The following is a 54,107-nucleotide window of genomic DNA, read 5'->3' on the forward strand; positions in this document are numbered from 1 at the left end:
GGGTGATCACGCCCAGGCTGCCGCCGCCACCGCCCTTGATCGCCCAGAACAGGTCCGGGTGGGTGCAGGCGTTGGCGATGCGCACCTGGCCGTCGGCGGTGACGATCTCCGCCTCCAGCAGGCCCGCCGCCGCGGTGCCGTAGTGCTTCGAGAAACTGCCGAAGCCGCCGCTCTGCACCAGCCCGGCCACGCCCACCGTGGTGCAGCCGCCGCCCTGCACATAGCGACCGCCGCGGGTGGTCACCGCGTCGTAGGCGTCGATCCACATCGCGCCGGCACCCACCGTCACTGCCGGCTGCGGCGCCTGCGTGCCGGCACAGCCCTGCCCCACGAAGGCATCATGCAAGGTGACGTCGTTCATGTGCCGCGTCCACACCAGCAATGAATCCGGCGCGTCCGAGGTGCCCTGGTAACTGTGTCCGCCGCCCTTCACTACCAGGCGCAGGTTGTGTTCGCGCGCGAAATTCACCGCCGCGACCACGTCCGCCGTGCTTTCGGCGGCGACCGCATACACGCTCGGCTGCGAAGTCCACGCGTCGACCCAGCCGCTGGTCTGGGTCAGCGCCGGCTGGTCGCCCAGATAGAACGGATTGTCCAGATGCTTCAGCGCCTCGTTGCAGGCGGCGCCGGCAGGCGTCGAACCGCAGCCGGCGAAGGGTGACTCCAGCTTGAGCAGGCGGCCGCCCACGTCGTGCTTCAATTCATCCCAACTGGCGGCGGAAGGCCACATCGGGTCGCCGGGTCGCACTCGTGAACGAAAACGCGCAGGCATCACGGCAGCCGCCCGGGCCGCCGCCAACCCGCCGGAAAGGATGCCCGGCAGGAGCGGGATCGCCAGCGCGGCTTTCAGCAGGTCTCTTCGTTTCATCGAGTCATCCTCCCGGGAGGGTCGTCTTGGAAGCCGCCACGATGGGACGTACCCGCCCCGCACGCCAGCCACCAGTGATGAATCGCGTCGTACCGGTGACCAGTCGCAGCAGGACGGGGTGAATCGTTGCTGCCTCAGCCCGCCGGTTTGCCTGCAGCCATGTCGGCCAGCTTCGCAATGGTGTTCATGTTGCGCGCGGTGCCCGCCTTCGCGGCCGGGATCTTCAGCCGCGAACCGGCCATGCCCTCGCCGTAGTGCACGTAGATCTCGCGCTGCCCCAGCACCAGCCGTTCGCCGTCGACGCCGGTGACGTCCTGCAGCGCCGTGGACGCTGGCGGCGCATCCAGGAAGATCGCCACCGTGCGGTTCCCTGCCGCTTCCGGAAACGGGTTGGCCGCCAGCACCGCGGCCATCTCGGCCGCCGTGCGCACCACCACGCCGACCGGCTTTCCGGCATATTCCTGCAGCTGCTGCTCCAGCGCCTTCTTCACCGCTTTCTCGGCGAGCCGGCTGCCGAACACCACGTTGCCGCTGACGATGTACGTGCGCACGTCGGCAAAACCGGCCGCCTCGCACAACGCCTTGAGCTCGCCCATCGGCAGCTTGCCGGTGCCGCCCACGTTGACGGCGCGCAGCAGCGCCACATAGCTGGTCATGACCGGTCGCCGCGACTGACAGGAAAGCTGCCAGTCTCATGATCGCCACCGGCTTGTTCAAGTGCCCCGGGTGCGAGCCGCCCCGATGCCGTTTCACGCCGCCGCGCTGCGTCGGTCAGTCGTGGTGCTCACGCAGCTGCGGGGGCGTTCCGGCGCGGTCCAGTCCACCCCGTTCGAGCCAGCGGCGGGTGTCCGCCTTGGCGCGCGCGATCAGCACGGCGGCCGCGGAGTAGTCGTACGGCGAGACATCGAGCGGACACAGGCTCGGCACGATCCGCAATTCCACCGCACTGCCGGCAAAGCGGTCAGCGTCGTACACCAGTTGGCGTGCCACCAGCAGGCTGAGCGCGTGCATGGCGCGCGCGATCGCTCCCGACGGCGCCCGCTCGAGCGCGCAGGCAAACCCGGTGGGCAGCACGATCACGCGCGTGGCGCCCAGACCGATCGCCGCCGAGATCGGCGTGTTGTTGGCCACACCACCGTCGACCAGCCAACGCCCGCCGATCCGCACCGGCGGATACACGCCCGGAATGGCAGTACTGGCCAGCACGGCGTCGATGGCCGGGCCGGCGGACAACAACACCTCCTGCCCGGTCAGCATGTCCGACGCCACCAGGTGAACCGGCATGGCCGCGTCTTCCAGGCGCCGATAAGGCAGATGGCGTTCGAGCAGACGCCGCAGGCCGACCGAATCCACCAGATGGTCACGCCGTCGCAGCAAGCCGAACACGCTGCCCAGGTTGAACGGAAACACCTCGCTCCGTTTCAGCGCACACCAGATTCGTTCCAGTTCGCGGGCGCCGGCCATGCTTGGATCGCCGGCGAAATAGGCCGCGTTGATTGCACCGGCGGAGGCACCCACCAGGAACGCCGGCGTCTCGCCCCAGTCGAGCAACGCCTGCAGCATGCCCACCTCGATCGCGCCGAGACTGCCACCACCGGCCAGCACGAAGGCAGTGCGTCGCCGCGCACTCCCAACGACCGGAATTGTCTCTGCCATGTCAGCTACCTGCATGAACCGATACTGCGGCGCGCCCAACCATCTGATGCGCGCCGTGACGGCAGGTTCCTGGCATTGTCCGCGAAATGATCGCCGACGTTATTCCGAACCATTGCGTGATGGTGCCGTCGTGCCGTCGCGGTCGCAAGGAAACCAGGCGGCCGCGTTCGGATAGTCCACCGTCATGCTGAAGCGATCCAGCACCTTGGCGCCGATCGCGCCTTCGGGCGGCTCGTCCATGATGCTGGCCATCATGCCGAGGAAAACGCCGGCGTGCATCAGCCTGGGTGGAATCAGCCGATGTGGAACCGTTCTTCGGGCAGACGACTGTCGATGTAGTGACCGAGACCACCGACCTCCTGCCTGGCATGCGGGCGCTCGGCCCTCGTCTCGGGCATCCGGATGGCCGGACGCCGGTTACCGGTCGCGTGGCCGGCGAATAGCGGCACCGCCTTTTTCGTCGATGGCAGGGTCGGGAATGAAAAGTTCAGGATCAGCATGGCCGCTTCCTCGAATCACGATGGGGGTGACGCTTACAGTAGGCCGGGCGTACGCTCGCAAAAAGCGACATTTTTGCAATCCGATATTGAGGCGGATTCAACATGGGTCGGCTGCCACTCACTGCCCTGCAGGGCTTCGTGCTTGCCGCGCGCACCGGCAACCTCTCGTCGGCGGCAAGACGTCTCAACCTCACCGTCAGCGCGCTCAGCCATCAGATCCGCAGCCTGGAGGAGCGCCTGGGCCGGCGCGTGTTCATGCGTGGGCCGCGCGGCGTCGAACTCACTCCGCACGGCGCGCACCTGCTGGAACTGGTGGGGCCGCAGTTCGAGGCGATCGAACGCGCGCTGCAACAGTTCTGCGCGCCGCACGCCGATGTGCTGACGCTCAGCGTGATGGCATCGGTGGCGTCGAGCTGGCTGCTGCCGCGGCTGCCGCAGTTCGTCGCGCGGTATCCGCAACTGCAGATCAACCTGCAATCGAGCGTGCAGCTGGTGGACTTCGATCGTGAGCCGGTCGATGCGGCGATGCGCTTCGGTCGCGGCGATTGGAAAGGCGTGCACGCCGAGCATCTGTTCGACGACTGGCTCACGCCGATCGCCAGCCCGGGGCTGATCGCGCGACTCGGTCGGCCGACCCTGGCGAAGCTGTCGGACTGGCCGCTGCTGCGCGACCCGGAGAACGTCTGGGCAAAGTGGTTCCACACCTTCGGCGGTACGCCACCCGCGCGCTATGTCGCCCATTTCGACGACAGCGAAACCTTGCACCGCGCCGCCATCGAAGGCATGGGCGTCGCGCTCGGCCGGCTGACCATGGCTCGCCCACTGGTCGACGCCGGGCAGCTGGTGCTGCTCAGCACGCATCGACTGCGCGCCGAGTACGCCCACTACCTGGTCTATCCGCCGCGCAGTGCGGAACACCCCGCGCTGCAGGCATTCCGCGCGTGGCTGCTGGACGAGGCGCGCCGCTACGCGCTCGCACCGGAGCACGCGCCCGCAGCGGAAGGCCGGGGCCGGAAAACGTCAAAGCACGGCCACGCCTGACGACATCCGGGTCGCACCACCTTGCCCTCGGGAGTGCCCGGGCTCAGCTCATTGCGCGCCGGACGGCGGAATGGGCACCAGCACCATCCACGACACGCCGAAACGGTCGACCAGCATGCCGAAGCTGGAGGCGAAGAAGGTCGGCATCAGTGGCTGCTGCACCTGGCCGCCAGCGGCCAGTGCGTCGAACAGGCGTTTCGCCGCAGCGTCGTCGTCGGCGGAAAGCGCCAGCGAGAAACCCTTGAACTCGGGATGGCCGCCGCTGAAGCCGTCCGATACCAGGACCTGGGTCGCGCCGATCTGCAGGCAGGCGTGCATCACCTTGTCCGCCGGCGGCTGCGTGCCGTCCGGGCACTGGGCAGAGCCTTCCCGGCCATCGCCGTAACGCATCAGCATGACCACCTCGGCACCGATCGCCTGGCGGTAGAACGCGATGGCCTCTTCGCAGCGGCCGTCGAAGAACAGGTAGGGCTGGGTTTGCATGGGGTGGCCTCGTCGCAGGGTGGCAAAGCGGAGCCGGACACCGGCTCTCCCGACTGCGACGAACGGCCCGGCCCCAAATCGACAGGCGTCAGCGCATGCTGCCGCTGTCCAGGTAGCGCTGGTGCCACGACAGCGCCTCGTTCAGCAGATGCGGGGTGTGCTTGCCGTCGCTGTCGCGACAGGCCCGGTCGAAGTAATCCTGCAGCATCGGCCGGTAGTCCGGGTGCACGCACTGCGCGATCACCGCCCGCGCGCGCTGCTTCGGCGACAACCCGCGCAGGTCGGCCAGGCCCTGCTCGGTGACCACCACGCCCACGTCGTGCTCGGTATGGTCGACGTGGCTGACCATCGGCACGATCGCGGAGATCGCGCCGCCCTTGGCCGTGCTCGGGCTCATGAAGCAGGACAGGAAGCCGTTGCGGGCGAAATCGCCGGAGCCACCGATGCCGTTGATGATGCGGCTGCCTGCGACGTGGGTGGAATTGACGTTGCCGTACAGGTCGGCCTCGACCATGCCGTTCATCGCGATGCAGCCGAGCCGGCGCACCAGCTCGGCGTGGTTGGACATCTCCTGCGGCCGCAGCACGATGTGCTGGCGGTAGAAGTCGATCCGGCGCACGAACTCTTCCACGCCCTCGGGGCTCAGCGACAGCGAGGTGGCCGAGGCCATCGCGATGGTGCCGTCGCCGATCAGTTCCAGCATGCCGTCCTGGATCACCTCGGTGAACGCGGTCAGCCCGCGGAAGCCACCCTCGCGCAGGCCACCCAGTACCGCATTGGCGATGTTGCCCACGCCGGATTGCAGCGGCAGCAACTGCTCGCCCAGCCGCCCCGCGGCGATCTCGTGGCGGAAGAACTCCACCAGGTGTTCGGCGATGCGCCGCGACGCCTCGTCCGGCGGCGCGAACCGGCCCAGCCGGTCGGGAGCATCGCTTTCCACCACTGCGATCACCTTGTCCAGGTCACAGCGCAAGTACGGCTCGCCGATGCGGTCGCCCGGCTGCAGCAGCGGGATCGGCTTGCGATGCGGCGGTAGCGCGGTGCCGTAGTAGATGTCGTGCATGCCATCGAGCCCTTCGGGCTGACGCCGGTTCACCTCCAGGATCACCTTGTCGGCCAGGTCCAGCCAGGTCTTGTTGTTGCCCACCGAGGTGGACGGCACCAGCCGGCCGTCGGGCAGGATGCCGGCAACCTCGATCAGCGCGACGTCGATCTTGCCGAGGAAACCGCACCACGCGTACTGCGCCACCTGGCCCAGGTGGATGTCCATGTACTCGATCTGGCCGGCATTGATGCGCGCGCGCAGTTCCGGATCGGACTGGTACGGCAGGCGGAAGTCGATGCCGCCCACGCGGGCCAGTGCACCATCCAGCTCGGGCGCGGTCGAGGCCCCGGTGAGGATGCGCAGCGCGAACTTGTCGCCGCGCTCGTGCGCCGCGGCGATGCGCGTGGCCAGCGCCAGCGGCACGGCCTTGGGGTAGCCGGCGCCGGTAAAACCGCTCATGCCCACGGTCATGCCCGGCAGGATCAGCTCGGCCGCCTGCTCCGCCGACATGCGGCGCGCGGCCAGAGTGGGATGTGCAATGCGTGCTGTCATGGTTTTTTCAACTCGTCAGAATGGTTGGCACAGGAAGCGTCACCGAGCGTACCGGCAGGCCGCGACCCGGCCAAAAGTCCATTCTGGACGCGCGGATGCGCGCCGCCAAGGCGACCTTCGGCGCCTGCGTCAAAGCGCCACCGCCGCCCGGCTTTTGCAAGCGCGGCCCAGTGGTGGTCAACTTCACGAGACATGGCGGCACCGACGACCACCAGGGGAATGACCGACCGATGTACACACACACCTCGAAAAACCCGCGCCCGCAGGCACATCACCAGCACCTGTCGCGCCTGCTGCTGACCGCGGCGCTGCTCGCCTTCAGCCTGGTCGCCACCGCGCAGGCCGCCCCGCCTGAACAGGCGCGCTGGCAGCACCAGGCGCAGGCGATCACGATCACCCGCGACGACTGGGGCATCGCCCACGTGCACGGCCGCACCGATGCCGATGCGGTGTTCGGCATGGCCTACGCGCAGGCCGAGGACGACTTCAACCGGGTCGAGACGAACTACCTCAACGCGCTGGGCCGGCTCGCCGAGACCGAGGGCGAATCGGCAATCTGGAGCGATCTGCGCCAGCAACTGTTCATCGACCCGGTCGAGCTGCAGGCGCTGTACGCGAAGAGTCCCGCCTGGCTGCAGGCGCTGATGAACAGCTGGGCCGATGGGCTCAACTATTACCTGGCCACGCATCCCGACGTGCATCCGCGCGTGATCAAGCACTTCGAACCGTGGATGGCGCTCAGCTTCAGCGAGGGCAGCATTGGTGGCGACATCGAACGCGTTTCGCTCGAACAGCTCGCCGCCTTCTACGGCACCGACGGCAAGAAATTCGCCGTCATGGCGACGCCGGCGAGCTGGGTCGAGCCGACCGGCTCGAACGGCTTCGCGATCGCACCGAAGCTCACCGCCGACGGCCACGCGTTGCTGTGGATCAACCCGCACACCTCGTTCTTCTTCCGCTCGGAACTGCAGATGACCAGCGACGAAGGGCTGGACGCGTACGGCGCGGTGACCTGGGGCCAGTTCTTCATCTACCAGGGTTTCAACCACCACATCGGCTGGATGCACACGTCCACCGGCGCCGACGTGGTCGACGAATTCGCCGAGACCATCGTGCACAAGGGCGGCAAGCTGTTCTATCGCTACGGCAAGGAGCTGCGGCCGGTCACCACGCGCACGATCCGCGTGGCGTATCGCGCGAAGAACGGCTCGATGGCCACGCGCAGCTTCGACGCCCGCTTCACCCACCACGGCCCGGTCGTGCGCGCAGCCGACGGCAAGTGGATCGCCATCGCGCTGATGAACAAGCCGCTGGAGGCGCTCCAGCAGAGCTGGCTGCGCACCAAGGCGAGCGACTACGCCAGCTACATGAAAGTCGCCGAGCTCAAGGCCAATTCCTCGAACAACACGATCTTCGCCGACGACAAGGGCGAGATCGCATACATGCACCCGCAGTTCATCCCGAAACGCGACAACCGCTTCGACTACACCAAGCCGGTCGACGGCAGCAACCCGGCCACCGACTGGAAAGGCCTGCACGCGCTCGACGAGGCGCCGCACCTGCTCAACCCGCCGAACGGCTGGATCATGAACACCAACAACTGGCCGTACTCCGCTGCCGGCAAGTTCAGCCCGCGACAGGCGGACTACCCGCGCTACATGGACACCTTCGGCGAAAACCCGCGTGGCATCCACGCCACCCGCGTACTGGATGGCGTGCGCGACTTCAGCAAGGCCTCGCTGATCACCGCCGCGTTCGACTCGTACCTGCCGGCGTTCTCGCGACTGGTGCCGGTGCTGGTCCACGACTACGACATGCTGCCCGACAACGATCCGCTGAAGCCGCGCCTGGCCGGCCAGGTCGCCCTGCTGCGCAGCTGGGACTATCGTTGGGGTATCGCCTCGATGCCGACCTCGCTGGCGGTGTTCTGGGGTGACACGCTGTGGGATCAGGTGCATGCCCAGGCGGAGTCCGAAGATCTTTCCGTATACGACTACATGGCCGGCAACGCCGGTGCGAAAGCGCGTCTCCGCGCACTGGTCGAAGCGTCCGACCGGCTGGAAAAGGATTTCGGCAGCTGGGGCGTGCCGTGGGGTGAGATCAACCGCTTCCAGCGCAACGACGGTGCCATCGTGCAGACCTTCGACGACGCCAAACCGAGCATCCCGGTGCCGTTCGTGTCGTCACGCTGGGGCTCGCTGGCCTCGTTCGGCGCGCACCGCTGGCCCGGCACGAAGCGCTACTACGGCACCGGCGGCAACAGCTTCGTCGCGGTGGTCGAATTCGGCCCGAAGGTCAGCGCCCGCGCGATCACCGCCGGCGGCGAGAGCGGCCACCCAAGTTCGAAACACTTCAACGACGAGGCCGAGCGCTACACCACCGGCAACCTGCGCACGGTGTACTTCTGGCCCGAACAACTGGAGGGGCACACCGAGCGGGTCTACCACCCGGGCAAATGAGCCGCCGCGCTACGCGGCGGTGCCGAACAGCATGCCCACGCCGGTGGTGACCGCCATCGCCAGCGCGCCCCAGAACGTGATGCGCATGGCGCCGACGCCGATCTTCGCGCCGCCGGCCCATGCCGCCACCGCGCCGAGCACGGCGAGGAACACCAGCGAAGTGGCGAAGACCAGCGGCAGCAACGTCGCCACCGGCGACAGCGCCACCACCAGCAGCGGCAGCGCGGAGCCCACCGCAAAGCTCAGCGCCGAGGCGCCGGCAGCCTGCAGCGGCCGCGCCTTCAACGCCTCGGTGATGCCGAGCTCGTCGCGGGCGTGCGCGTCGAGCGCGTCATGCGCCATCAACTGGTCGGCCACCTGTCGGGCCAGTGCCGGATCGAGCCCGCGGCCGACGTAGATCGCCGCCAGCTCGCGGTGCTCGGCTTCCGTCTGGGTCTGCAACTCCAGGTGCTCGCGCGCGAGTTCGGCGCGCTCGCTGTCGGCCTGCGAATGCACCGACACGTACTCGCCGGCGGCCATCGACATCGCGCCGGCCACCAGCCCGGCGACGCCGGCGACCAGGATGTTCTGCCCGCTGGCATGCGCCGCCGCCACGCCCAGCACCAAGCTGGCGGTCGAGACGATGCCGTCGTTCGCGCCCAGCACGGCGGCACGCAGCCAGCCGATGCGGTCAGTACGGTGTCTTTCGTGATGGTGTCGGGGCATGCCGGTGCTCTCGCGGATCGGGTGGCGGCATTGTGCGCAGGTTGGCCCGCGGCCGTGCAAACGCTTCTCGTCCCGGCGCAATGGGCAACGACGGTGCTACGCCCCGGCCTTCGCACCGCCCTTCAGCAGCCCCAGCCGCAGCAGGCTTTCGGCAGTGGCGACGACGGCGTCCTGCGGCGAGCGCGGCGACCAACCCAGCACGCACCGGGCCTTGACGCTGCTGGCATTCTTGTGCGCGCCCAGCTCGGGCAGGATCTGCCTGATCGCCGGGTCGCGCAGCGCCGCCAGGCGCACCAGCCAGTTGGGCAACTGCCGCGTGGGCACCTTGCGCGCGGATGCACCCAGCTGCTGGCGCAACGTCGTGGCGATCTCGCGTATCCACAGGAAGTCGCCGGCGACGGCGAGGAAGCGCTCGCCGGCCGCGGCCGGATCGGTCATCGCGCGCAGGTGCAGGTCGGCCACGTCGCGCACGTCGACCACGCCGAAGCACAGCTGCGGGCAGCCGGGCATGGCGCCATCCATCAACCGCTGCACCAGCAGGATCGAGGTGGAATAGTCCGGCCCCAGCACCGGCCCGAACACGCCCACGGGGTTGACCACCGCAAGCTCCAGCGCGCCGCCCTCGCGCGCGATGAAATCCCACGCGGCGCGTTCGGCCAGGGTCTTGGACTTGATGTAGGGCAGCACGCCCTCGCCGTCGAGGTCCGTCCAGCTCGTCTCGTCGAACGGCGCCGGTTGCGGCGGGTGGCCGTAACCGACCGCCGCGAACGAGGACGTCAGCACGACGCGACTGACGCCGGCGTCTCGCGCGGCACGCAGCACGCGCAGCGCGCCTTCGCGCGCGGGCACGATCAGCTCGTCCTCGTGCTTCGGGAGGTCCGGCGGGAACGGCGAGGCCACGTGCAGCACGTAGTCGCAGCCGGCCACCGCTTCCGGCCAGCCCGCGTCGCGCTGCAGGTCGGCTTCGACAAAGGACAGCCGGTCGCCCGGCTCGGCCCCGCCCTGCTGCAGCATCGCGCGCACCATGCCCTCGCGTTCAAGGCTGCGCACCGTGGTGCGTACCCGATGCCCCGCGGCCAGCAATTGCAGGATGCAGTGACTGCCGATGAAACCCGACCCGCCCGTGACCAGAACCGTGCTCATGTCGATCTCCCGAGGTTGCTTCGTTGCGACGCGATCGCGCGATGTCAGCCGCGGCTGGGAATCTTCAGCCCGCGCTGCACCGCCGGGCGCGCCAACCCGCGTTCGAGCCAGCCGGCGACGTTGGCGAAGCGGTCGAAGTCGACCAGCTCACGCGCTTCGTAGAACGTGATCAGGTTGTCGACCCAGCCGAGCGTGGCGATGTCGGCGATGGTGTAGTCGTCGCCCATCAGCCAGCGGCGATCTTCGAGCCGATCGTCGAGCACGCCGAGCAGGCGTCTCGATTCGTCGACGTAGCGCTTGAGCGGGCGCTTGTCCTCGTAGGCCTTGCCGGCGAACTTGTTGAAGAAGCCGACCTGCCCGAACATCGGCCCGATCGACGCCATCTGGAAGAACACCCACTGGATCGTCTCCCAGCGCCGCGTCGGATCGGTCGGGATGAACCGGCCGCTCTTGTCCGCCAGGTACAGCAGGATCGCGCCCGACTCGAACAACGCCAGCGGCGCGCCGCCGGGACCGTGCGGGTCGATGATCGCGGGGATCTTGCCGTTCGGATTGAGCGCGAGGAACTCCGCCGTGTGGCTTTCGTCCTGCATGATGTCGACCAGGTGCGGCTCGTACGGCAGCCCGGTTTCCTCCAGCATGATCGACACCTTCACGCCGTTCGGCGTGTTCAGCGAATACAGCTGGATGCGTTCGGGATGCGCGGCGGGCCAGCGCGCGGTGATGGGGAAGTCGGACAACCGGGTCACATGGCACTCCTGCGGTGAGGGATCCATGCAACGTGGGTGCTTGCCCCGGCCGGTTCAACCGCGGAGCATCGGGTGGCGCGCCGACCTCTTCCTTCCAGCGTGTTTACCAGGTTGCCTTCAGTGCACGCTCGATCTCTTCCAGCGGCGCACGGAACAGCGACTTGTTGAGTTCCTCCACCATCCGCTTCGCGGTTTCCTCGTGCAGCAAGGGACGCATCTGCCCCAGCGTCTGCGGGTCGGCCACCAGCACCAGGTGGGCAAACTCGTTCTTCAACGCCGCGGCATTCAACCGGCGTGCCAGCTGTTTGGCGAAGGTGGCTTCGTCGATCTCGGCCATGCTGCGCTCGGGCGGCTGCCGCCCCGCTGGACCGTCGTTGGCCACGTCCTTCGGCCCCACCAGCTTCACCTGCTCAAGCGAGACATTGAGCCCCTTGCCGACGTTGCGCAGGAGTCGCGCGCCGGTGCCGTCGGCCACCACGACCCATGCGCCAGTGGGAATTTTCTTCATCGCGCTCTCCTCGGGTTGCCGGCGCCTCGAATAGCGATGCGCCATGCTGCCAAGGCTAGCCTCGGGGACGTGATGCCGATGGAAAACCTGGCCCAGGGCAACAGCTTGCAGCGGCATTCCAGCGCCCGGGCTACCGCGCCGTCAGCACCTGCCGCAGGCGATCGGACGCGCCCGGGACGCGTTCGAGATGTGGATGACGCACGCCGCCGTGGTAGTCGATCCGCTGCGTGGTGAAGCTGTCGCCCTGGCGCAGCAGCAGTTCGACCGGCGGCTTCGCGGTTTTCGCTGCGATCAGCGCATTCCGCAACCGCTCGGCGCTGTAGGCGGTGCCGTCGACCGCCAGCACGCGCATGTCGCGCGCCAACCCGGCCTTGAATGCGGGGCTGTCCCACAGCACCTCGTCGATCCGACCGTCCGCACGCGCTATTTTCAGGCCCAGCGAAAAACGGAAATCGTCGTAACCGTCCGCATCTTCGGCCGCCGTGATCGCGGCATTCGGTTCAGCGGTATAGGCCAGCCGCCAGCCGCTGCGCGCCAGGCCATCGAGCGGGGCCGGCGTCGCATCGAGACGCTCATGCAGGAAGGCCGCCCAGTCGAAGGGCTGCACCGCATTCAATGCCGCTACCACGTCATCGAAGCCGTAGGTCGACACCTGCACGCGCCCCTGTGAGCCGCCGAAGAAGCGCTGCGCAAAATCGTCCAGCGAGCGCTTGCCGTGCGACAGCTCGCGCAGCTTGCCATCCACGTCCAGCCACAGCAGCGCACCCTCACCGTAGAAATCGTAGGCGCGCTGCCAGCTCTCCCAGGCCTGTGGCGCATCGTTGAAGTCGATGATGCCCTGGCTCACCGTGTCCTGCAGGCTGCGCCAGTCGCGGCCGCGCCGCTGCGCCTGTGTCGCCACCAGTTCGGCCAGCACCGCATGGGTCTGCTTCTCGTCCAGCAAACCCGAACGCGCGGCCAGCACCAGCGCCCAGTAGTTGGTCTGGCCCTCGTACAGCCACAGCAGGTCGTCGTGCATTGGCGTATTGAAGTGCGGCGTCCACGACGGTGCGGGGCGCCGGTACTTGCCGTTCCACGCATGCGAGTACTCGTGCGGCAACAGATCGTTGCCGGTGAACGGCGCGCTGCCGCGCAGGTAGCCGGGGTAGGTGCCGTTCTCGCTGGACTGGTGGTGTTCCAGCCCGATCCCGCTGAACTGGTCCGACAGCGCCAGCAGGAAATCGTAGTGCGCGAACGGGCGCGCGCCGAACACCCGGTCGGCCTGGCGCACCAGCGCGCGGTGCGCGTCGAGCATCGCCGGCGTGGCGTCGAGCTGTTCCGGGGCATCGGCGATCACGTCCAGGTGCACCGGCTGGCGCGCACCGGGATCGAGGTCGTAGCGCTTGAACCAGCGACCCGCATACAGCGGCGAATCCACCAGGTCGACCAGTGCCACCGGTGCGAAGCGCACGGTGTCGCCCTCGCGCGAAGCGACGTCCAGCGCACTGCCGAACTGCCATCCGGCCGGCAGGGTCAGGCTTGGCGCGAACCTGATCCGGCGCGCATCGAAGCCGGCCGGATACAGCAGCACGCGATGCCACTGCAGCGACAGCAGCGCCGGCGTCATCACCACGCGGCCCTGTGCGTCGGAGGTGGGCGACAGATACTGGAATTCGACATCCAGCGCCGTCACGTTCGCCGGCACCTCGAGATGGAACGCGTACATGTCCACCGCGTCGCGCCGCCACGCGATGCGTGCGCCGTTGCCGCTGATGGTGAGTCCGGCGAGCTGGTTGATCGGCCCGGTCGGCGCATGGTTGCCGGGGATCCACTGCGGATACCACAGCGTCAGCGGCCCCGGCCGCACCGGGATGCGTTCGTGCACGCGCTGGATGCGCCGCGACACGTCGCTCACGTCAACCGCCAGCGTGATCGTGCCCGGCCAGTCGGCGTCGGCTACCGACGCGGCCGACGCCGGTCCACCGGCGCCACGCGCCAACAGCGGCGATGGCAGCCACAGGCTGCAGGCCAGCACCACGACCCATCCCATACGAACCATGCCGGATCCCCTGAAGCGGCGATTGAACCGGCATCCTACGACAGCAACGACGCGATCCGCACTCCGTCTCGCCGAACGCGCGTCACCCCGCCCGCCGCATGCAGCGCTGCCAGCGTTCGTCGACGCGCTTGGCGAACCACGCGGTGGTGAGCTTGCGGGTGATCTTCGGACTCTTCAGCGTGATGCCCGGCAGCACGGCGCGCGGCAGCGGTTTGCCATCGGTCCGTTCGGCCAGCGTGAACACCCGGGCGTAGAGTTTCGTGTCCGCGAAATCCTGGCGCTCGCCCTGCTCCAGCGCGCGATGGATCGCCGAGTCGCTCATGTCGAGTCGTGCGCCCAGCGAACGCACGGCCAGTTCCGTCGCGCCGGGCGGATCGCCGAAACCGGCCTCGGGCGACACCAGATCGCCATCCAGCGCCAGCGGAATACCCGAGGCGACGCTCACTGCCTGCTGGAACGCGGCGTTGCGGCTGGCGTGCCAACCCGCGTTGAAGTCGGCGAAGCGATAGAGCGGTTGCGGATAATCCGCCGAATAACCCAGCAAATGCGCGATGCCGAAATACATGCCGCCGCGCCGGCTGAACACCTCGTCGCGGATCGAGCGCCGTACCGGATACGGATAGCCCTGCGCATGCGCTTCGGCGAACGCGATGCTCACCTGCATCGGCCCGCCGGTGTGCACCGGGTTGAGGCCGCCGAACAGGCGCTTGCCCAACGGCACCATGCCGATGAAATCCTGGAAGATCGCGCTCAGCTGCTGCTCGGTGCGCGCCGCCGCCAGCCGCTCGCTGTAACGCCGGCCATCCGGCGACTTCAGCCACAGCGCGGCGTCGACCACGAATCCCGGCACGTGCTTCGAGGCGGCGCGGCGGTCGATCTCCAGCCGTGCGATCTTCGCCAGCCCCGGGACCGCCGGATCGACCTGGAAGCCGGATTCCTGCTGGGTCACGGCCAGCACCGCGCACAGGTTCGCGGTGGTCGGTGCGAGGTCCTGCGCCGCGAACGCAGCCTGGATGTCGGTGGCCCAGCCCTCGCGGTCGCGCGCGTCGGCCGGCATCAGTCGCACGATCTCGGCGCGCACCTGCGCCGGGCTGCGCGGTGATGCTTCCTGCGTGTGTTGGGAGGCACAGCCGCCCAGCAACAGAGCGGCAGTCAGCAACGTGATGCAACGGTGGCGCACGATTCGCCCTTTCGCCGAGGGAACGACCACGCCTATGCCCGACACAGCGACCAGAACCCGATGTCGCGCCGATGGCGGTAGCCGAGCTGCTCGTACAGCTGCTTGGCGCGATGGTTCTGGTGGCTCACGTGCAGGAACGGCAGGCGGCCGCGCTCGAGGTTGTCGTTCGACAGCAGCGCAACCAGGCGCCGCGCATAGCCGCGGCCATTGAAGTCGGGATGCGTGCAGACCGCGCTGATCTCCTGCTGCGCGTCCATGCCCAGCCGCTCGCCGATCATCGCCGCCAGCCGGCCGTCCTGGTAGATGCCGAAGTAGCGGCCCAGCTCCATCGTGCGCGGACGAAAATAATGCGGATACACCAGCGCGGTCAGCGCCAGCACGTCGGCGCGATGCGCGTCGGTCAGCTCGATCACCGCCGGACCGTCGATCACTGCGATCGGCGCGGGGCAGATCATCTGCGCCAGCGGCGCAAACGCGTCGAGCACCCAGCCATGCGGCAACGCGGGCGCCACCCCGAGCAGGTAGACCGATTCACCCGGGTCGACCAGCGACGCGATCGCAGCGGACACATCGGCTTGCGCGCTCGCCACACCCAGGAACGGCGCGAACTCCGCCGGGTAACGTGCCGCCTCGCCACGGCACAACGCAATCGCGCGGTGGCGACTGCGCAGCGAGGACCAGAAAGGATTGTCGAGTTCAGGTGCCATCATCGTGCCAGTTCTGTTTCATGTTCATGCGTCGGATCAAGAGGGCCTGGTTCTTCCCGCTCCCGCGGGTCGATGCCAGCGCCTACAGGACCTGGCAGGCTTCCAGGTAATTGCCGTCCGGGTCGGTGAAGCCGAAATAGCGTACGCCAGCCCCGGTTCCGACTGGCTCGGGCGCACCGCCGTGGGCACCCACGAAGGTGTGCGCGGCGTCGGCATCCGCGACCGCTAGGATCGGGTAGGTTCCCGCGCGCCCGACGGCAGCGCGGCCCGGGTCGCCCGGTTCGCGTTGCCACAAGGTCAGGCTGGCGTTGCCCAGCGGCAGCACCGCCAAGCCTTCGCCGCCGTCGAAGTAGAGCGGCTCGGCCGCCAGCAGGGTCCGGTACCACGGCAAGGCATGGGCGAGGTCGCGCACGCGCACGATCACCGTGTCGATGCGCAGGAACGGCGTGGTGGGTGGCATGCATGATCTCCGGCAACGTCGGCAGACGGGACACGCCTGCACGGCGTGCAGGCACTCTGACGATCGTCCGGGCAAGTGCCGAAAAACTCAAGCGGGTCGCCGGACTGCCCCGGAAACGACGACCCGCGTCGTCTTCGGCGCGTGTCACGACGAGCGCTTCATCGCGACGCGGCGCCCTGCCACTCCCATCCGGGAGCGGCAAGGAAATGCCGGCGCTAGCGCAAGCCCACCGTGCCGTTCGCCGCCTTGGCCAGCTTGGCCGGGTCGTAGCCCACACCGTCCTTGAACACCAGCTCGACGTTTTCGATGTCCTTGATGTTCTGCGCGGGGTTGCCGGCGATCAGCACCAGGTCGGCGGCCTTGCCCGCCTCGATGGAGCCGATGCGCTGGTCTTCGCCCATGAAGCGGGCGCCGTTGAGGGTGGCGATCTGGATCGCCTGCAGCGGGGTGAAGCCGGCTTCCACCAGCAACTCCACTTCGCGCTGGTCGCCGTAGCCGGCGATCACGCCGCCATAGCCGGTGGGGTCCAGGCCAGCCAGCAGGGTGCCGCCCTGCTGCACGAAGGCGTGCTCGAAATCCTGCTCCAGCTTGAACACCTTCACCCACGGCGAATTGGGCGTCTTGGCGACACGCTCGCGGGTCGCCAGATATTCCACCCGGGTTTCCGGCAGCATCGCGTCCAGCACGCGCCGGTCCATCGGCGCGCGGCCGGGCACGAACGTCTCGAACACCGGCAGGGTCGAGGTGACCGCCACGCGCTTCGACACCAGAGTCTTGATCAGCTGCTGGATGCGCGGATCGTCGACACTCATCGTCGCCAGGTGGGCCAGCGCGAGATTGGTGTCCGGGCAGACGTCCGGCTGCTTGCCGGCGGTGAACTCGGTGTCCACCGGCAGCCCGTGCTCCAGGTCGTCGATGCCGAGGCCGGCTGCTTCGGTGAAACCGATCGCGCACAAATGCCCGGTCACCTTGATCTGCTTCGCATGCGCCGCCGCGATCGCCGCGGCGAGTTCGGCGCGGGTGATGTGCATGTACGCCTTGAACGACGTGGCGCCCTCGCTGATCCAGTAGTTGACCGTATCGGTGGCATCGGCCGCATCCACCAGTTCATGCATCTGCGGCGTGAAGCTGCCTTTGCCTTCCAGATACGGCCCGGTCGTGTGCATCTTCGGTCCGGGGATCTTGCCGGCGTCGATCGCCTTCTTCAGCTCGAGGTCGGTATACGGCTCGGTGCTGCCAGTGGTGCGGATGCTGGTGACGCCGCCGGCCAGGTACAGCTTGGGAAAGCTCGACGCCTGCTCGGGATAGATGGCCTCCTTCGCTTCCGGATTCACCTTCGGCGCCGGATAGAACATGTGGTCGTGCATGCCGACCAGGCCCGGGATCAGCGTATGCCCGCTGCCATCGATCACGGTCGCGCCCTTCGGCAGCTTCACGTGCCTGCCGACCGCCGCGATGAGGCCGTCGCGCAGCAGCACCGTCTGGTTTTCCTGTGCCGGCGTGCCGTTGCCGTCGATCACCCGCACATGGGTGATCGCCAGCAGCGGCTGCGCATACTTCACGAACTGCTGCGTCTGCGCCGACAGCTGCGGTGCCTGGGCCCAGACGGATGAGGCTGCGCACAGCCCGGCCAGCGCGACGACCAGCAAGGTGTTCCGGCAAGTGCTGGACGGTGGCAAGACGGACGTGAGGCGGCGGGTTTTCGTAGGCACGGTTGGATTCCCCTTGACAAGGCAGGCACCGGCCCGCCAATCGGGCAAAATTACTCCAGCGGCCCCCCTTTGGGTGAAGATGCCATCCATCCAACCGCTTATTTGTCTGTTTTCATGCACCCTGTATTCCAGCCGCCGCGAACCCACTTCCGCCGATGACTCCGCTGCAGCACTTCGTCGAGGCCCACCCGCGCCTGTTCGTGCTGACCGGCGCGGGCTGCAGCACCGACTCGGGCATTCCCGACTATCGCGACCGCGACGGCCAGTGGAAGCGTCCGCCGCCGGTGAACTACGCCGCCTTCATGCACGAGCCGGCCACGCGCCGGCGCTACTGGGCGCGCAGCATGGTCGGCTGGCGGCGCTTCGGCAGTGCGCAGCCGAACACCACGCATCACGCGCTGGCCGAGCTGGAGCAGCGCGGGCAGGTCGAGTTGCTGGTGACGCAGAACGTGGACCGCCTGCACCAGCGCGCCGGCAGCGAGCGGGTGCTCGACCTGCATGGCCGCCTCGACGAAGTGCGCTGCATGAGCTGCGACTGGCGGCTCGCCCGCCGCGCGTTCCAGCAGGCGCTGGTCGAACGCAACCCGACCTGGGCGCAACTCGACGCCACCGATGCGCCGGACGGCGACGCCGACCTGGAAGGCCACGACTTCGCCCGCTTCGACGTGCCGTTCTGCCCGCACTGCGGCGGCATCGTGAAACCCGACGTGGTGTTCTTCGGCGAAGCGGTGCCGCGCGAACGCGTGGAAGCCGCCACGCGCGCCTGGCGGGCCGCCGACGCGGTGCTGGTGGTCGGCTCTTCGCTGATGGTGTATTCCGGCTACCGCTTCGTCGACGCCGCCGCGCGCGCCGGCAAACCGGTGGCCGCGGTGACCCTGGGCCGCACCCGCGCCGACGCGCTGCTCACCTTGAAGGTCGACGCGCCCTGCCACGAGGCGCTGGCCTTCCTGCACGAGCAGGTGCGACTGGTCATGAACTGACCCGTAGCAGTCAGCTGGTGTGATCCAGGATGATCTTCCAGCCGTCGGCGGTCTTTTCCCACAGCAGCGAGAACACGCCGTCGTCCTGGCCGGCTTCGCCACGGGCAGTGCGATCGAGATGGAAGCGACCGGTCACGGCGGCGTAGCGCACTTCGCCGTGAGCGTCGGGCAGCAGGCGCACGTCGAGGTCGGCGTACGTGAGCCGGCCCATCTGCTCCTTCGTGGCGTAGTGCTTGCGATAGCTTTCGAGGATCGTGCGGTAACCCTTGCGCACGCTGGCACCCACGAACGTGGTGTCGGGCGCGTCCTTGTAGCTGCGCATGAACTCCGCGACATCGCCGCGGTTCCACGCCGCCGTCTGCTGCTCCATCACCTGGCGGATGACGGCGGCATCGTCGCCGGCGGTTGCCGCGTGGCTGGAAACCGTGCTGCCCAGGCCGACCACCGCCAGCAGAATCCCGAATCCGAGAAGAAAGTACCTTGCCGTCATGCCGTGCTCCGTTGCGCTGCGTAGTGGCCCAGTATCACCCCGAACGCAGCACCTGCGGTCACCGATCCAGTGACTTGGCGACCCACGACTCCGCCCGCTCCGCGCCACGGGCGTGAGGCGAGTTGCGCGCGTCCGCCGGGACGCCTACCCTCGGCGGACCTTGCCATGGAGCCGCCTGCATGCGCTCGATCCATCTCCTCACCCTGTGCGCCGTGGTGACCGCCGCGCTCAGCGCCGGCTGCAACCGGGAAGCCCCCAACGTCCCCGTACCCGCCGCCAGCGCACCTGCCGCCAGCGTGGCGGTGGTCAACGACAGCACCAGGCTGGAGGCCGCCGTCGACGGCTTCATCGACGGCATGTTCCAGCGCTACCCCACCTTTGCCGCCGGTGCCGGCAAGCACGAGTTCGATGGCAAGTTGCCCGACTACAGCACGGCCGGCCTGAAGGCGGACGCCGACTGGCTGCACGCGGAGCGCGCGAAATTTGCTGCGTTCGGCGATGACAAACTGGATGACAGTGGCCGCTTCCACCGCGACTACGTGCTCGCGGTGATCGACGGCCAGCTGTTCTGGCTCGAGGACTCCGGCTTTCCGTACAGCAACCCGGCCTTCTACGCCGGCGACCTGTCGCCCAGCATGTACCTGACGCGTCCCTACGCGCCGTTGCCGCAACGCATGGCGGCCTTCGTTACCTACCAGGAAGCGCTGCCCAAGGCGATCGCCCAGATCAAGGCGAACTTCAAACTGCCGCTGCCGGAGTCGTACATCACGCTGGGCGTGAACAGTTTTGGCGGCTACGCGAGCTTCTTCAAGGCCGACGTCCCGGCGATCTTCGCCGAAGTCAAGGATGACGCCCTGCAGGCGCGCTTCCAGGCGTCCAACGCTGCCGCGATCAAGGCCACGCAGGATCTCGCCGACTGGTTGAAGGCACAGAAGCCCCACGCCACCCACGACTACGCGCTGGGAGCCGCGAAGTTCTCCAGGATGTTGCACGCCACCGAGCTGGTCGACCTGCCGCTGGACCAGCTCAAGGCGATCGGCGAATCGGACCTTGAGCGCAACCTCGCTGCGCTCAAGACCGCCTGCGACAAGTTCGCGCCCGGCCAATCGCTGAGTGAGTGCGTCGCCAGGGAGAGCGCGGACAAGCCGGCCGGCGGTGCTGTGGAAGGCGCGCGTGCCCAACTCGCGGGCCTGCGCCAGTTCATCGTCGACAAGGACCTGGTGACCATCCCCGGTCCCGAACAGGCCAAGGTCGAAGAAGCACCGCCGTTCAACCGCTGGAACTTCGCCTACATCGAGATTCCCGGCCCGTACGAAAAGAACCTGCCGTCGGTGTATTACATCGCCCCGCCGGACCCGACCTGGAGCAAGGCCGACCAGCAGGCCTACATACCGGGCAAGGCCGACCTGCTGTTCACGTCTTCGCATGAGGTGTGGCCGGGACATTTCCTGCAGTTCCTGCACGCCAACCGCGCGCACTGGAAATTCGGCCAGTTGTTCGTCGGCTACGCCTTCTCCGAAGGCTGGGCGCACTACGCCGAGGAGATGATGTTCGACGCCGGCCTGGACGGCGCCACGCCGGAAGCCCACATCGGCCAGCTCACCAACGCCCTGCTGCGCGACGTGCGCTATCTCTCCGCCATCGGCCTGCACACCGGCGGCATGACCGTCGCCCAGTCCGAGCAGATGTTCCGTGACAAGGCCTTCCAGGATCCGGGCAACGCCCGCCAGCAGGCCGCCCGTGGCACCTACGATCCGGCCTATCTGAATTACACGATGGGCAAGCTGATGATCATGCAACTGCGCCAGGACTGGATCGCCGCACACCCGGGTCCGAACGCGCTGAAGGCGTTCCACGATCAGTTCCTCAGCTATGGCGGCCCACCGATCCCGCTGGTGCGTGCGCAGATGCTGGGCGGCAAGCCGGAGGCCAGGCTGTGGGTGGCGCCGACGGCCGCTGCAGCGAAAACGGAACCAGCCGCAGCATCCGAGTAAGGCACCCGGTCGAAAAAAGACGTCAGGTCCATTTGCCCTTCAAAACAAACCAGCCACGAGTCGAGGCATTCGCGGCCGAGGTCTGACCGACTGCCAGGCCCGAGCCGGTGCCGGCAGATAGACGTCTGGACGTTTTTGGCGATTCCGGTCCAAGCTGCATGGCGCTCGATGGGTACCGGTCGATTTCCGCCCCGCCCATTCGTCTTCCAAGGCGAGGGCTCATCTTCTCCAACGGGAACCGCCATGACCACCAACACCCTGCGCCTTCATCGCGTGCTGCGCGCCCCACCCGAACGGGTCTACCGCGCCTTCCTCGACGCCGACGCCATCGCCAAATGGCTGCCACCGAACGGCTTCACCTGCAAGGTGCACCAGTTCGACGCGCGGGTTGGCGGCAGCTACCGGATGTCATTCACCAACTTCTCCACCGGCAACGGCCACAGCTTCGGCGGCACGTACCGGGAGCTCGTGCCGGGCGAGCGCATCAAATACAACGACCGCTTCGAGGACCCCAACCTGCCCGGCGAAATGACCACCACCATCACCTTCCGCGCCGTGCCCTGCGGCACCGAAATGCACGTGGTGCAGGAAGGCCTGCCCGAGGTCATCCCGGTGGAGCAGTGCTACCTGGGCTGGCAGGAATCGTTGGTGCTGCTCGGCAAGCTGGTGGAAGCGGAAATCGCGGACTGACCGGCACTACGGCAACCGGCTGGCATGGCTTGCCGCCAGCAGCCACTTGCCATCGCGGCGAATCCACGTGTCCGTATAGCGGAAGTCGGCGGCGAACGGTTCGCCGCCGGCGCGGCCGCGGATGCTAGTGATGCCGACAATCAGCGCGGCGTCGCCGTACAGGCGCACCTGCTGGTCGTGGTTGCGGAACTCCTCGTAGAACGGCTCCCGCGCGGCAACCTCGGCAAGGTTCTGCTTGAGGTTCGTCACGTTGCCGTGCGAATCGACGAGCGTGAAATCCGCCGTCAGCGTGCGGCGCAAGGCATCCGCGTTGCCGGCTTCGAAGGCATGGCAGACGTCGGCCTCGGCCTGCAGCAGTTCACGGGTGACCTGGTTCGGCGTGACCGCGCCTGCGGTGGTCGCCATTCCGATCAGCAACGCCAGCAGCCAGCGCTTCGCGGCTTTTCTTTCCAGTCGTGGCATGGTCGTGAATACTCCTCGGAGCCAATGGCGCAAAGCAGAAGGGAGAGAGGGGCTGTGAGCGGTTGCCCCCATAAAGTGTCTCTCGCACCTATTTTAACGTCACGAGGAACCCATCCATGCCCTACCCACGACAGCTCCCTGCCACCGGCACGTGCCGCTGCGGCCGCGTGCGTTTGCGCGTCACCAAGCCGGCCATGCTCACCATGGCCTGCCACTGCCACGGCTGCCAGAAGATGACCGGCAGCGCGTTTTCGCTGTCGCTGGCGCTGCCGGCCGACGGCGTGGAAGTACTCGAGGGCGAACTGGTCCGCGGTGGCCTGCAGGGCGAGCACACCCACCTGTACTGCGCGTTCTGCAAGTCGTGGGTGATGACCCGTCCGGCGGGCATCGACTGGCTGGTCAATCTGCGCGCTTCGATACTCGACCCGCATGCGGACTTCGTGCCGTTCATCGAAACCTGCACCGACGCCCGGCTTTCCTGGGTGTCGACCCCGGCCAAGCACAGCTTCGCCGGCTTTCCGGCGATGGAGGAGTACCAGCCGCTGGTCGAGGCATTCGCGGCCGAGGCCTGAGCGACCGTCAAGTCAGCGCTCCCTGCACGACCGGCCGGAAAACCGGGCGGTTGCAAACGGTTCTGACCCGGCTGTTTTTCCCGAGACCGGCGACGCATGACTTCCGCCTTCGTTGGTTCCCCCAGGCGTTACCATGTCGGGAACCAGACCTGCGCGGTACGACCACCGGGCGCCACGAACCCGGCCATTGCATGATCCCGAAGCTGCCTCCCCTCGCCGACGTACTCGACCTGCTGCCCGACGCGGCCTGCGTCGTCGACACCGAGGGGAATCTCCTGTACGTCAGTTCGAGTTTCGAGCGCATCTTCGGCTACACCTCCGACGAAGTGCTTGGTCGGCGAATATTCGACCTGGTCCACCCCGACGACCGCGCGGCGACCATGCAGCAGGCCGAACAGGTGACGGACGGCGCGCTGCAGCGGCACTTTCGCAACCGCTACGTCCACAAGGACGGTCACAGCGTGGACATCCAGTGGTCGGCCCGCTGGCTGCCCGAGTACGGCGTGCGTATCGGGGTCGCCCACGAAGTGACCGAACTGCGCCGCGCCGAACGCGAGATCGAGTACCGCGCCAGCCACGACCCGCTGACCGGATTGCCCAACCGCCACCGCTTGCAGTGCGAACTGCGATACGCCATCGCGCACGCGACGCAGACCGGCGACGGCCTGGCCGTGCTCTACCTGGACCTCGACGGCTTCAAGGCGGTCAACGACCGGGGCGGGCACGACGCCGGCGACCTCCTGCTGCGCGAAGTCGCGCAGCGCCTGCAGCAAGGCCTGCGCAAGGGCGACCTGGTGGCCCGCGTCGGTGGCGACGAGTTTGTCGCGCTGCTGCCCGGTTGCCAGGACGCCGAGGCCGCCCGCGCCGTCGCCGACAGTCTGCGCGCCTGCCTGAGCCCTCCCTTCACCTTGCCCGACAGCTTGTTCCGGCTCGATGCCAGTATCGGCATCGCCTGTTTCCCGGCAGACGGAAGCGACCCGGACACCTTGCTGGCGCACGCCGACCGCGCGATGTATGCGGCCAAGCGCCAACAGCCACGGCGTGGTGACGCCGATCTGACGCACGACACCCCCGTGGACGCGTGACCTCCCGTCATCACGGGGCTCATTCATCGAACGACACGGGCGACAGACCACGTTCCGCGCGTGAAGAAAGGGCACTCTGCCCCCTGCTTCGCGATGCGCCGTGCGCGCCGATCGCGCCGAACCCGGGGCATGCAGGGTAAAATGGCGACACAGGTTCAGGGCATCCATGTCGGGTCGAGGTGGCTTCCAAACCCCCGCGCCGTGCAGCCATGTTCAAAACGAAATCCTCTCCACAGTCCATCCTGCGCAGCGCCGCCGTGCTGTTCGGGACCGCCGGACTGCTCAGCCTTCCCGCGCACGCAGACGACGACAGCTGGCGGGTGGCGGTCCGCGCCGAACAGGCGACGCCCGGCGGCTGGGTCCGCGTACGGGAAAACGCCATCCAGGGCACGCAGCTGCCCATTCGCGGCGGGCTGGGCGTCAACCACATGCAGACGATCCGGCTGGACGCCTGGAAGCCGCTTTCCGACGCCAGCGAGCTGCACCTCGGGTTTTCCACCAGCCGGCTGAACGGCCACACGCTGATCGACGCGCCGGTGTACTACAACGGCACCACCATCGCCCCCGGACGCCTGGACACCGTCACCCGTTTCCAGGATTTCATGGCGCTCGACGCGTCGTACTGGCACCGGCTGGCCGACTTCGGCAATGGCGGCCGCTTGTGGGGCAGCGTGGGCGCGACCTACGTGATGCTCAACTTCCGGCTCGACGGCAGCATCGCCGCCGACAGCATCGGCCACGAACTGAAGGAAGATTTCTACGTGCAGGAACTACCCGTGCCCACCGTGGGCCTGCACCTGCGCTATCCGTTGACCGATGCGCTGAAGCTCACGGCGGATGTCACGCTGGGGCGGCTGCCCTGGGTCAACAGCCTGCGTACCGAAGGGGGCGAGGTGCGTCTCGCGCAGACCAACGAGGAAGAGGCACTGGGCCTGGAGTACAGGTTCGCACCGCATTGGCAGGCGCTCGCCTACGTCGTCCATCGCTATCTCGGGCAGGACGAACGCAGCCGGGAAGACGGCAACGCGATCCACCTCAGCTCGAACGGCATCGGCGTCGGCATCGACCACCAGTTCTGAGTCTTCAAGGAAGCGCGCCGGTGTGGGCGACCTTTCCCCGGAGCGGAATGCGGGCCGCCCGCCTGAAACCAGAGTCAGAGTGCGGTTTGGCCCCTCTGTCCATGTCCGATGTCGATCGCGTCCGCTCTCGTTCGTCGTCCAGCTGAGGGGCGCCGTACCGGCTTCCCCGACCACCAAGGAGAACACCATGTCCTACATCGATGGTTTCGTAATCGCCGTACCCAACGCCAACCGCGACAAGTTCATCGGGCACGCCAATACCTTCGACGCCATTTTCCTGGAGTTCGGCGCCACACGGGTCGTGGAGTGTTGGGGCGACGACGTGCCCGACGGCAAACTCACCGACTTCCGCCGCGCCGTACAGGCAAAGTCGGACGAATCCGTGGCGTTCTCCTGGATCGAATGGCCCGACAAGGCCACCCGTGACGCCGGCATGGCGAAGATCATGAAGGACCCCCGCATGGATGCCGCCAGCGACATGCCGTTCGACGGCAAGCGCATGATCTTCGGCGGCTTCGTACCCGTGGTCAGCCTGCCGGCATAATCACGGTACGGGGCGGACGCGGTCAGCCGTTTCGTGCATCCCGCCAAACGGAGCACCGCATGCGCCTGCACATTCTGTCGGACCTGCATCTGGGTGTGCATGACATGCCGCCACCCGAGGTGGTGGCGGACGTGACGATCCTTGCCGGCGACATACGACGCCCGGCAACCGGCGCGATGCAGTGGGCGGCTGGCCTGGGTCGACCGGTGCTGTACGTCCCCGGCAACCACGAGTTCTACGGCGGCTCGATTCCCGACGTGCGCCGGGCGCTGGCCCAAAGCGCCCGCGAACACGGCGTCCATCTGCTGGATCAGGACACGCGGGTGATCGAGGGCGTGCGCTTCGTGGGCGCGACCCTGTGGACGGATTTCGAACTGTTCGGCGCCGGGCACAAGGACCTGGCGATGACGCTGTCGGCGAAGTTCATGCGTGACTTCGCCGCCATCCGCAACGCGGACAACAGCGTCTTCACCCCAACCGATGCCTGCTCGTTGTTTGCCGAACAATATGCATGGCTCGCCGCCGTGCTGGATGAACCCTTCGCCGGGCCCACCGTGGTCATCACCCATCACGCACCGACACCGCACAGCGTTCATCCGCGCTTTGCCGATTCGCCGGTCAGCGCCGCTTTCGTGTCCGACTGCACCGCGCTGATGGGCCGCGCCGTCCTGTGGATCCACGGCCACACCCACGACAGTTTCGACTACACGGTGAACGGCACCCGCGTGGTGTGCAACCCGCGCGGCTACAGCCCCAACGGGAAAAACGAGAACCCGCGTTTCGATCCGTGCCTGTGCATCGACGTGGCAGCAGGCACGTAAAAAACCGCGGCGTTCGGCAAGCGGAGCCCTCGCTTGCCGATACGTGAAAAGTTGCCAGGAACACTTGCTGCTCCGCGCCGAAGGCAGTGGTCCCGACACACTTTCGGGCGCAAGCGCGCCGCGCCATGTCGATCTGCATGCTCGTCATTCGTCGAAATAAAAGAAGCATCCTCGCCGCCCGAACCAGGAGAACCGAAATGACCAGCAAGAACACGATTTGCCTGTGGTATGACGGCACCGCGCTGGACGCCGCGACGTTCTACGCCCAGACCTTCCCGGACAGCGCCGTGGGCGCCGTCCATCGTGCGCCGGGCGACTATCCCTCCGGCAAGCAGGGCGATGTGCTGACGGTCGAGTTCACGGTCATGGGCATCCCGTGCCTGGGCTTGAACGGCGGGCCCGCGTTCCAGCACAGCGAGGCATTCTCGTTCCAGGTGGCCACCGACGACCAGGCCGAAACCGACCGCCTGTGGAATGCGATCATCGACCACGGCGGCCAAGCCAGCGAGTGCGGCTGGTGCAAGGACAAGTGGGGCCTGTCGTGGCAGATCACGCCGCGCGCCCTGATCGCCGCGGTCACCGACCCGGATCCCGCCGCCGCCAAGCGCGCGTTCGACGCCATGATGAAGATGACGAAAATCGACATCGCCGCGATCGAGGCCGCGCGGCGTGGCTGAAAGCCGCTCGCACTGGAAACGAGCTACCGGCTCTACCGCACAACCGTGCCGGTCGCATAGGCCGGATGGCCCATGCCGAGTGGCACGCTCCACGCGACGAAGGCCTGGATAACGTTGCAGCACCTGCGCTCCCGCACTCGGCTTGAAGGAAGTTCACCTTGGCTACCTCCGCAATGGAAACCTCGCCGCAGGCTTATGCACGCTTTGGCGGCCTGCTCTACCTGGTCATCATCTTTGCCGGCGCCATGGGCGAGTTGTTCGTGCGCGGCAAGCTGGTCGTGGCCGGTGATGCGGCGCAAACCGCCGGCCGGATCATGGCCTCCGAATCGCTGTGGCGACTCGGCATAGGCGGTGACCTGTTGATGCACGTGTGCGACGTCTTCGTGATGTGGGCGCTGTACGTCTTGCTGCGGCCGGTCAGTCGCAACCTGGCGCTGCTCAATCTTCTTCTGAACCTCATCCAGACCGCCGTGCTGGCCGTGAACAAACTGACCCTGCTGGTGCCGCTGCTTCTGCTGGGCAATAACGCCTACCTGAAAGCCATCGATACGGCCCAGCTGCAAGCGTGGTCCTACGCCGCCATCGAGCTGCACGAATATGGCTTCGGCGTGGGGCTGATCTTCTTTGGCTGCGTGTGTCTGGTGGAGGGCCATCTGATCCGCAAGTCCGGTTTCCTGCCACCGCTGCTGGGCGTGCTCATGCAGATCGCCGGACTGTGTTATCTCATCAACAGCGTCGCCCTGCTGCTCGCGCCCGAGTTCGAAGCGCGGCTGTTCCCGGCGATCCTCATGCCTTGCCTCGTGGCCGAACTTTCTCTCGCCCTGTGGCTGCTGGTGAAAGGCGTGAACGTCGACCACTGGAAGGAACGGGCATGGATGGCCCGCACACGCGCCCTTGAATGACACGGTTTCCATGGCGTCACGCCACCACCCGGAGCCTTCCCATGACCCCCACCATCACCGCCTTTGAAAGTTCGCCCGATCGCGGCCAGGGACTCGCGCGCGACATGCGCGTGCGCTGGGCGCTGGAAGAAGTGGGCCAGCCCTACGAGGTTCGCCTGGTGTCGTTACGCGCGATGAAGGAGCCCGCGCATCGGGCGCTGCATCCGTTCGGGCAGATTCCCACCTATGAAGAAGGCGACCTCGCCCTGTTCGAGTCGGGGGCCATCGTGTTGCACATCGCGGAGCACCATGCGGGTCTGCTGCCGGACGATACGAATGCCCGGGCGCGCGCGATCGCCTGGATGTTTGCGGCGCTCAACACGGTGGAGCCGCCGATCCTCGAGCTGCAAACCGCCAGGTTCCTGGAGGGCGACAAGCCCTGGGCCGAGCAGCGCCTGCCGCTCGTGAAGGATCGCATCCGCAAGCGGCTGGGCGAACTTTCCGATCGTCTTGGCGCGGCCGACTGGCTCGATGGTGCGTTCAGCGCGGGCGACCTGATGATGGTACACGCGCTGCTCCGGCTGAAGCCATCGGGCCTGCTGGACGAATACCCGAACCTCGCCGCCTACGCCGCCCGCGGCGAAGCGCGACCTGCGTTCCAGCGTGCCTTCGCCGCTCAACTGGCAGTGTTCACTGGCGGGCATCCGACTGTCTGACAGGCCGCCGAGGTTTCCGGCCGAAGTCCGGCCAGCGGATTTCAAATATTCGTTCGTCCATGTCGAAAGCGTCGAATGCCGTTCGTCGAATGGAAGGCAGCATGCATGCCCTGCCCCTCCAACCCGCCAAAGGATCTCCGCCGTGCCCCGAATGATCTTTGTGAACCTTCCTGTCGGCAATCTCGACGCGTCCATCAACTTCTACAAAGCCATCGGCTTCGACAACAACGCCCAATTCAGCGACGAAACGGCGGCGTGCATGGTGTGGAGCGAAGCCATCCACGTCATGCTGCTCACGCATGCCAAGTGGCGCACTTTCACGGATCGCCCGATCCCGCCCGCAGGCTCCAGCGAAGTCGCGCTGGCGATCTCGCTTCCCGATCGCGCAGCAGTCGACGCCATGAACGCGGCGGCGGCAGCGAACGGCGGGACAGCCGACATCAATCCCGTGCAGGACCTCGGCTTCATGTACAGCCGCAGCCTGGCCGACCCCGACGGGCATGTATGGGAACCCTTCTGGATGGACCCGGCCGCGATTCCCCCGGGCGATCAGCCGGGCTGAACCAGCCGACATTCCAGCCAAACGGCGAAACCGAAACCCGGGGTCGGCGCCGGCGTCCGCAAACCCGGCTTTCACAAAACCCGGGTCAGAGTCGATTTCCCAGAGCAAAGCGTTCAAAGAAAGCGCACCCTGACTCTGGGGGAACCTCTGGGGAAGTCGGAGGGCGTGCCATGGTTGAGTGGATCGAATACGCCAAGATAGCCGGTGCCTTCGTCGGCGCGCTGGGCGTCGCCACGCTGGCCAAGCTGTACCACGACAAGGTGGTGGCCGGAAAAGACACCGAGCTGAAGATCAAGGATGCCGAACTGGCTCGCGTGCGAGCCGACCTGGACAAGGCTGAGGCGCGTGCGCAGAGTGCCGAGCAGGACGCGGTGCCGGCGCATCGCGACCTGACCCGGCTGCGCAGCCAGCTTGGCGAGCTGCTGGAACGGCTGGCGCAGGCCATGCAGGTGCAGGCAGCCTCGCTGTACATCCCTCTGTTCAACGCCGGCGACGAGCGCGGCAGCGCGCCGCGCAGCTTCGCTTTCGTCGCGGCATGGAATATCGACCCTGCCGCCACGGCGGCGATCCTGAAAATGAAGCTGGTCGAATCGTGGACCGTGGTGGGCGAGTGCTGGGACAAGGGCACGCCGATCACCGTCAACAATCTGCAGGGCAATGTCCGCCACGTGCCGTCGTACGACAAGCAGTCCGGCTTCGTGCCGGTCAGCACGCTGGTGTCGCCGGTGCGCTGGCAGGGCCGGCCGGTGGGCGTGGCGCAGTTCTTCAACAAGACCGTGCCCGGCCGCAGCTATGAAGTCGACGAACAAGGCTTCGGCGGCGAGGACCGGCGGCTGCTGGCCGAGGCACTGCAGGAAGTCAACGACACCGGTCTGGCGGGCAAGCTGCACTACTTCCAGTCCAGCCCGGACGCGCTGCGCTTCCTCGGCCTGCAGGGCGAGCTGGATCTGGAAAACGCGGTGATCATGTATGTGGACCTGACCCGGTCCTCGACGCTGTATCGCGAGATGCCGCTGATCGAGGTGGCGCGCCTGATCAACCGCTTCAGCCGCAACATCTACAAGCGGGCAAATCCGTTCGGCGGTGTGCTCGAGAAATTCAACGGCGACGGTGCGCTGATCCGCTTCCACTACGACGAGGCCGACACGCGCACGCCACTGGGCAACCCGGCGCTGCGGGCGATGTGCGTTGCCGCCGAACTGGTCGACGAATTCCGCAGCTTCAAGTCATCGCACTGGCACGGCGTGGCGCAGGATCTCGCCGATTCGATCAAGCTGCGCGTCACCATCGCCCTGGGGCCGGTGATCTCGACCACGATGGGGCCACAGCAATTCCAGCTGCCGACGGTGATGGGCCAGTGCGTGAACCGTTCGGCCAAAATGAGCGCCTACGCACCGCGCGACCGCGACGTGGTGCTGGTCGACGACAACGTCGGCCGCGCGCTGGAGCAGATCGATCCGGGCTACCCCGCCGCGCTCACCGATTTCGACCAGTGGGTCGACCCCAGTGCCAGTCAGGCAGCCAGCCTGGCCGGCCATCGCTATTTCGAAGTCGAGCTGGAGCCGTTCCGGCGCGCAGCGGCCACGCGCCGGATGCCCTGAGCGCGCTGCAAGCGCCAGGTGCCGGGTGCGAGTGGTCCGGCGGCTTGCACTGCCCGTATTCGACACCCTGCGTCGCAGGAAGCCGGCGCAGCTGCGCCTGCGCGAGTGGCTCTGACCCGGCTCGCTGCACATCTCTATACTTGCAAACCGTCATCACCCGGCCAGTGCCTCGCCCATGCCACGCTTACGCCTTGCCGAACCCCTCGTGATGCTGGCTACGGTGGTGCAGTGGCTGGTGCTGTCGATGCTGACCGGCGCCGTGGTCGGCGTGGGCTGCAGCCTCTTTCTCCGCTTCCTGTTCGCCACCGAGGGCCGCGTTTACGCGGTGCCGCTGTGGTGGCAGATGAGCCTGTTGATGCTCGGTGGGCTCGCCAACGGCCTGCTGCTGCATTACGGCTATCGACTGAGCCGCAGCGGCTTCAGCGACTCGCCGATCATTGCGGTGAACGAGCAACGCGGCAAGATGCCGTTTCGGACCATGTGGGTGAAGCCGGTCGCCGCGCTGATCACCCTGGGCTGCGGCGGCTCGGCCGGCAAGGAAGGGCCGTGCTCGCACATCGGCGCCAGTCTCGCCGCCGGTATCGGCCGGGTGCTGCATCTGAACCCCGAGCTGCGCAAGCGGCTGCTGGCATGCGGGGTCAGCGCCGGGTTCGCCAGCGTGTTCGGTACCCCGATCGCCGGCGCCATCTACGGCGTGGAGGTGCTGGCGATCGGCCGCATCCGCCACGACTTCCTGTTCCCCGGCATCGTGGCCGGCGTCACCGCATTCCAGGTCAGCAAATACCTGGGCGTGCCCTACCCCCACTACCACATCGCCTTCGTCAGCGACTTCACCGAGCTGCTGTTCTTGAAGACCGTGCTGATCGGCATCCTGTGCGGCGCGGCGGCGTGGGTGTTCGTCGAGCTGCTGCAGCAGGCCAAGCGCTTGTTTGGACGTCTGCGCGATCGCTACGCGCTGTGGCCGCCACTGGTACCGCTGCTGGGCGGCGTGGTGCTGGCGCTGCTGATCATGGTCGTGCCGTCCGACTACCTCGGCCTGAGCCTGCCGATCATGGAGCGTGCCCTGCACGGCGAGACGATGCCGTACCTCGGCTTCCTCTGGAAGGCCCTGCTGGTCGCGATCACGCTGGGCTCGGGCTTCTACGGCGGCATCGTGACCCCGCAGTTCGTGATCGGCGCGGTGCTGGGCGGCGCATTTGCACATCTGCTGGGGCTGGCGCCGGCGTTGGGCGCGGCGGTGGGACTGGTGGCCGTGGTCGCCTCGGCCTCCAACGCGCCGATTGCCGCCATCCTGATGGGCATCGAGCTGTTCGGCGCCGACTCGACGCTGTACGTGGCCGGCGCCTGCGTCGCTGCCTACCTCATCATCGGCCACCGCAGCGTGTACCCCGGCCAGCAGATCGCCTTCAGCAAATCATCGTGGATCTTCGCCCATACCGATCTGCCGGTCGGCCAGGAAAAGATCCGCCTGTCGTACGGTTTGCTGCGCTGGTGGAGCGCGCGCCGGCGTGGACTTTCAAGGCCCAAGGCGCCGGGCAACGACAAACCGTAGTGAGCTGCCACGCGTGGAGCGCGGCCATGCGCCGGAAACGGGGTCGGGAACGGGGTCAGGTTCACTTCCGAATGGCGAAATGGCGATCCCGTTTTGTTTTCGTCCTCAGGGACGGCTGAAAACGGCACCATGCGGCACGGCGCTCCCTTGCCAGCCGTCGGGCCAGGTGCGCGTGAAATCGATCGTTTCCGGTTCGAGCGTCAGGGCGCCGGTGTGGCGATCGATCCTGGCGAAGCGGACTTTGGTGGCAAGCGCGCCATAGCCCGTGATCGCCAGGCGATCGCCGCCCGGCTCCATCCCGATCCAGTGCGGATATTCATCCGGTGGCAGCAGGATGCGGCTGACTTCGTGCGGATGCTCCGGATCGCGCACGTCCAGGCTGGCGATGACGTGCCCGCTCTGCATGGTTTCCACCAGGAAATTGCCGGCCACGATCGGCACTTCGCACGTGCGGTAGCCGAAGTCGTAGACATGCTGCAGGCTCGGCTTGTCACTTGCCAGGTTCTTGAGCAGGAACAAGCCGCAGTTGAACGTCGGAACCAGGACCGTGTGGCCGTCGGCAAGCACGCGCGGCTCCGACGAATCGGCCGCCGTGTCGTAAATCCCGTCGGATTCCGGCGGCAGTCGCAGGGTCTGGATCAGTTTCAGGTCGGCGAGCCGCCAGATCTGAACCACATGGCTCACCTGCGCCGCCATCATGTCGGCACTGCTGGTGACCACCCGATCTGCCTGCTCGACCACCGCCAAGCTGTAGGGGCGGATGTCCGGATAACCGGCCGCCTCGGCCGAGGCGGTCCGCACGACCCGACCCTGTGGATCGAACTCCACCAGCCCTCCCGCCGCATGGTTGAACCCGCCCGCATACTGAAAGGTTGCCAGCGTGTTGCCATTGGCAAGATGGGCAAACGAGTGCGGATAACCGAGTGCTCCGACGCTGCCGAATGTCCGCGCCAGTCGCGGATGCAATGGCTTGCGAAGGTCGAAAACGTAGGTGCTGTTCCCGAGCCAGTCGTTGGCATACAGCATGTCGTCGGGCGGTTCCGCATAGTTCGTATGGTGAGCCATCGCCGCCGGGCCAGCGGGCACCATCGCGACGAGCTTCCCGAACGACGGGCCCGGCCGCACATCAAAGACCGCAAGGAAATCCCTGCCCAACCCCATTGCCGTGCGCCGCGCGGCCAGATCGGTGGGCTTCAGGGCCATCGTGTCCGCTTGCGGATGACGGGCCTCCATCGCCCACACGAACAAATAATCGCTGGAACCCGGCGCAGCTTTCGCGGCCCATGGGAGCGCAACAATCAGAAGCAGCAAGTAGCGGAACATCGCCCTCTTCATGGCCTGTCTCCCCGCGCAATTTCCGGCGAGGTTACATCATGGAACAGGCAGCAAGAATGGTGGCAGGGATCCTTTGAGTAACCGAGGGAGGCGGATCAAGAATTGTCCCTGACACTTGTCCGCCGCACTATTTTTGCTTCTCGCAGGAAGCCGTTGTCGACTGTTGCCGCCAGTGCAACATGCTGAGGACCTTCACGGTACTACCGGCGTGAGCTCCCCTGACTAGACTTGATCGCACGATCAGTCGAAAACGCGAGCACAACGCAGCGCGCGACATTCGCGGTCGTGCTCGTGCCCCGCGCCGCGCCACGCGGCCTACCCCACGCAACCCACAGGACTCCTGAAAATGAGCGCTGCAGCCCGCAACGTGCAACCGGTTACCGCCAACATTGGCAAAGACGATTCCGGCGAACTCGTGTCTTCCCGCTACGCCGTGCGCATCGGCGACCTCGATGTCGTGCTGATCAGCGATGGCATCCTGCCACTGCCGACCTCCACCATGTCCACCAACGTAAGCGAAGCCGACCGCAACAAATGGTTCGACCATCGGTTCCTGCAACGTGACATGTTCGACTGGGCGCTGAATATCGCGCTGGTACGCAGCGGCGACCGCCTGATCCTGATCGACTCGGGTGTGGGCGACGGTTTCGAGTACTTCTCGCGTGCCGGTCGCTCGGTGCTGCGGCTGGAAACTGCCGGCATCGATCTCGCGGCGATCACCGACATCGTGGTCACGCACATGCACATGGATCACGTTGGCGGGCTGAACGTGGATGGCGTCAAGGCCAAACTGCGCCCGGACGTGCGTATCCACGTGGCCGCGGCGGAAGTGGAGTTCTGGAAGCACCCGGATTTCAGCCGGACGGTAATGCCGGAAGCGGTGCCACCCGCGCTCCGCAAGGCGGCTGCCAGGTTCGTGGAGCTGTACAGCGACAACATCGTACCGTTCGATCGGATCGTGGAAGTCGCCGCAGGCGTCACCGCGCGCGTGACCGGCGGCCACACGCCGGGACACTGCGTCGTGGACGTTGCTTCACAAAGCGAAAAGTTGACGTTCGTCGGCGACATGATTTTCGAAGTGGGCTTCGATCATCCCACATGGCAAAACGGCTTCGAGCACGAGCCTGAAGTGGCGACGGCCGCGCGCATCGCGCTGCTCAACGAAGCCGCTGAAACCGGCTCGCTGCTGGCCGCAGCGCACATCGCGTTCCCATCCATCGGTCACGTTGCAAAGAACGGTGAGAGCTTCCGTTTCGTGCCGGTACAGTGGGATTACTGATGGATTTTCGACCAGCGACCATCGTCCTGTAGGTTGCACTGACGATTGGAACGGGCCGCCGCGAGTTCGCAAGACTCGCGGCGATTTGTTCTTCGGAAACAGAAACGAACGGGGCCAGATTGAGATGGCCCTGTTCGGCGGAGTAATCTGGCAAGGTTGGCGTTCGGCGCTCCTTCCGTACCAGACTTGTCCAATTCCGCTCAGGGGAATGCCATGAAGCACGCAAGGGTTGTGTTCCTCAGCGCCTGTCTTGCGCTCGCCGTTGGATCTGTCCGCGCCGGGATGCCGCCGGTTCCGGGTACGCCTCAGCATCCGCCAGTGGCAGCGGCCCACGCGCCTGATCGCGCATCCATGCAGACCATGCAGATCCCCAGCCATGGGGAGCTGATGAACGCATTGGTGTACATCGCCGCGGGTGCGGGTCCCCATCCGGTGGTGATCCTGCTGCACGGGTTTCCCGGCAACGAGCGCAACCTCGATCTGGCGCAGGACATGCGACGCGCCGGTTGGGATGTCCTGTACTTCAATTACCGCGGTTCGTGGGGCACGCCGGGCGACTTCTCGTTCGCGCACAGCATCGAGGATACCGGGGCCGCCATCGCCTACCTGCGCCAGCCGGAGGTAGCCCGGTCGTTGCGACTGGATCCAAACCGCATCGTGCTGATCGGCCACAGCATGGGCGGCTTCATGACCGTCGAGGCCGCTGCGGCGGATCCCGCGATCAAGGCCTTCGCCACCATTTCGGCCGCCGACATGTCCGGGCGCATGCAAGCCATGCTGGCGATGGAAAAGCGCTCCGACGCGATCGCCGCCATGGCCCACGGACTGGCCGAAGAAGGCATGGCGCCGCTGGCGGGATGCACACCAGACGGGCTGGCCAGGGAGCTGGCGGACCACGCCATGAGCTGGCCGTTCCTGGACAAGGTGGATGCGCTGAAAAACCGCAACGCGCTGATCCTCACGGCCGACGACGGCCTCACCCGGGAGAACAACGCCTTCGCCGCTGCCTTGCGCAACGCTGGCGACACGCACGTGACCACCCGGCATTTCGCCACCGACCACGCCTATTCGGACAAGCGCATCGAGCTGTCACACGCGGTGCTGGCGTGGCTGGCGGGGCTGCCGAAATAAAACCGGGGTCAGAGTGAGATGGCCTGGCTTTGACGGACATCTTTGAACGGGGACAATTTGACGACGCCTGTTGCCGCCCCGAAATTGTCCCTGACACCTTTTCGGACTGAAAGTGGATCAGGTCGCGTTCTTATAGGCGGAGCGTTACGCGAGCATCCAACCCACGGCGGCCTGGCAGTGGAGTTCGGTTGTGTCGACGCGCGGGATGTCTGGCGCGTCCTCTGCGCGCAGCAGCATGCCAAACTCGGTACAGCCGAGGATCACCGCCTGCGCGCCCGCGGCGTGCATCCGGCGCATGATCGTGATGAAACGTTCGCGCGATGCCGGTTCAATGCGCCCCTTCACCAGCTCATCGAAGATGATTTGGTGTAGCGCGTCTTGTTCTTCCGATGTCGGCACGCTGATGGACAGGCCGTGGCGTTCCAGCCGTTCGCGGTAGAACGGCTGGGCCATGGTGAAGCGGGTGCCGAGCAACGCGGCGCTGCGGTGGCCGTCGGCCAGCAAGGCGTGGGCGGTGATGTCGGCAAGGTGCAGCACCGGAACGCTGACAGCCGCCTCGACCGCAGGCGCCACCCGATGCATCGTGTTGGCGCAGATCAACAGGCCTTCGGCCCCGGCGTGTTCCAGCCGGCGCGCGGCACCTGCGAGGATGCGGCCGGCCGCATCCCAGTCATCGGCGTGTTGCAGGCGCGCGATCTCGGCGAACTCGACACTCCACAGCAACAACCTGGCCGAGTGCAGGCCGCCCAGGCGTGCGGCAACCAGCTCGTTGATGCGCTGGTAGTAGTGCATGGTGGATTCCCAGCTCATGCCACCGATCAGCCCGATAGTTTTCATGCCGTGCAACGCCCAGTGGATTAGCGGGAATTCTCGCACAAGGTAAAACAGCGGTCAGAGTCGACTTTCCAGCAGGTCTTCGGTTTCGATGGCGGTCTTTTCCGCCGGCCGATCTTCTTTGGCCCGAGTTTCCGCCCCACTTGCCGTTTGATCGCAAGGCGGAAGCGTAGATGCGGAAAAGAGGGCTGACCGAACGGGGTCAGACCGAACGGGGTCAGGTTCACTTATCACTGGTCAGAAAGTGAACCTGACCCCGCTTTGCACATGACACGTCTTTTATCCGACCCGACTGAAAGTGCACTCTGACTCCCTGTTTCTGCTGACACCTTTTCTGCATCAGTTCGTTCCTCCATGTATCCGGCAAGGTACAAGAACAGGTAGTCATGTCGACTTCCTAAGCGCCTGCAACGCGAAAGTGCACTCTGACCCGGGTTTTTGCCCTCGGGGGTCATGGATCCAGCGAATCCCGGGACAAGGCCGGGTTCACTTCCACGCCTTTAACCAGGTGAATCCGACCCACTCCGATTCGAAAAGACACGCACTTATTCCTCACAAGAGGATTATTTGTTGACTTGATAAGAATTCAGGATCAAGATGCAAAAAACAGGAGGGATTTGCATTGAACGACTCTACTGAGCCCAAAAAAGATGGCCCGCTCAAAGCCGCCATGTCTGTAGTTTTGAAAGCTAACAATGTAGTGGTCGCTGAAGTAGAAGACCCAATGCTTTGGAACGAGGTGTTTGCTGCAATCAGTTCCGGATCGTCGCGCCTTACTAAGCCAGCAACGCTGCAAGCTCAACCAACCCTGCCCGCAGCGTTGCTTCCTTCAGCTGACCCTGCTGTCGCAGCAGTACTGGCCAATACACCCGCAATCGAACCTATCAATAAGCTTGCCAAAGAGCTGGGTGTTGAAGTTGAAATCCTAGCCGCGGCATGCGATCCGACTTCTACAGATCCCTATCTGCTACTTGACCTGCATCATTGGGAAAAGATGAAGAAGGAATTGCCGGCTCGTGGACCCCGCGCGATGCCGCCTATTGTCCTAACAGCGACACTGCTGTGCTTGTGGAACCGCCATGCGGCTTTCGGCTCCGTGACACAAGCTACAAGCCAAAACGTACTTGGGCAGATTAGCCTCCGCGACAACAACCCTGGCCGAGGATTGGCCGGTTGTGACTGGTTACAGCAGAGGCCTGGTGGGATTATTGTGCTTAATCCTGCAAAGGTCTCAAAGGCAATGTGTGTTGCAACATGTTTCTGCAGCCAAGACTGGAGTACATGGAAATCCTATGACTGAATCAATAAGCCCTGGGGCATTTCTTGAGCGAGTCGACGCGCATTGCTTCAAACAGCTAGATCGAGCCATAGCGCTCCTTTGGCTAGTCGGGCGAAGTAATCAAACACTTGGCTACTCGGCTCGCGATATTGCACGGATTTTGCGTGAGGCTGGACATCCAGAACAGAACGTTTCTAGATTAGATAGCGCACTCTCTGCGGACAAACGAACTGCAGCAGCCAAAGCGGAGGGGTGGGCATTGCGACCCGCTGCACGTCGAGAACTTGATTCGACTTTTGCCCCACTTCTTGGACCAACCTCGCTTCCGGAAAGCGACAGCGTAATACCTATGGCATTGGTGAAGAGTACTCGCGGATACATCGAGAAGGTTGGTGAGCAGATCAACAAGAGCTATGACGGCCAGCTTTTTGATTGCTGTGCAGTCATGTGTAGACGCCTGCTTGAGACGCTGATCATTGAAGTCTATGAAAAAAATGGGCGCGATGTAGAAATCAGAAATGGCAGACACTACGTAGGCTTGAGTGATCTCATCGTCCATCTGGAGAAAGACAGTTCAATCTATCTGAGCAAGCCTGCGATGACCGCCCTGAAAAACTTCAAGAACCTTGGAGATCTTTCTGCTCATAACCGCCACTACAATGCACGCCATGGTGATCTTGAGCCTCAGCGCACAGGCATCAGGCTCGTAGTTGAGGAGCTTCTGTACCGAGCCGGATTACACCCGTCTGCAGCAACGACTGCTTAAGGTAGAAAATAACTTGTCCAGCTTTAAATACCCAAGCTTTCTGCAGTTCAATGACAGCTCTGCATTTGATGCACTCTTGACCCCGGGAACGATCGCGACTAACTCGGGAATTTACAGATGTGCAATATGTGGTGACGAAGTAGCTGTAAATAAAAACACGCCACTTCCGCCTCAAAACCATCACCAACACAACCCTGGCCTTGGTCCTATTCGCTGGCAATTGATTGTCTTCGCAGTGCAGAGGGGATAGGTGAATCGCCCCGGGATTTGAGGAGGCTCCTACTCTTGAGAGAATGGAGCCATGAACAAGTCCACCAAGTTTTCCCCCGAGGTCCGCGAGCGCGCGGTGCGCATGGTGCAGGAGCACCGCGGTGAGTACCCATCGCTGTGGGCCGCCGTGGAGTCGATTGCGCCGAAGATCGGCTGCGTGCCGCAGACGTTGCTGAGCTGGGCCCAGCAGCCAAAAAACGTGTCAGGGACAATTTTAGCGCGCCGGCCGCCGTCCAGAATTGTCCCTGCTCAAAGGTGCCCGTCAAACCTGGGTCATCTCAACCTAACCCCTTTTTTCCAACAATTTTTCCCTACTCTTCCGATTGGGCGCTCCCTGGCCCCTGTAACTTTGGCTGCACCGACTTACCTAACCTACGTGTCTCCTTCGCCGCGGGATACTTCAAAGGAACGGCTTGGACTGGCTGACCATCAATAGTTACGCTGACCTCTTCATGCCTAAATGACTTGGCGTAGTCGTCAGCCGCCAAGACCATCGCATCGTTCAGTTTATCCAACACGGCATCCGAGGTAACGCCAAGCTCTTTAGCACGCGCCAATGTCTCCATGGCTTGGATGGCCCGTCCGTGACGCGTCAAGTGAAGATACGGCAAACGTACTACATCGCGAACCATCGCAAGTAGCAGGCGAATGGCCTTCGAATCACCAGTGACGCTAATACGGACCGGTGAACCTGACTCGATGCTTGCTATCCAGATTTCGTCACGCAATCCATCAGACCGTTGATCAGTCTGCTCGATTACCCACTTGCCTATATCTGCCAAGCGCGACAGCAAGGCTATGTAATCAGCAAACGCTCCTAATCGATCAACGCCATCCAGTTCTAGAACGACTGACGATTGATCAGCTTCTCCTTCTTTAACTGGCGCGGCGAATAGGCACCCCAACGCTTCGTAATGTTCGTAACAAGTGATCAGCGCAGCTCCGGGTGCCAGCAAGCCGGTTATTGACGGGGCATTCTTGTTTTTTTGAAGAACGACATCAAAAGCCCCAGCTAACTTGGCTAGTGCTTGCCTTCCTGGGCGGAGCAACCCTTCAAGCAACGGATACTCTTCGAGTATCAAGTCGAACTTCCGGGCCAGTTCATGCAACTCGACCGCAGTTGCGGAGGGGGAAATATCTTGAAGTTGCCGAGCAATAGGGCGAACTGCTTCCTGAAGATGAGAACGACCAGCGTTGACACTTGTATCGTTGTTCGCCGCGATCTCTTCAAGGGTGCCATTGAGCTTAGGTTCGGCAGCTTGGATTTGAGTTAGCAGCCCCTGTACAGCACCCCCTGGCGTGAGTGCGATCCGCACCAACGCTTTACGAACATCATCCTTGTACATGTCTCCCCCGTGACCGTGGACGTATCTTGCACTTAGTCAATAATCTAGGAACGGCAAAAACGCAAACCTATCGCAGTAGAAGCGTCAAACCATCGGCAACTTCAACCCCTGCTCCTTCGCACACTCCACCGCAATCTCATACCCCGCATCCGCATGCCGCATCACCCCAGTACCCGGATCGTTCCACAACACCCGCGCAATCCGCTTGTCCGCCTCAGCCGTGCCGTCGCAGACGATCACGATGCCCGAATGCTGCGAATACCCCATCCCCACCCCGCCGCCATGATGCAGCGACACCCACGTCGCCCCACCGGCCACATTCAACATCGCGTTGAGCAGCGGCCAGTCGCTGACGGCGTCGCTGCCGTCCTTCATGGCTTCGGTTTCGCGGTTCGGTGAGGCGACGCTGCCGGAGTCGAGGTGGTCGCGGCCGATCACCACCGGCGCCTTCAGCTCGCCGTTGCGCACCATCTCGTTGAACGCGAGGCCGAGCTTGTCGCGCAACCCCAGGCCGACCCAGCAGATGCGTGCGGGCAGGCCCTGGAAGCTGATGCGCTCTCTCGCCATGTCGAGCCAGTGGTGCAGGTGGGCGTCGTCGGGGATCAGCTCCTTCACTTTCTGATCGGTCTTGTAGATGTCTTCCGGGTCGCCCGAGAGCGCGACCCAGCGGAACGGGCCGATGCCGCGGCAGAACAGCGGGCGCACGTAGGCGGGCACGAAGCCGGGGAACGCGAACGCGTTTTCGCAGCCGACGTCCTGCGCCATCTGGCGGATGTTGTTGCCGTAGTCGAAGGTGGGGATGCCTTGCGCGTGGAACGCGAGCATCGCTTCCACGTGGGTTTTCATCGACAGCTTGGCGGCGCGCGCGGTGCCGACCGGGTCGTTCTTGCGGCGCTCGAACCACTGCTCCAGCGTCCAGCCTTGCGGCAGGTAGCCGTTGACCGGGTCGTGCGCGCTGGTCTGGTCGGTGACGGCGTCGGGACGCACGCCGCGGCGCACGAGTTCCGGCAGCACGTCGGCGGCGTTGCCGAGCAGCGCGATGGATTTCGCTTCGCCCGCAGCGGTGTACTTCGCGATGCGCGCCAGCGCGTCGTCGAGGTTGCTGGCCTGCTCGTCGACGTAGCGGGTCTTCAGGCGGAAGTCGATGCGGCTCTGCTGGCATTCGATGTTGAGGCTGCACATGCCGGCCAGCGAGGCAGCCAGCGGCTGGGCGGCGCCCATGCCGCCGAGGCCGGCGGTGAGCAGCCATTTGCCCTTGAGGTTGCCGCCGTGATGCTGGCGGCCCATCTCGACGAAGGTTTCGTAGGTGCCCTGGATGATGCCCTGCGAGCCGATGTAGATCCACGAGCCGGCGGTCATCTGGCCGTACATCATCAGGCCTTTCTTATCGAGCTCGTTGAAGTGCTCCCAGGTGGCCCAGTGCGGCACCAGGTTGGAGTTCGCGATCAGCACGCGCGGCGCGTCGGCGTGCGTGCGGAACACGCCGACCGGCTTGCCGGACTGCACCAGCAGGGTCTCGTCGTCCTCCAGTTCGCGCAGCGCTTTCAGGATCGCGTCGAAGCACTCCCAGTTGCGCGCCGCCCGCCCGATGCCGCCGTACACCACCAGCTCGGCCGGGTTCTCCGCCACCTCCGGATCGAGGTTGTTCTGCAGCATGCGGAACGGCGCCTCGCTGAGCCAGCTCTTGCAGGAAAGCTCGCTGCCGCGCGGCGCGCGGATGGTGCGGGTGGTGTCGATGCGGGTGGGTGCGGTCATGGACGAAGGCTCCGGTAAGACAGACTCCGAAGTATAGGCCAGCCGCCATGGCGAGCCGGAGGCTGACTCATGGCGCGCTCGCCCGCGCGTCGATGCCGGCGTGCTTGCGCAAGGCCACCGCCGCGCGCATGCGCACGATGAATTTCGCGATCTGCGGGTCCTTGCCGAACTGCGCCTGCAGATGGTTGGCGGTGGCGTCCAGTCCCGGCCGTGGCTGTTGTTCCTGGACGGTGGCGCGCAGGATCCAGCCGTACGGGTTCTGCGGCTGCTCGCGGATCAGCTGGTCGGCCACGGCCCAGCCCTTGTCCCAGTCATGCGCCAGGTTCACGAACATGTCGCCAAGCACGGACAACGTTTGTACGTCGCGCGGGTCGATCGCCAGCAGTGCGCGAAAATCCTGTTCCGCATGCGCATAGTCGGCCTGCATTTCGTAGGCGTAGGCCCGTGCCCTGAGCGCGTCCGCATGGCGCGGCGACGTGGCCAGCAGGCGGCTCATGTCGGCGACGGCCCAGGCGGACTCGTCGAAATCCACCAGCGCGGAGACGCGGTGGGTGCGCACGTCATCTTTTTCCGAGCCGAAACGCAGTGCCTCGGACAGGTAGATGGCCGGCACGCCCATGTTCCGGTTGCCGTCCGCCGCGAGCCCGGCATTTTCGAGGTAGGTGATGCTGGCCAGCTGGTCCAGCGCGGCCGAATACGCCGCCAGCTCGGCATCCTGCGTGCAATCGCAGTCGTCCACTTGGTAGTACGGCCGCTCCGACAGCATCAGCTTCATCAGCGGATTCGAATGCGTGTACGCCTGCGCTTGCGCGGCGAACCGGTCCATCGCGTCCAGCGACCCGCCCCACTTCGGCTCCAGCGTCCACATTGCCAGGCTGCGGACCACGTAATCGTCCGGTGCCACCGCCAGCGCACCGCGGATCGCCGCGTCGGTGTATGCGCGATCGAAGCCGAGGCCACCGGCGTTGATCAGTGCGATGTGGGCAGGAACAACCTGGGGGTTCAGCGCAATCGCCTGGCGCAGGTCACTGTCGGCCTGGGCCAGCAGCTTGTGCATGGCGTCGACGCTGTCCTGCGGCGTGTCCTTCATGTACTTGGCTCCCCGCGCATCGGCGGCCATCGCCACGTAGGCCATGCCGCTTGCGGCGAACGCGAAGGCGCTGTTCGGCGAAGCGCGTTTCCAGGCGTCCAGGGTCGGCCGGATGTCGAACGAACCGTTCCGGAACGCTTCCTGGTAGATCCGGTCGAGCCGGCCGCGCGAATCCGGGTCGGTCTGCTGGGCGTGCAACGCGGCGGCGAGGCGACGGTCGAGCTCGGCGGCGTGGCCGTCGTGGATGAGCTTTTGCGCCTCGGCAAACGTGAGCAACGGTTGCATGCGGTAATGGCAATACGCGACCACCGCATCGCGCGACCAGTGACTGTCCGGTGGATCGGGGTAGGCCAGGCAGCGCTGCAGCGGGTCGGCGATCGCCTCGGCCTTCTTCGCGGCAGCGAGGAACGCGTAGCCCTCGTCGCGGGTGAACTCGCGGGCGGCCGGCAGCGGATGTGGCACGGGCCGCCGCGCCATCAGGAGTTCCTCCTGATGCCTGATCTGCGCATACACCGAATGGGTGACCCACACGCCTTCGCCGACGCCCAGCAGGACGATTGCCGCGATCAGCACACCGCGTTGCCTCGAGTTCATGCGCGCCTCCCCCAGGCCACCCGAACATTGCCGATCATACTGCGCCGCCGGCGGTTGTCGGGCAGCGCCGGCGTTCGGCTTGCGTAACGCCACGCTGCGGCACTGGCGACCCGGCGGCGTTCGCAGGATGCTGCGACATCGCAACGAACGAGGAGAACGCCCATGTCACGCCGAACCGGGTTGCTGCTGTTGCCGTTATGGATCATCGGCGCGTCTGCCGCGTTCGCGGCCACGCCGCCGCCGGCCATGGACAAGCCGGCGTGCGAGGTCTGGCAGCGCGAGTTGTCGTTCGCGCAGAGCGTGCAGCGGCATGACGCGGTGGCCTTCGCCGAGCACGTCATGGCGGACGCGATCTTCGATGCGAACACGCCGCAGCCGACACGCGGGCTGGCCGCGGTGCGCCAGCACTGGGCCGCGTTCATCGCGGGCAAGACCGAGCGCGTGGACTGGTATCCGCAGCAGGTCGTGGCGTCGGGCGACGGCACGCTGGCGTACTCCAGCGGCGCGTACCTGTTCGAGAATCCGGCGCCGGGCGCGAAGCCGCGTTACGTGACCGGCCGGTTCGCGACGGTGTGGCGCCGCGCCGGCGACGGCGCCTGGCGCGTCGCGTTCGACGGCGGCGACGCCGGCAAGCCAGCGAGCGACGCGGATGTCGCCGCGTTCCACGCCGGCCGCCAGCCCGATTGCCCGGCCGCCGCAAGCACGAACTGATCCGCGCGGGCCGGTACGCATGCCTCCCGACGGCCGCCGCCCGGCCCGGCCATCGCGCCGATTGACCGCGCCATGGCGGCGGCACAGACTTCCCGCGGGAACCCCGGAGTGACCGTCACAAGTCACCGTGAGGAGGTTGTCATGCGTACCACAGGCTGGAAAAAACCGAGCTGGAAAAACGGAGCCCTCGTCGCCGCTGCCCTGTTCGCCGTCGGGGGCAACGCGCTGGCCGAGGAACACCCGGCAATGAGCGATGCGCACATGATCGCGAGCGCGATGCACGCGGCACCGGCACGCGTCGCGAAGGGCGCAACGATCGTGGCAATGGGCGCGGATGGCACGATGCGCACCTTGCGCAAGGGCACGAACGGGTTCACCTGCATGCCGGACAACCCGTCGACGCCGGGACCGGACCCGATGTGCATGGACCAGAACGCGATGGAGTGGATCACCGCGTACATGGCGAAGAAGACGCCACCGACCGGCAAGCTCGGCATGATGTACATGCTGGCCGGCGGCACGGACGCGAGCAACACGGACCCGTACGCGCAGAAGCCGGACAGCAGCAATCACTGGATCAAGACCGGACCGCATCTCATGATCGTCGGAGCGGACCCGGCGTTCTATGCGAACTATCCGAAAAGCGCGGATCCGGATACGGCGGCACCGTACGTGATGTGGGCCGACACGCCGTACGAGCACCTGATGGCGCCGATCAAGTGAGATACCGCGACGAAACACGCGCGATGCTTGCGTGGATCGATCACGCGAACTGATGTCCTGGCCGGTTGAACGCACCGCCCCGACCGGCCCGTTTGCGTACCGTTGCCCGCCCCGCGGACAACGCTAGCCAGCCTGCGCCATTGATGTCCGAAAACGGCGAGTCAGGCCATGGCGACAGTGCTAGCCTGCAGCCATGAACGAACTGCCCACCCTGCCCGCCCCGCATGTCTGCGAACAGGCCCGACTCAGCCGCGACGCGCGCTTCGACGGGTTGTTCTTCACCGCGGTCAGTAGCACCGGCATCTACTGCCGGCCGGTGTGTCCGGCGCCGACGCCGAAGCGCGAGAACGTGCGTTACTACGCGAATGCGGCCGCCGCGGAAGCGGCCGGGTTCCGGCCGTGCCTGCGTTGCCGGCCGGAGCTGGCACCGGGCAACGAGCAGTGGCAGCGCGGCGACCATGTCGTGGCGCGCGCGTTGAAGTTGATCGAGGCCGGCGCGCTGGCGGAGCAATCGCTGGACGACCTGGCGCTGCGCGTCGGCATCGGCGCGCGGCAACTGCGCCGCTTGTTCGTCGAGCGCATCGGCGCGCCGCCGATCAGCGTGCACACGACGCGCCGGCTGCTGTTCGCGAAACAGCTGCTGACGGAAACCGCGCTGCCGGTGACTGAGGTCGCACTCGCGTCCGGCTTCCGCAGCCTGCGCCGGTTCAACGCGGCGTTTGCGCAGGCGAACCGCATCGCGCCGCGCGAACTGCGCCGGCACCCGCGCGCGGCGGCCGGTGCGGCGCTGGTGTTGCGGCTCGGCTACCGGCCGCCGTACGCGTTCGACGCGCTGCTCGCGTTCCTGCGCACGCGCGCGCTGCCCGGCGTGGAACAGGTCGACGCGCACAGCTACGCGCGTGTGTTCGGCCCGGCGAACGCACCGGGCTGGCTGCGCCTGAGCGCGTGGCCGGGTGGCGAGCACGCGCTGCAACTGCAACTGCATTGTCCGCAGCCGACGCAGCTGCTCGGTGTGGTGACGACGCTGCGGCGGATGTTCGACCTGGACGCGAACCCGCAGGCGATCGCGGACACGTTCCGGCACGACGCCGTGCTCGGCCCGCTGGTGGCGCGCCATCCCGGCCTGCGCCTGCCCGGCGGCTGGGACGGTTTCGAGATCGCGGTGCGTGCGATCCTCGGCCAGCAGATCAGCGTGGCGGCGGCGCGCACGCTGGCGACACGCATCGTGCAGCGCTGGGGCGAACCGCTGCCGGCGGCGCCGCTGCCGGGACTGGAACGGCTGTTCCCGACACCGGCCGCGCTGGCACAGGCGGACCTGCGCGAGATCGGCCTGACCACGACGCGCGCCGCGACGATCAGCACCATGGCGCAGGCGCTGCTGGACGGCCGCGTGGATTTCAGCGCGGAGCAATCGCTGGATACGTTCGTGGCGCGCTGGGTCGCGCTGCCCGGCATCGGCGCATGGACCGCGCACTACATCGCGATGCGCGCGCTGAGCGACCCGGACGCGTTCCCGGCGGCGGACCTGATCCTGCGCCGTGAGGCAACACCGGACGCCGTGCCGCTCAGCACGAAAGCGCTGACCGAACGCGCGGACGCGTGGCGCCCGTGGCGCGCGTACGCCGTCATCCATTTGTGGCGCGGCGCATCGGAAACATTGCCGCCGCCACGCCAACGGAAACCGGAGGCGATCGCATGACGAACGGGCCCGACACCATTTACTACGACGAGATCGACAGCCCGGTCGGCACGCTGCGCCTGGTCGCGGACGGCCGCGGCCTGCGCGAGATCTGGTTCGAGCGTGAGCGTCATCCGAAGCAGGCGTATCCGGGCTGGGTTCGCGCCGCCGCGCTGCTGAAGTTCGCGCGCGCGCAACTGGAGGAATACTTCGCCGGCGAGCGCCAGCACTTCGAGCTGCCACTGCACCCCATCGGCACGCCGTTCCAGCTGGAGGTATGGCACGAGCTGGGGCGCATTCCGTACGGCGTCACGATCAGCTACGGCGAACTGGCCCGGCGCATCGACAAGCCGCTGGCGGTGCGCGCGGTCGGCGCCGCGAACGGACGCAACCCGCTGCCGATCGTGCTGCCGTGCCACCGGGTGATCGGCGCGAACGGCAGCCTCACCGGCTTCGGCGGCGGCCTGCCGACGAAGCGTTATCTGCTGGATCTGGAAGACCGCATCGCGCGCGGCGACCTGTTCGGCTGAGACACCCCGTATGTAGGAGCGCACTTGTGCGCGATGCTCTTTGCGTCGATCAACATCAGAGCATCGCGCACAAGTGCGCTCCTACAAAAAACGCCGCCCTCAGCTCCCGATCAGCCGCCGTCCTGCTTCGGCGCCGGCAGCGCCTGCGGCACCACCCGCGGCAGCTCTGCCGCAGCGCGCTCGCGGTCGAGCAGATCCTGCTGGCGGGCACGATCGCGGTCGCGTTGCGCCTGGTCGGCCTGGTCTAGTTGCTCGCGGGTGCGTGCGTCATTCGCCATCGGGCGTTTCGCGTTGTCCGACACGCTCTGCTGCAGCTGCTGCTGCAACTGGTTCTTCTGCAGTTCGTCGCGCACCTGCTGCTGTTGCGCGTCCTGCTGGAACCGCACGTTCGGCGGCACCGGCCGGATCACCGGCTGCGTACCGGACTGTTGCCAGGCACACGCCGCGCCCAGCGGAGCGAGCGTCAGTACGCCGGCCAACAGCGCGCGGATCAACGGGGAGTGCCAGGCGAGACGTGTAATGGTCATGACGGTGCGCGATCATGCAGGGAGGTTTGAATACATCGTAAGGGCTCCTGCATGAAAATCCTGTTTCGCGTGCTGCTGTGTTCACTGGCAGCATTCAGCTTCGGCTGTGCCACGCAACACCCGGCCACACCCGCAACCGCCACCACCACGGCACCGGCCGGCAAACCCACGCCCCTGTTGCTGATTTCGATCGACGGCTACCGCCACGACTACATGCAGCGCGGGCTCAGCCCGACCCTGGCGACGCTGGCGCAAGGCGGCGTGCAAGCTGAGTCGATGCAGCCGGCGTTCCCGTCGCTGACGTTCCCGAACCACTACAGCATCGTCACCGGACTCACCCCGGACCACCACGGCGTGGTCAACAACACGATGTTCGACCCGCAACTGGGCAAGTTCTCGCTGAGCAGCCGCCACGCAGTCAGCGACGGCCGCTGGTGGGCCGAGGGCACACCGATCTGGGAGACCGCCGACCTGCACGGCCTGCGCACCGCCACGATGTTCTGGCCCGGCTCGGAGGCGGACATCCACGGTCATCGGCCGGATTACTGGAAACCGTTCGACGCCAGCGTGACGGCCGCGCAGCGGGTCGATCAGGTGCTGGCCTGGCTGGACCTTCCCGTTGCCGAACGGCCCAGCTTCCTCACCCTGTACTTCGATGAAGTCGATCACGCCGGTCATGTGCACGGCCCGGACTCGCCGCAGGTCGACGCTGCGCTGCGCGAGACCGATACGGCGCTGGCGCAGCTGCTCGAGGGGCTGAAGCAGCGCGGCCTGTTCGAGCGGATCAACCTGATCGTGCTGTCCGACCACGGCATGGCCAGCGTGCCGGAGGCGAACAGCGTGATGATCGACAAGGTGATTCCGCTCGACCATGTGCACATGGTCAGCATGGGCATCCTGGCCGGCTTCAACCCGAAGTCGGACAGCGTCGAGGCGCGCGCCGCTTTCGCGAAAGTCGAACAGACCCTGGAGCAGCCGCACCCGCACATGCAGTGCTGGGACAAGACCCGCGTGCCGGCACGCCTGGCCTATGGCCGCAACCCGCGCGTGCCGCAGCTGCTGTGCCTGGCGAACGTGCACTGGCGCATCACCACCAGCGACTACGCGGCGAAGCGCAAAGGCCGGCTGAGCCTGGGCGAACACGGCTTCGACAATGCCGAGCCGCTGATGCAGGCAATCTTCGTGGCGCACGGCCCCGCGTTCCGCGTCGGTGCGAAGGTGCCCTCGTTCCCGAACGTGGACGTCTATCCGCTGATGACCCACCTGCTCGGCCTCCCCGCCGCCGCGAACGACGGCGACTACGAGGCGGTGAAGGCGATGCTGAAGGTGGACGAGCGGTGAGTGAAAGCGGGGAACGGGGGACGGGGAACGGGGAACGTGAAGTGCGGGAGCGCACGAGCCTTCCGGCTCTTGTTCCCTGCCGCCAAACCACAGCGCGCCGCAAGCACCCATGTTCCCCGTTCTCCGTTCCCCGTTCCCCGTTCCCCACCCTACGGCATCGCGCCCCGGCTCATCGGCGCCGGCGGCGTCGCCACGTTGACCAGCGGCGGCAGGCGGAACAGCCGCAGCGCGATCAGCAGGCCGGCCAGCACCAGCACGCCGACGAACAGTGCCACGCCGTTCCAGCCGTGCGACGCGTAGAACAATCCGCCGCTGGCACCGGCGATGCTCGAGCCCATGTAGTAGCAGAACAGATAGACCGAGGCGGCCTGCGCCTTCGCCGCGCCGGCCCGCCGGCCGACCCAGCTGCTGACGATGGAGTGGCCGCCGAAGAAGCCGAACGTCACCGCCACGATGCCCAGCATGATCAGCAACAACGGCTGCAGCATGGTCAGCGCCACGCCGGCCAGCATCAGCGCGAACGCCGTCCACAACACCTTGCGCCGCCCGAGCTTGCCGGCCAGGTGACCCATCCACGCCGAACTGAACGTGCCGACCAGGTAGATGCCGAAGATCAGCCCGACCGCCGCCTGGCTCAGGTTGTACGGCGGCGCCAGCAGCCGGTAGCCGAGGTAGTTGTAGACGGTGACGAATGCACCGAGCAGCAGGAAGCCTTCGACGAACAGCCACGGCAATCCGCGGTCATGGAAGATGCCGTTGAAGCGTCCCAGCACCATGCGCCAGCGCAACGGCTGCGCCACGAAATGCCGCGACGGCGGCAGTGCGCGCCAGAAGATCAGCGCGGCCACGATGCCGATCACGCCGACCACGCCCACGCCAAAACGCCAACCGAAGAAGTCGGCCAGTACGCCGGTGATCAATCGCCCGCCCATGCCGCCGACCGCGCTGCCGCTGATGTACAGACCCATGCCCAGGCCGATCGACTCGACGTGCATTTCCTCGCTGAGGTACGTCATCGCCACCGCCGGCAAGCCGCTCAGGGTCAGCCCGAGCAAGGTGCGCACCACCAGCAGCGCGGTCCAGTCCGGCATCACGGCGGTGACCAGCACCAGCACGGCCGACGACAGCAGCGACACCACCATCACCGACTTGCGCCCCCACGCATCCGACAGCGCGCCGGCAAACAACATAGCGAACGCCAGCACGCCGGTGGTCAGCGACAATGACAGCGCCGCGCCCGCCTCGCTCACCCCGTAGTCGTGACTGAACTCCGGCATCAGCGGCTGCACGCAGTACAGCAGGCCGAAGGTGGCGAAGCCGGCCGCGAACAACGCGAGGTTGGTGTGCCGGAACGCCGGCGTGCCGTGGTGAATATAGGGCGTCGACGCTCCCGCCATGAAAGGTTCTGCCGCACCCGGCTCCACGTCACGCTTCATCTCATCCGCCTGCTGTTGGGTATTTCAACCCGGCAAGGATAGAGCCGTCCGGCCGAACGATGGCCAACGCGCGCCGCATCCGGACCGGTTTTTCACACCGGAAACACAGGCGCCGGCAGAGCATCGCGCGCCTGAATGCCTGTGTTCCGCTCGATGGCAGGAGCTTCACCGCGGCGTCCGATGCCATCCGCCCATCCCGGTCGACGCCCCGCGCTGCGCAAGCCGAACCTCCAACTCAGACCAACGCCACGGGACCGGCGTTGGCGCAGGGGCGTCCCGGTCCCACGTCGACAATACATCGGGTGCAGGAGATTGCTCATGGCGACTTACATCGGTCTTACCCATCTCACGGATCAGGGGATGCGCAACATCAAGGAAACCACCAAGCGAGCCGACGCCGTCAAGGGAGCCGCCGGCAAGTTCGGGGTCAAGATCAAGGAGATCTTCTGGACGCTGGGAAAATACGACATCGTCATCGTCTCCGAAGCGGCCGACGAGGCAGCGGCAACCGCGTTCATCCTGAGCATCGGCAGCCTGGGCAACACCCGGACCCAGACCATGCGCGCGTTCTCCAGTGACGAGATGAACGCCATTCTCGGCAAGATGGCATAACCCGACCGACAAGCCAGCCTGACCGACAAACGGCCGGCACCGTTCCCGCCTCACGCGCTGCGGTCGCTGCGCAGCGCGCGTACTTCCTCGTCATGCCCGGCCGCACCGCGCCCGCTGAACCAGCCGAACAGTGCGATGCCGACGATGATCGCCAGCGCACCGAACAGCGCGTAGCCGTGCGGCCACGCCTCGCCGAGGAACAGTACACCGAGCACGGTGGCGAACAGCAGTTCAGCCGCCTGCATCGCCTCGACCGCGGCCAGCGCGGTCGGCTCGCTGCGCACCATGTCGGTGGCGCGGAAGAACAGGATGGTGGCGATGGTGCCCGAGGACAGCGCCACGCCGCCGGCGAGCAATGCCTCGCGCCACGTCGGCGGACCGACCGTGAACCACGCGATCACGGCGAACAGCAACCACAGTGGCCAGCTGCACAGCGTCATGCCGAACACCCGCTGCACCGCATTGATATGGCTTGCGCCCGGCTCCGCCTGCGCCTGCTCCAGATGCAGCAGCAGCTTGCGGTTGCCCAGCGGATAGGCAAACGCGGACAACACCACCGCGCCGATCGCGAGCCAGTCGCCGGCATGCAGCTGGCCCTGCGCATGACCCCACTGCAGCGCGAACACGCCGGCCACGATCAGCGCACCCAGCGCCAGCGTGCGCCAGGCCAGCCGGCGGCGCCCATCGCGATAGATCAGCGGCGCCAGCAGCGGTCCGGCCAGCACGGTGGTCTGGAAACTGCCCGCGACCAGCCACGACGGCCCGCTGCTGGCCGCCCAGGTCAGCGGCACGCCGAACAGCACGAAACCCACGCTGCTCCACAGCAACCACGGCCGGGCATGCCGCCGCAGTTCACGCGGCAACTCGCCCAGCCCGCCCTGCAGGGGCAGCACCACGGCGAGCATCGGCAAGGTGAGCAGGTAACGCAGGATCACCGCCCACGCCCAGTGCCCGCCGCCCGCAACGAGGCTGCGGTTGAGCACGTAGGTAAGCGTGAAGAACAGCGCCGAGATCAGCGCCAGTCCCACCGCGGCCAGGGCATTCGTACGCATGCGGTGCCACCGAGCAAAGTCGCGAGTGTGGCAAACCGCGCCGCGCTTGCGTAGCGGGCCATGGTTCGAGGATCGCGATCGCTGCCCGGAACGCCAGCCGGCGATGGCCGGCGTTCCGGACGTTCAAGCGAGCCTGGTCAGAAGCTCGCTCAGTTCCAGCGCCCGTTGCTACCGCCGAGGCTGTAGCGGCCGGCGCCGAACAACATGATCGCCAGCGCGGTGCCGAAGAACATGCCCTGCAGTTCCAGTGCCCAGCCGCCGGTGTCGTTGAGCATGGCGAACTGACCCATATGCACCAACCCGACCGCCACCAGCATGTTGATCACGATGATCAGCGCACCGACCCGCGTCCAGTACCCGAGCAGCAGCAGGAGCGGCGCCACCACCTCGCCCACGTACACCCCGTAGGCCAGGAACGACGGCAGGCCGGCCCCGGTCACCACGCCGATGATGTAGCCCGGTCCATGGAGCAGCTTGGATACGCCGTGGAACAGGATCAACACACCCAGCACAACGCGAAGCACCAGCTTGCCCAGATCGTTGGAACCTTGCATGGGAACTCTCCTGGCAGGGATCGAGAAATACCGTCGACGGCGACGGCGCGCACTGCCAGCGCAATCTAGCCCAATCGTGTGCGCCCGGACATAGGCCCGATTCCGGGGAGCGGATCAGCCACCGGCCAGCCGTGCCACCACGCCGCGATAGCGCGCCGCGATGCGTTCCTCGTCGCGATGATGGAAACCGCGCACCTGCCAGCTGCCGCCGCACATCACGTCGCGCACCAGCGGCGTGTTGCCGGCGAACAGGAAACTGTCCAGCACCGAACGCGCCTCGCGCGCAGCCAGCAGCGGGGAGTTGTCGTCCAGCACGACCAGGTCGGCCCGCGCGCCATCGCGCAGCTCGCCGACCGGCCTGCCCGAGGCCTGGGCACCGCCGCGCAACGCGGCGCGCCACAGCGTCTCGCCCACGCTGTCGCCCTCATGCCGTGCGGCGATGTTGCGGTGGCGGGTCGCAAGGCGCTGGCCGTATTCCAGCCAGCGCAGTTCCTCCACCGGCGAGACCGAGATGTGCGAGTCCGAGCCGATGCCGAGCGTACCGCCGGCGTCCAGGTATTCGGCCAGCGGAAACAGGCCGTCGCCCAGGTTGGCCTCGGTGGTGGGACACAGCCCGGCCACGGCACCGCTGCGCGCGAGCTGCAGGGTTTCCGCCTCGGTCAGATGGGTCGCATGCACCAGGCACCAGCGTGCGTCGACGCCGGCATGATCGAACAGCCATTCCACCGGTCGCGCGCCGCGGGTGGCCAGGC

At 66.2% G+C, this 54,107-nt stretch carries 54 protein-coding genes and 1 pseudogene (1 of these 55 running past the window's edge); 27 read left to right on the plus strand and 28 right to left on the minus strand.

Annotated features, from left to right (window positions below; translation table 11 throughout):
- The 5 genes from ABD024_RS09395 to ABD024_RS09415 form a co-directional block, all read right to left on the minus strand.
- Positions 1 to 868: the 5' end (the start) of an FAD-binding oxidoreductase gene (locus ABD024_RS09395; RefSeq protein WP_343851908.1), read on the minus strand. 965 nt of this gene lie to the left of the window's left edge; only the first 868 of its 1,833 coding nucleotides appear in the window; its start codon is at positions 866 to 868; the stop codon falls past the left edge of the window.
- Between the two features lie 134 nt (positions 869 to 1,002).
- Positions 1,003 to 1,524 (minus strand): DUF1697 domain-containing protein, encoded by a 522-nt coding sequence (locus tag ABD024_RS09400; protein WP_343851910.1) that lies wholly within the window; start codon positions 1,522 to 1,524, stop codon positions 1,003 to 1,005.
- A gap of 115 nt (positions 1,525 to 1,639) precedes the next feature.
- The gene (locus ABD024_RS09405) at positions 1,640 to 2,524 is read right to left on the minus strand and encodes a patatin-like phospholipase family protein (RefSeq protein WP_343851913.1); all 885 of its coding nucleotides are present in this window, start codon (positions 2,522 to 2,524) and stop codon (positions 1,640 to 1,642) included.
- A 99-nt stretch (positions 2,525 to 2,623) separates the two neighbouring features.
- Complete coding sequence (locus ABD024_RS09410) at positions 2,624 to 2,803, minus strand: hypothetical protein (protein ID WP_343851915.1); 180 nt, start codon at positions 2,801 to 2,803, stop codon at positions 2,624 to 2,626.
- 14 nt (positions 2,804 to 2,817) lie between these two features.
- The gene (locus ABD024_RS09415) at positions 2,818 to 3,024 is read right to left on the minus strand and encodes a hypothetical protein (RefSeq protein WP_343851917.1); all 207 of its coding nucleotides are present in this window, start codon (positions 3,022 to 3,024) and stop codon (positions 2,818 to 2,820) included.
- Between the two features lie 102 nt (positions 3,025 to 3,126).
- Here ABD024_RS09415 and ABD024_RS09420 point away from each other — a divergent pair, with 102 nt between their 5' ends.
- Positions 3,127 to 4,065 carry a LysR substrate-binding domain-containing protein gene (locus ABD024_RS09420; protein ID WP_343851919.1) on the plus strand — a complete coding sequence of 313 codons (939 nt, stop codon included), beginning with the start codon at positions 3,127 to 3,129 and terminating at the stop codon, positions 4,063 to 4,065.
- A gap of 48 nt (positions 4,066 to 4,113) precedes the next feature.
- Here the strand turns inward: ABD024_RS09420 and ABD024_RS09425 are convergent, their stop codons facing one another.
- Both ABD024_RS09425 and scpC read right to left on the minus strand, forming a co-directional pair.
- Positions 4,114 to 4,548 carry a VOC family protein gene (locus tag ABD024_RS09425; RefSeq protein WP_343851921.1) on the minus strand — a complete coding sequence of 145 codons (435 nt, stop codon included), beginning with the start codon at positions 4,546 to 4,548 and terminating at the stop codon, positions 4,114 to 4,116.
- A gap of 88 nt (positions 4,549 to 4,636) precedes the next feature.
- Positions 4,637 to 6,145, minus strand: coding sequence for a succinyl-CoA:acetate CoA-transferase ScpC (scpC, locus tag ABD024_RS09430; protein ID WP_343851923.1), 1,509 nt, complete (start codon positions 6,143 to 6,145; stop codon positions 4,637 to 4,639).
- Between the two features lie 230 nt (positions 6,146 to 6,375).
- On the opposite strand from scpC, the gene ABD024_RS09435 reads away from it, so the two are divergent.
- Complete coding sequence (locus tag ABD024_RS09435) at positions 6,376 to 8,604, plus strand: penicillin acylase family protein (RefSeq protein WP_343851925.1); 2,229 nt, start codon at positions 6,376 to 6,378, stop codon at positions 8,602 to 8,604.
- Between the two features lie 9 nt (positions 8,605 to 8,613).
- Here ABD024_RS09435 and ABD024_RS09440 read toward each other — a convergent pair whose 3' ends face one another.
- The 9 genes from ABD024_RS09440 to ABD024_RS09480 all read right to left on the minus strand — a co-directional run bounded on the left by ABD024_RS09440 (position 8,614) and on the right by ABD024_RS09480 (position 17,806).
- On the minus strand, positions 8,614 to 9,309 hold the full coding sequence (locus tag ABD024_RS09440) for a VIT1/CCC1 transporter family protein (RefSeq protein ID WP_343851927.1): 696 nt from the start codon (positions 9,307 to 9,309) through the stop codon (positions 8,614 to 8,616).
- 96 nt (positions 9,310 to 9,405) lie between these two features.
- Complete coding sequence (locus ABD024_RS09445; RefSeq protein WP_343851929.1) at positions 9,406 to 10,452, minus strand: SDR family oxidoreductase; 1,047 nt, start codon at positions 10,450 to 10,452, stop codon at positions 9,406 to 9,408.
- 44 nt (positions 10,453 to 10,496) lie between these two features.
- On the minus strand, positions 10,497 to 11,201 hold the full coding sequence (locus tag ABD024_RS09450; protein ID WP_343851931.1) for a glutathione S-transferase N-terminal domain-containing protein: 705 nt from the start codon (positions 11,199 to 11,201) through the stop codon (positions 10,497 to 10,499).
- Between the two features lie 103 nt (positions 11,202 to 11,304).
- Positions 11,305 to 11,709 (minus strand): host attachment family protein, encoded by a 405-nt coding sequence (locus ABD024_RS09455; protein ID WP_343851933.1) that lies wholly within the window; start codon positions 11,707 to 11,709, stop codon positions 11,305 to 11,307.
- A gap of 130 nt (positions 11,710 to 11,839) precedes the next feature.
- Complete coding sequence (locus ABD024_RS09460; protein WP_343851935.1) at positions 11,840 to 13,747, minus strand: M61 family metallopeptidase; 1,908 nt, start codon at positions 13,745 to 13,747, stop codon at positions 11,840 to 11,842.
- Between the two features lie 82 nt (positions 13,748 to 13,829).
- On the minus strand, positions 13,830 to 14,930 hold the full coding sequence (locus ABD024_RS09465) for a DUF1615 domain-containing protein (protein ID WP_343854593.1): 1,101 nt from the start codon (positions 14,928 to 14,930) through the stop codon (positions 13,830 to 13,832).
- Positions 14,931 to 14,959: 29 nt separating this feature from the next.
- Positions 14,960 to 15,637 carry a GNAT family N-acetyltransferase gene (locus ABD024_RS09470; protein ID WP_343851937.1) on the minus strand — a complete coding sequence of 226 codons (678 nt, stop codon included), beginning with the start codon at positions 15,635 to 15,637 and terminating at the stop codon, positions 14,960 to 14,962.
- A 79-nt stretch (positions 15,638 to 15,716) separates the two neighbouring features.
- Complete coding sequence (locus ABD024_RS09475) at positions 15,717 to 16,094, minus strand: VOC family protein (RefSeq protein WP_343851940.1); 378 nt, start codon at positions 16,092 to 16,094, stop codon at positions 15,717 to 15,719.
- Between the two features lie 215 nt (positions 16,095 to 16,309).
- Complete coding sequence (locus ABD024_RS09480) at positions 16,310 to 17,806, minus strand: amidohydrolase family protein (protein ID WP_343851942.1); 1,497 nt, start codon at positions 17,804 to 17,806, stop codon at positions 16,310 to 16,312.
- Positions 17,807 to 17,961: 155 nt separating this feature from the next.
- On the opposite strand from ABD024_RS09480, the gene ABD024_RS09485 reads away from it, so the two are divergent.
- Positions 17,962 to 18,786 carry an NAD-dependent protein deacetylase gene (locus tag ABD024_RS09485; protein ID WP_343851945.1) on the plus strand — a complete coding sequence of 275 codons (825 nt, stop codon included), beginning with the start codon at positions 17,962 to 17,964 and terminating at the stop codon, positions 18,784 to 18,786.
- A gap of 10 nt (positions 18,787 to 18,796) precedes the next feature.
- Here the strand turns inward: ABD024_RS09485 and ABD024_RS09490 are convergent, their stop codons facing one another.
- On the minus strand, positions 18,797 to 19,276 hold the full coding sequence (locus tag ABD024_RS09490; RefSeq protein ID WP_343851947.1) for a YybH family protein: 480 nt from the start codon (positions 19,274 to 19,276) through the stop codon (positions 18,797 to 18,799).
- 179 nt (positions 19,277 to 19,455) lie between these two features.
- Here ABD024_RS09490 and ABD024_RS09495 point away from each other — a divergent pair, with 179 nt between their 5' ends.
- Together ABD024_RS09495 and ABD024_RS09500 are read left to right on the plus strand one after the other, a co-directional pair.
- Complete coding sequence (locus ABD024_RS09495; RefSeq protein ID WP_343851949.1) at positions 19,456 to 21,270, plus strand: DUF885 domain-containing protein; 1,815 nt, start codon at positions 19,456 to 19,458, stop codon at positions 21,268 to 21,270.
- Between the two features lie 243 nt (positions 21,271 to 21,513).
- Positions 21,514 to 21,960, plus strand: coding sequence for an SRPBCC family protein (locus ABD024_RS09500; RefSeq protein WP_343851951.1), 447 nt, complete (start codon positions 21,514 to 21,516; stop codon positions 21,958 to 21,960).
- Positions 21,961 to 21,966: 6 nt separating this feature from the next.
- On the opposite strand, the gene ABD024_RS09505 is transcribed toward ABD024_RS09500, so the two are convergent.
- Positions 21,967 to 22,422, minus strand: a complete 456-nt coding sequence (locus tag ABD024_RS09505) for a nuclear transport factor 2 family protein (RefSeq protein ID WP_343851953.1) — start codon at positions 22,420 to 22,422, stop codon at positions 21,967 to 21,969.
- A 116-nt stretch (positions 22,423 to 22,538) separates the two neighbouring features.
- On the opposite strand from ABD024_RS09505, the gene ABD024_RS09510 reads away from it, so the two are divergent.
- The 11 genes from ABD024_RS09510 to ABD024_RS09560 all read left to right on the plus strand — a co-directional run bounded on the left by ABD024_RS09510 (position 22,539) and on the right by ABD024_RS09560 (position 32,512).
- Positions 22,539 to 22,994 carry a GFA family protein gene (locus tag ABD024_RS09510; RefSeq protein ID WP_343851955.1) on the plus strand — a complete coding sequence of 152 codons (456 nt, stop codon included), beginning with the start codon at positions 22,539 to 22,541 and terminating at the stop codon, positions 22,992 to 22,994.
- Between the two features lie 191 nt (positions 22,995 to 23,185).
- Positions 23,186 to 24,079, plus strand: coding sequence for a diguanylate cyclase domain-containing protein (locus ABD024_RS09515; protein WP_343851957.1), 894 nt, complete (start codon positions 23,186 to 23,188; stop codon positions 24,077 to 24,079).
- A 209-nt stretch (positions 24,080 to 24,288) separates the two neighbouring features.
- The gene (locus tag ABD024_RS09520) at positions 24,289 to 25,158 is read left to right on the plus strand and encodes a hypothetical protein (protein ID WP_343851959.1); all 870 of its coding nucleotides are present in this window, start codon (positions 24,289 to 24,291) and stop codon (positions 25,156 to 25,158) included.
- 187 nt (positions 25,159 to 25,345) lie between these two features.
- Positions 25,346 to 25,702 carry a DUF1428 domain-containing protein gene (locus ABD024_RS09525; RefSeq protein WP_343851961.1) on the plus strand — a complete coding sequence of 119 codons (357 nt, stop codon included), beginning with the start codon at positions 25,346 to 25,348 and terminating at the stop codon, positions 25,700 to 25,702.
- Positions 25,703 to 25,761: 59 nt separating this feature from the next.
- Positions 25,762 to 26,523 (plus strand): metallophosphoesterase, encoded by a 762-nt coding sequence (locus ABD024_RS09530; RefSeq protein WP_343851964.1) that lies wholly within the window; start codon positions 25,762 to 25,764, stop codon positions 26,521 to 26,523.
- Positions 26,524 to 26,720: 197 nt separating this feature from the next.
- Positions 26,721 to 27,200, plus strand: coding sequence for a VOC family protein (locus ABD024_RS09535; protein WP_343854600.1), 480 nt, complete (start codon positions 26,721 to 26,723; stop codon positions 27,198 to 27,200).
- Between the two features lie 158 nt (positions 27,201 to 27,358).
- Positions 27,359 to 28,102 carry a DUF4386 domain-containing protein gene (locus tag ABD024_RS09540; RefSeq protein WP_343851966.1) on the plus strand — a complete coding sequence of 248 codons (744 nt, stop codon included), beginning with the start codon at positions 27,359 to 27,361 and terminating at the stop codon, positions 28,100 to 28,102.
- A gap of 41 nt (positions 28,103 to 28,143) precedes the next feature.
- Entirely contained in the window at positions 28,144 to 28,797 is a 654-nt protein-coding gene (locus ABD024_RS09545; protein WP_343851968.1) for a glutathione S-transferase family protein, read from the plus strand.
- Between the two features lie 151 nt (positions 28,798 to 28,948).
- Positions 28,949 to 29,359 (plus strand): VOC family protein, encoded by a 411-nt coding sequence (locus ABD024_RS09550; protein ID WP_343854605.1) that lies wholly within the window; start codon positions 28,949 to 28,951, stop codon positions 29,357 to 29,359.
- Positions 29,360 to 29,529: 170 nt separating this feature from the next.
- Positions 29,530 to 30,960 carry an adenylate/guanylate cyclase domain-containing protein gene (locus ABD024_RS09555; RefSeq protein ID WP_343851970.1) on the plus strand — a complete coding sequence of 477 codons (1,431 nt, stop codon included), beginning with the start codon at positions 29,530 to 29,532 and terminating at the stop codon, positions 30,958 to 30,960.
- Positions 30,961 to 31,135: 175 nt separating this feature from the next.
- Entirely contained in the window at positions 31,136 to 32,512 is a 1,377-nt protein-coding gene (locus ABD024_RS09560) for a chloride channel protein (protein WP_343851972.1), read from the plus strand.
- Between the two features lie 105 nt (positions 32,513 to 32,617).
- Here ABD024_RS09560 and ABD024_RS09565 read toward each other — a convergent pair whose 3' ends face one another.
- Positions 32,618 to 33,835 (minus strand): YncE family protein, encoded by a 1,218-nt coding sequence (locus tag ABD024_RS09565; protein WP_343851974.1) that lies wholly within the window; start codon positions 33,833 to 33,835, stop codon positions 32,618 to 32,620.
- A 358-nt stretch (positions 33,836 to 34,193) separates the two neighbouring features.
- On the opposite strand from ABD024_RS09565, the gene ABD024_RS09570 reads away from it, so the two are divergent.
- Both ABD024_RS09570 and ABD024_RS09575 read left to right on the plus strand, forming a co-directional pair.
- Positions 34,194 to 35,126, plus strand: a complete 933-nt coding sequence (locus ABD024_RS09570) for an MBL fold metallo-hydrolase (RefSeq protein ID WP_343851976.1) — start codon at positions 34,194 to 34,196, stop codon at positions 35,124 to 35,126.
- A 156-nt stretch (positions 35,127 to 35,282) separates the two neighbouring features.
- Positions 35,283 to 36,257 (plus strand): alpha/beta fold hydrolase, encoded by a 975-nt coding sequence (locus ABD024_RS09575; protein ID WP_343851978.1) that lies wholly within the window; start codon positions 35,283 to 35,285, stop codon positions 36,255 to 36,257.
- 144 nt (positions 36,258 to 36,401) lie between these two features.
- Here ABD024_RS09575 and ABD024_RS09580 read toward each other — a convergent pair whose 3' ends face one another.
- Positions 36,402 to 37,094: an aspartate/glutamate racemase family protein gene (locus tag ABD024_RS09580; protein WP_343851980.1), complete on the minus strand. Its 693-nt coding sequence runs from the start codon at positions 37,092 to 37,094 to the stop codon at positions 36,402 to 36,404.
- Between the two features lie 619 nt (positions 37,095 to 37,713).
- Here ABD024_RS09580 and ABD024_RS09585 point away from each other — a divergent pair.
- The 3 genes and pseudogenes from ABD024_RS09585 to ABD024_RS09595 form a co-directional block, all read left to right on the plus strand.
- Positions 37,714 to 38,391: a hypothetical protein gene (locus ABD024_RS09585; RefSeq protein ID WP_343851982.1), complete on the plus strand. Its 678-nt coding sequence runs from the start codon at positions 37,714 to 37,716 to the stop codon at positions 38,389 to 38,391.
- Complete coding sequence (locus ABD024_RS09590) at positions 38,384 to 39,136, plus strand: hypothetical protein (protein WP_343851984.1); 753 nt, start codon at positions 38,384 to 38,386, stop codon at positions 39,134 to 39,136. Before ABD024_RS09585 ends, ABD024_RS09590 begins: the two co-directional genes overlap by 8 nt.
- A 301-nt stretch (positions 39,137 to 39,437) precedes the next feature.
- Positions 39,438 to 39,614, plus strand: a pseudogene (locus ABD024_RS09595) (IS3 family transposase); the annotation flags it as partial.
- A 103-nt stretch (positions 39,615 to 39,717) separates the two neighbouring features.
- On the opposite strand, the gene ABD024_RS09600 reads toward ABD024_RS09595, so the two are convergent.
- The 3 genes from ABD024_RS09600 to ABD024_RS09610 form a co-directional block, all read right to left on the minus strand.
- Positions 39,718 to 40,752 (minus strand): hypothetical protein, encoded by a 1,035-nt coding sequence (locus tag ABD024_RS09600; RefSeq protein ID WP_343851986.1) that lies wholly within the window; start codon positions 40,750 to 40,752, stop codon positions 39,718 to 39,720.
- 84 nt (positions 40,753 to 40,836) lie between these two features.
- Entirely contained in the window at positions 40,837 to 42,507 is a 1,671-nt protein-coding gene (gene hutU / locus ABD024_RS09605) for a urocanate hydratase (protein WP_343851988.1), read from the minus strand.
- Positions 42,508 to 42,574: 67 nt separating this feature from the next.
- Entirely contained in the window at positions 42,575 to 44,191 is a 1,617-nt protein-coding gene (locus ABD024_RS09610) for a tetratricopeptide repeat protein (RefSeq protein WP_343851990.1), read from the minus strand.
- Positions 44,192 to 44,353: 162 nt separating this feature from the next.
- Here ABD024_RS09610 and ABD024_RS09615 point away from each other — a divergent pair, with 162 nt between their 5' ends.
- From ABD024_RS09615 to ABD024_RS09630, 4 genes are all read left to right on the plus strand, one after another.
- The gene (locus ABD024_RS09615) at positions 44,354 to 44,902 is read left to right on the plus strand and encodes a YybH family protein (RefSeq protein WP_343851992.1); all 549 of its coding nucleotides are present in this window, start codon (positions 44,354 to 44,356) and stop codon (positions 44,900 to 44,902) included.
- A 72-nt stretch (positions 44,903 to 44,974) separates the two neighbouring features.
- Positions 44,975 to 45,625, plus strand: a complete 651-nt coding sequence (locus tag ABD024_RS09620) for a hypothetical protein (protein ID WP_343851994.1) — start codon at positions 44,975 to 44,977, stop codon at positions 45,623 to 45,625.
- A 193-nt stretch (positions 45,626 to 45,818) separates the two neighbouring features.
- On the plus strand, positions 45,819 to 47,324 hold the full coding sequence (locus ABD024_RS09625) for an AlkA N-terminal domain-containing protein (RefSeq protein ID WP_343851996.1): 1,506 nt from the start codon (positions 45,819 to 45,821) through the stop codon (positions 47,322 to 47,324).
- Positions 47,321 to 47,833, plus strand: coding sequence for a methylated-DNA--[protein]-cysteine S-methyltransferase (locus ABD024_RS09630; protein WP_343851998.1), 513 nt, complete (start codon positions 47,321 to 47,323; stop codon positions 47,831 to 47,833). The genes ABD024_RS09625 and ABD024_RS09630 overlap by 4 nt, the downstream gene beginning before the upstream one ends.
- Before the next feature lie 110 nt (positions 47,834 to 47,943).
- Here the strand turns inward: ABD024_RS09630 and ABD024_RS09635 are convergent, their stop codons facing one another.
- Entirely contained in the window at positions 47,944 to 48,360 is a 417-nt protein-coding gene (locus tag ABD024_RS09635; protein ID WP_343852000.1) for a hypothetical protein, read from the minus strand.
- 51 nt (positions 48,361 to 48,411) lie between these two features.
- Between ABD024_RS09635 and ABD024_RS09640 the strand changes: the two genes are divergently transcribed.
- Positions 48,412 to 49,701, plus strand: a complete 1,290-nt coding sequence (locus ABD024_RS09640; protein WP_343852002.1) for an alkaline phosphatase family protein — start codon at positions 48,412 to 48,414, stop codon at positions 49,699 to 49,701.
- Between the two features lie 149 nt (positions 49,702 to 49,850).
- Here ABD024_RS09640 and ABD024_RS09645 read toward each other — a convergent pair whose 3' ends face one another.
- Positions 49,851 to 51,098: an MFS transporter gene (locus ABD024_RS09645; protein WP_343854610.1), complete on the minus strand. Its 1,248-nt coding sequence runs from the start codon at positions 51,096 to 51,098 to the stop codon at positions 49,851 to 49,853.
- Between the two features lie 357 nt (positions 51,099 to 51,455).
- On the opposite strand from ABD024_RS09645, the gene ABD024_RS09650 reads away from it, so the two are divergent.
- Positions 51,456 to 51,749 carry a GYD domain-containing protein gene (locus tag ABD024_RS09650; protein WP_343852004.1) on the plus strand — a complete coding sequence of 98 codons (294 nt, stop codon included), beginning with the start codon at positions 51,456 to 51,458 and terminating at the stop codon, positions 51,747 to 51,749.
- 50 nt (positions 51,750 to 51,799) lie between these two features.
- Here ABD024_RS09650 and ABD024_RS09655 read toward each other — a convergent pair whose 3' ends face one another.
- The 3 genes from ABD024_RS09655 to ABD024_RS09665 all read right to left on the minus strand — a co-directional run.
- Positions 51,800 to 52,801 carry a multidrug resistance efflux transporter family protein gene (locus ABD024_RS09655; RefSeq protein WP_343852006.1) on the minus strand — a complete coding sequence of 334 codons (1,002 nt, stop codon included), beginning with the start codon at positions 52,799 to 52,801 and terminating at the stop codon, positions 51,800 to 51,802.
- A 149-nt stretch (positions 52,802 to 52,950) separates the two neighbouring features.
- Positions 52,951 to 53,355, minus strand: a complete 405-nt coding sequence (locus tag ABD024_RS09660) for a DoxX family protein (protein ID WP_343852008.1) — start codon at positions 53,353 to 53,355, stop codon at positions 52,951 to 52,953.
- Between the two features lie 114 nt (positions 53,356 to 53,469).
- A partial coding sequence (locus ABD024_RS09665) for an amidohydrolase family protein (protein WP_343852010.1) occupies positions 53,470 to 54,107 on the minus strand: 638 nt, incomplete at its 5' end.

The organism is Rhodanobacter soli, from assembly GCF_039523495.1.
GTDB lineage: Bacteria > Pseudomonadota > Gammaproteobacteria > Xanthomonadales > Rhodanobacteraceae > Rhodanobacter > Rhodanobacter soli.

What these genes read in the sequence shown, in the direction of transcription:
- ABD024_RS09400 (WP_343851910.1), bottom strand. Translation starts at nt 1,524, where the DNA reads ATGACCAGCTATGTGGCGCTGCTGCGCGCCGTCAACGTGGGCGGCACC.
- ABD024_RS09405 (WP_343851913.1), bottom strand. Translation starts at nt 2,524, where the DNA reads ATGGCAGAGACAATTCCGGTCGTTGGGAGTGCGCGGCGACGCACTGCC.
- ABD024_RS09410 (WP_343851915.1), bottom strand. Translation starts at nt 2,803, where the DNA reads ATGCACGCCGGCGTTTTCCTCGGCATGATGGCCAGCATCATGGACGAG.
- ABD024_RS09415 (WP_343851917.1), bottom strand. Translation starts at nt 3,024, where the DNA reads ATGCTGATCCTGAACTTTTCATTCCCGACCCTGCCATCGACGAAAAAG.
- ABD024_RS09420 (WP_343851919.1), top strand. Translation starts at nt 3,127, where the DNA reads ATGGGTCGGCTGCCACTCACTGCCCTGCAGGGCTTCGTGCTTGCCGCG.
- ABD024_RS09425 (WP_343851921.1), bottom strand. Translation starts at nt 4,548, where the DNA reads ATGCAAACCCAGCCCTACCTGTTCTTCGACGGCCGCTGCGAAGAGGCC.
- scpC (WP_343851923.1), bottom strand. Translation starts at nt 6,145, where the DNA reads ATGACAGCACGCATTGCACATCCCACTCTGGCCGCGCGCCGCATGTCG.
- ABD024_RS09435 (WP_343851925.1), top strand. Translation starts at nt 6,376, where the DNA reads ATGTACACACACACCTCGAAAAACCCGCGCCCGCAGGCACATCACCAG.
- ABD024_RS09440 (WP_343851927.1), bottom strand. Translation starts at nt 9,309, where the DNA reads ATGCCCCGACACCATCACGAAAGACACCGTACTGACCGCATCGGCTGG.
- ABD024_RS09445 (WP_343851929.1), bottom strand. Translation starts at nt 10,452, where the DNA reads ATGAGCACGGTTCTGGTCACGGGCGGGTCGGGTTTCATCGGCAGTCAC.
- ABD024_RS09455 (WP_343851933.1), bottom strand. Translation starts at nt 11,709, where the DNA reads ATGAAGAAAATTCCCACTGGCGCATGGGTCGTGGTGGCCGACGGCACC.
- ABD024_RS09460 (WP_343851935.1), bottom strand. Translation starts at nt 13,747, where the DNA reads ATGGTTCGTATGGGATGGGTCGTGGTGCTGGCCTGCAGCCTGTGGCTG.
- ABD024_RS09470 (WP_343851937.1), bottom strand. Translation starts at nt 15,637, where the DNA reads ATGATGGCACCTGAACTCGACAATCCTTTCTGGTCCTCGCTGCGCAGT.
- ABD024_RS09475 (WP_343851940.1), bottom strand. Translation starts at nt 16,094, where the DNA reads ATGCCACCCACCACGCCGTTCCTGCGCATCGACACGGTGATCGTGCGC.
- ABD024_RS09485 (WP_343851945.1), top strand. Translation starts at nt 17,962, where the DNA reads ATGACTCCGCTGCAGCACTTCGTCGAGGCCCACCCGCGCCTGTTCGTG.
- ABD024_RS09490 (WP_343851947.1), bottom strand. Translation starts at nt 19,276, where the DNA reads ATGACGGCAAGGTACTTTCTTCTCGGATTCGGGATTCTGCTGGCGGTG.
- ABD024_RS09495 (WP_343851949.1), top strand. Translation starts at nt 19,456, where the DNA reads ATGCGCTCGATCCATCTCCTCACCCTGTGCGCCGTGGTGACCGCCGCG.
- ABD024_RS09500 (WP_343851951.1), top strand. Translation starts at nt 21,514, where the DNA reads ATGACCACCAACACCCTGCGCCTTCATCGCGTGCTGCGCGCCCCACCC.
- ABD024_RS09505 (WP_343851953.1), bottom strand. Translation starts at nt 22,422, where the DNA reads ATGCCACGACTGGAAAGAAAAGCCGCGAAGCGCTGGCTGCTGGCGTTG.
- ABD024_RS09510 (WP_343851955.1), top strand. Translation starts at nt 22,539, where the DNA reads ATGCCCTACCCACGACAGCTCCCTGCCACCGGCACGTGCCGCTGCGGC.
- ABD024_RS09515 (WP_343851957.1), top strand. Translation starts at nt 23,186, where the DNA reads ATGATCCCGAAGCTGCCTCCCCTCGCCGACGTACTCGACCTGCTGCCC.
- ABD024_RS09520 (WP_343851959.1), top strand. Translation starts at nt 24,289, where the DNA reads ATGTTCAAAACGAAATCCTCTCCACAGTCCATCCTGCGCAGCGCCGCC.
- ABD024_RS09525 (WP_343851961.1), top strand. Translation starts at nt 25,346, where the DNA reads ATGTCCTACATCGATGGTTTCGTAATCGCCGTACCCAACGCCAACCGC.
- ABD024_RS09530 (WP_343851964.1), top strand. Translation starts at nt 25,762, where the DNA reads ATGCGCCTGCACATTCTGTCGGACCTGCATCTGGGTGTGCATGACATG.
- ABD024_RS09535 (WP_343854600.1), top strand. Translation starts at nt 26,721, where the DNA reads ATGACCAGCAAGAACACGATTTGCCTGTGGTATGACGGCACCGCGCTG.
- ABD024_RS09545 (WP_343851968.1), top strand. Translation starts at nt 28,144, where the DNA reads ATGACCCCCACCATCACCGCCTTTGAAAGTTCGCCCGATCGCGGCCAG.
- ABD024_RS09550 (WP_343854605.1), top strand. Translation starts at nt 28,949, where the DNA reads ATGATCTTTGTGAACCTTCCTGTCGGCAATCTCGACGCGTCCATCAAC.
- ABD024_RS09555 (WP_343851970.1), top strand. Translation starts at nt 29,530, where the DNA reads ATGGTTGAGTGGATCGAATACGCCAAGATAGCCGGTGCCTTCGTCGGC.
- ABD024_RS09560 (WP_343851972.1), top strand. Translation starts at nt 31,136, where the DNA reads ATGCCACGCTTACGCCTTGCCGAACCCCTCGTGATGCTGGCTACGGTG.
- ABD024_RS09565 (WP_343851974.1), bottom strand. Translation starts at nt 33,835, where the DNA reads ATGTTCCGCTACTTGCTGCTTCTGATTGTTGCGCTCCCATGGGCCGCG.
- ABD024_RS09570 (WP_343851976.1), top strand. Translation starts at nt 34,194, where the DNA reads ATGAGCGCTGCAGCCCGCAACGTGCAACCGGTTACCGCCAACATTGGC.
- ABD024_RS09580 (WP_343851980.1), bottom strand. Translation starts at nt 37,094, where the DNA reads ATGAAAACTATCGGGCTGATCGGTGGCATGAGCTGGGAATCCACCATG.
- ABD024_RS09590 (WP_343851984.1), top strand. Translation starts at nt 38,384, where the DNA reads ATGACTGAATCAATAAGCCCTGGGGCATTTCTTGAGCGAGTCGACGCG.
- ABD024_RS09600 (WP_343851986.1), bottom strand. Translation starts at nt 40,752, where the DNA reads ATGTACAAGGATGATGTTCGTAAAGCGTTGGTGCGGATCGCACTCACG.
- hutU (WP_343851988.1), bottom strand. Translation starts at nt 42,507, where the DNA reads ATGACCGCACCCACCCGCATCGACACCACCCGCACCATCCGCGCGCCG.
- ABD024_RS09610 (WP_343851990.1), bottom strand. Translation starts at nt 44,191, where the DNA reads ATGAACTCGAGGCAACGCGGTGTGCTGATCGCGGCAATCGTCCTGCTG.
- ABD024_RS09615 (WP_343851992.1), top strand. Translation starts at nt 44,354, where the DNA reads ATGTCACGCCGAACCGGGTTGCTGCTGTTGCCGTTATGGATCATCGGC.
- ABD024_RS09620 (WP_343851994.1), top strand. Translation starts at nt 44,975, where the DNA reads ATGGCGGCGGCACAGACTTCCCGCGGGAACCCCGGAGTGACCGTCACA.
- ABD024_RS09625 (WP_343851996.1), top strand. Translation starts at nt 45,819, where the DNA reads ATGAACGAACTGCCCACCCTGCCCGCCCCGCATGTCTGCGAACAGGCC.
- ABD024_RS09630 (WP_343851998.1), top strand. Translation starts at nt 47,321, where the DNA reads ATGACGAACGGGCCCGACACCATTTACTACGACGAGATCGACAGCCCG.
- ABD024_RS09635 (WP_343852000.1), bottom strand. Translation starts at nt 48,360, where the DNA reads ATGACCATTACACGTCTCGCCTGGCACTCCCCGTTGATCCGCGCGCTG.
- ABD024_RS09640 (WP_343852002.1), top strand. Translation starts at nt 48,412, where the DNA reads ATGAAAATCCTGTTTCGCGTGCTGCTGTGTTCACTGGCAGCATTCAGC.
- ABD024_RS09645 (WP_343854610.1), bottom strand. Translation starts at nt 51,098, where the DNA reads ATGGCGGGAGCGTCGACGCCCTATATTCACCACGGCACGCCGGCGTTC.
- ABD024_RS09650 (WP_343852004.1), top strand. Translation starts at nt 51,456, where the DNA reads ATGGCGACTTACATCGGTCTTACCCATCTCACGGATCAGGGGATGCGC.
- ABD024_RS09655 (WP_343852006.1), bottom strand. Translation starts at nt 52,801, where the DNA reads ATGCGTACGAATGCCCTGGCCGCGGTGGGACTGGCGCTGATCTCGGCG.
- ABD024_RS09660 (WP_343852008.1), bottom strand. Translation starts at nt 53,355, where the DNA reads ATGCAAGGTTCCAACGATCTGGGCAAGCTGGTGCTTCGCGTTGTGCTG.